Source organism: Streptomyces sp. NPDC029151 (genome assembly GCF_055564315.1).
The window spans coordinates 57262-114932 of sequence record NZ_JBVHWQ010000016.1 but is presented as its reverse complement, the minus strand read 5'-3'; the positions used below and the strand labels follow the sequence as shown (position 1 = coordinate 114932).

Sequence of the window (57671 nt, the reverse complement as noted above, 5' to 3'; positions counted from 1 at the left end):
GTGCCCGGGGCGAGTTCCCGCATCGGCGTCCAGGGCCCGGCGCGGCCCGCCGGGTCCCGGAGCACCACGTTCGCCGCGACGGCGTCGTGGCCTTCCCGGAACACGGTGGCCGACACCTCGAAGGACTCCCCGGTCACGGCCTTGGCGGGCCGGCGGCCGTGCTGGACGACGGGGCGCACGTCCAGCACGGGGATGCGGCCGAGAGTGGTGGCCGCGCCGGGGCGTGTCGCGTCGGAGGGCGTCACGTCGGGGGGCGTCACCGCGGTCCTCCCCGTCGTCGTGGTCGCCGGCGGTGTGGTCTTCTTCTTCCCTGCTGCCTTGGTCCTGTTGCTTGTCGGGGGTGCTGACGATGGGTGCTTGGCGGGCATGACCGCTCCTGTCCGCTTCAACGTGGGTGTGGGCGGATGGATATGGGGAGGTGGGTCCTGCGGTGGTGCTGTGGTGCATGGGTGGGGCTGGTACCGGAGGAGCCTTCCCACCCGGTTCGGGTGGGCAATCCGGCACTTTGTTAACTACTCACGCGTATGTCTACGCACAAGACCGGTCTCTCCCCTCCGGGTGCCCCACGACCGCTTCTTGACGCCCCGACACCCCGGCCGGTACGTCCCCACCGACCGCGCGGTAACCACTACCGTCGAAGACGACGACGAGACGTACGACGCCGTACGTCTCCCCCCGTAACGCGTCCCGAGGTGGAATGTGAAGGCGATCCGTCGGTTCACCGTCCGTCCCGTTCTCCCCGACCCCCTCCGGCCGCTGAGCGACCTGGCGCGCAACCTGCGCTGGTCCTGGCATGCGGAAACGCGCGACCTCTTCCGGTCCGTCGACCCCGAGGTCTGGGCCTCGGCCGGCGGCGACCCCGTACGGCTGCTGGGCAGTGTGCGGCCGGACCGGCTGGCCGAACTGGCCGCGGACCGGCGGTTCCTGCGCCGCCTCACCGCCGCCGCCGACGACCTGGACGACTATCTGACCGGCGACCGCTGGTACCAGACCCAGTCGGACGGCCTGCCCGCCGCCGTCGCCTACTTCTCCCCGGAGTTCGGCATCACGGCCGCGCTCCCGCAGTACTCCGGCGGCCTGGGCATCCTCGCCGGCGACCACCTGAAGGCGGCCAGCGACCTCGGCGTACCCCTGATCGGCGTCGGGCTCCTCTACCGGCACGGGTACTTCCGGCAGACCCTTTCCCGGGACGGCTGGCAGCAGGAGCACTACCCGGTGCTCGACCCGCACGAACTGCCGCTCACCCAGCTGAAGGAGGCCGACGGCACCCCGGCACAGGTCTCCCTCGCCCTGCCCGGCGGCACGGCGCTGCGCGCCCGGATCTGGCTGGCGCAGGTGGGCAGGGTGCCCCTGCTGCTCCTGGACTCGGACGTGGAGGAGAACGACTTCGGCGAACGCGGGGTGACCGACCGGCTCTACGGCGGCGGCAGCGAGCACCGGCTGCTCCAGGAGATGCTGCTCGGCATAGGAGGTGTCCGGGCGGTACGGACGTACTGCCGCCTCACCGGCCACCCGCGGCCGGAGGTGTTCCACACCAACGAGGGCCACGCCGGCTTCCTGGGCCTGGAACGCATCGCCGAACTCTGCGCGGCGGGGCTCGACTTCGACTCCTCCCTGGAGGCGGTGCGCGGCGGCACGGTGTTCACCACCCACACCCCCGTCCCGGCCGGCATCGACCGCTTCGACCGGGAGCTGGTCGGCCGGCACTTCGGCCCGGACGCCGAACTCCCCGGCATCGACGTGCAGCGGATCCTGGCGCTGGGCAGGGAGACGTACCCCGGCGGCGAGCCCAACCTGTTCAACATGGCAGTGATGGGTCTCCGCCTCGCCCAGCGCGCGAACGGCGTCTCGCTCCTGCACGGCCAGGTCAGCCGGGAGATGTTCGCGGGCCTGTGGCCGGGATTCGACCCCGAGGAGGTGCCGATCACCTCCGTGACCAACGGGGTGCACGCCCCGACCTGGGTGGCCCCGGAGGTCCTGCGCCTCGGTGCCCGCCGGCTCGGCACCGAACGGGCCGAGGACGCGCTGACCGTCGGCGGCTCCGAGCGCTGGGACTCGGTCGCGGAGATCGACGACCAGGAGCTCTGGGAACTGCGCCGCACCCTGCGCGAACAGCTGGTGCAGGAGGTGAGGGAGCGGCTGCGCGCCTCCTGGCGCCAACGCGGCGCGGGGGACGCCGAACTGGGCTGGATCGACGGAGTCCTGGACCCGGACGTCCTGACGATCGGCTTCGCGCGCAGGGTCCCCTCCTACAAACGCCTCACCCTGATGCTCCGGGACCGGGACCGCCTGACGGACCTGCTCCTGCACCCGGACCACCCGATCCAGATCGTGGTGGCGGGCAAGGCGCACCCCGCGGACGACGGGGGCAAGCGCCTGGTCCAGGAACTGGTCCGCTTCGCCGACGACCCCCGGGTCCGCCACCGCGTCGTCTTCCTCCCCGACTACGGCATGGCGATGGCGCAGAAGCTCTACCCCGGCTGCGACGTCTGGCTGAACAACCCCCTCCGCCCCCTGGAGGCCTGCGGCACGTCGGGCATGAAGGCGGCCCTGAACGGCTGCCTGAACCTCTCCGTCCTGGACGGGTGGTGGGACGAGTGGTTCCAGCCGGACTTCGGCTGGGCCATCCCCACGGCGGACGGGCCGTGCACCGACCCGGACCGCCGCGACGACATCGAGGCGGCGGCGCTCTACGACCTCCTGGAGCAGCGGGTGGCGCCCCGCTTCTACGAACGCGGCCGGGCCGGCCTGCCGGACCGCTGGATCGCGATGGTCCGCCAGACGCTGTCCCTGCTGGGTCCGAAGGTCCTGGCCGGCCGCATGGTCCGCGAGTACGTCGACCGCCTCTACGCCCCCGCCGCCGAGGCCCACCGCGCCCTGACCCCGGACACCGCCCGGGACCTGGCCGAGTGGAAGACCCGGGTGCGGTCGGCCTGGTCGGGAGTGAGCGTGGACCACGTGGAGACGACGGAGACCACGGCGACGGCGGAACTGGGCACGACGGTGGGGCTCCGGGTGCGCGTCGACCTGGGCGACCTGACCCCGGACGACGTGGAGGTGCAGGCGGTGTCGGGCCGGGTGGACGCGGAGGACCGCATCACGGACGCGACGGCGGTCCCCCTGAAGCCGACGGGCGCCCCCGACCTGGAGGGCCGCCTGGTCTACGAGGGCCCGCTCTCCCTGGACCGCACCGGCCCGTACGGCTACACGGTCCGCATCCTGCCCGCACACCGCCTGCTGGCGTCCGGCGCGGAGCTGGGACTGGTGGCGGTGCCTTCGGAGGAGGTGGTGGAGGGGGCGGGAGTGTTGATGCGGTGAGCGGCTGACGAGCGGCGGATCCGGGCCGGCAGGGCCCCGCACGTCCCGGGCCGGGGTGAGGCGGGGCGTTCCGGACGGCCCGGATCCGCGGTGGCACCGGACCCCGCACCGCCGGTGCCCCGCCGGCCGCTATCGCGCGTCGAACGGGTCCCTTCCGTGCCTTGCACCGGCTGTCCGGGAACATGGCGATCTCCGTGTCCCAGTCGGCGGTCAGCCGGTGGATGTACTCCGTCGCGACGCGTTCCGCCTGCTCCGGTGTCAGCGGCGGCGTCACGCCTCCGGCGCCTCCGCGCACAGCCTCCTCAGCACCGTCCCGCACCTGCGCGCGTACGCGTGCTGCAGCCCCCGCGTGGCCGGGCCTCCCGCCCGGGCGTACCACTTGGCGCCCCTGCTGAACGCCGCCACCGTCAGCCAGACGGTGCCGTCGCCGGTGCGGTCGACCACGAAGGCCTCCTCGCCGCATTCCGGGTGGCCTTGGAGGGTGCCGTAGGCCCAGCCGGCGCGGCGGGGTTCTTCGGTGGTCCAGATGACGCGGCAGGGGGCCTTGACGAGGCCGGCCAGGGTGACGGTGACGTCGACGCCGGGGGCCGCGCGGTCGGCGGTGGCGTCGATGCCCACCCCCAGTTCGCGGTGCATCTGCCAGGTCATGACGGCCTCGGCCGCGCGCTGGAAGACCGGCCGGCCCTCGCCGAGGCGGGTGCGGACGAGCAGGGGGTGGAAGCCGGGCGGGCAGTACGACAGGTCGTCGCGGGTCGCGCCTACCGGCTCGTACGTGAAGGGGGCCGAGGACATGGGTCACAAGGGTAGGGCGGCACCCGGGGGAGTCCTTCCCCGGGTGCCGCCCTCGACGAGCCGGTGACGCTAGGCGACGTTGACCGCCGACCAGGCGGCCGCGACGGCCTTGTACTCGGTGCTGGTGGAGCCGTACAGGGCGGACGCCGCGTTCAGGGTCGCCGTGCGGGCGGCCTTGTAGTTGGTCGTCGAGGTCATGTACGTGGTCAGCGCCTTGTACCAGATCTGCAGCGCCTTGGCGCGGCCGATGCCGGTGACCGTGGAGCCGTTGTACGTGGGCGAGTTGTACGTCACGCCGTTGATCGTCTTCGAACCGCTGCCCTCCGAGAGGAGGTAGAAGAAGTGGTTCGCGACGCCGGACGAGTAGTGGACGTCCTTGGTGCCGACGGAGGAGGACCAGTAGTCCGCCGAGCCGCCGTCCTTGCTGGGCTTGTCCATGTAGCGCAGCGGGGTGCCGTCGCCGTTGATGTCGATCTTCTCGCCGATGAGGTAGTCACCGGGGTCGGACGCGTTGTTCGCGAAGAACTCCACGCCGGTGCCGAAGATGTCGCTGGTGGCCTCGTTCAGGCCGCCGGACTCACCCGAGTAGTTGAGGCCCGCGGTGTTCGAGGTGACGCCGTGGCTCATCTCGTGGCCGGCGACGTCCAGCGAGGTCAGCGGGTCGGCGTTGCCGGAGCCGTCGCCGTAGGTCATGCAGAAGCAGCTGTCGTCCCAGAACGCGTTCACGTAGGCGTTGCCGTAGTGGACGCGGGAGTAGGCGCCGACACCGTTGTTCTTGATGCCGCTGCGGCCGAACGTGCTCTTGTAGAAGTCCCAGGTCTCCGCCGCGCCGTAGGCGGCGTCCGCGGCCGCCGTCTGGTCGGAGGAGGAGGTGGAGGCGGTGCCGGTGCCGAAGACGTTGGTGGAGCTGGCCACCAGGGTGCCGGTGCCGGACGTCTTGCGGGCCAGGTTGTACGTCTTGTGGTTGCCCCGCGCGGTGTCCGTGAGCTGGTAGGTCGAGCCCGACTGCACGGAGTTGAGGGTGACCGTGCCGGAGTACAGCGTCTTGCCGGTCGCGTTCTCGATGCCCTGGTACTCGTAGAGCTTCTTGCCGGTGGCCGCGTCGGTGATGACGTGCAGCTGGTTCGGGGTGCCGTCGTCCTGGAGGCCGCCGACGACGGTCTCGTAGGCGAGGACGGGCTTGCCGGAGCCGGCCCAGATGACCTTGCGGGCGCCGTCCGCGGCGGTCTTGGCGGAGCCCAGCGTCTTGGCGGCGGACACCGCCTGCTTCTCGGCCTTGGCGGCGGTGATCTGCGGCTTGAGCGAGGAGACTCTGATGGCCGACTTGGCGGCCTTGGTGACGCCCTGCGTCTTGCCGGACTTGGCGGTGTGGACGATCAGGTCGCCGCCGAGCACCGGCAGGCCGGCGTAGGTGCGCTCGTAGCGGGTGTGCAGGGTGCCGTCGGTGTCCTTGACGACGTCCTTGACGACGAGCTTCTCCTTGGCGCCGAGGCCTATCGCGTGCGCGGTGCCGGCCGCGTCGGCCTGGGCGTGCTGGAGCAGTGTGGTGCGGGCGGCCGCGGACAGCTGGGTCGGGGCCGCTGCGAGAGCCTTGGCCGTCGGCTGGGCGGAGGCGCTGGTGGTCACACCGGTGGCGAGCAGGGCTCCGGCCGCGACGGCGGTGGCGATGGCCAGAGTCGTGCGGTGACGACGCGCGTAGAGGGGGCTCACAGAAGCTCCTTCGGGTGGGGAGTCCGGTCAGCGTGGGGTTACTGGCCGGCTGTGTGGGGTGGTGAGGTTCTGCGGCGGGTGGAGAGAGAGTGACATCAGCGCCGCGTACATGTCAGGACCCTGAAGTGATGTTGGCTGAAAGTCGATGAATGGGTGAACGTTTCAGCGAGATGAACGGACGCCGCCCGAGGGTGCTCGACCCTCGGACAGCGCCGTGATTCCGGGCCCGTGGCTTGCGGTTTACGGGAAGGTCAGCTTCCAGCCGTTGATCGTTCCGGTGTCGTAGGTGGCTTGATCCTGCACCCGCAGTTTCCACGTGCCGTTGGCCGGTTCGGCCGAGGCGTTGACCGTGTAGGTCTCGTTCACGTCGTCCGCCGAGTCCGAGGAGCTGAAGTTCTTCAGCCGGTAGGCGGTGCCCGACGGGCCGACGAGGTCGATCACCAGGTCACCCCGCCAGGTGTGGGTGATGTCGACGCTCACCTGGAGGTTGCCCGGCGCGTTCCCGGTGCGGCCGGAGACGGTGATGTCGGAGGTGACGGCGGGCCCGTTGTCCGGCACCGCCACCGGCGTGGTGCTCTCGTAGGACGTACCGCCGCCGCCCCCGCCGCCGGAGCGCGAGCCGACCCCGACGCCGGCCCAGGCGTCCTGCACCGACTTGTACTCGGCGCTGGAGGTGCCGTACAGCTCGCCGGCCGCGGCCAGGGTGCCGGTGCGGGCGCCCGCGTAGTTGGTGGTGGACGTCCACTTGGTGGTCAGCGCCCGGTACCAGATCTGCAGCGCCTTGTCCCGGCCGATGCCGGTGACCGGAAGTCCGTCCGCCGTCGGCGAGTTGTAGCTGACGCCGTTGACGACCTTGGCGCCGCTGCCCTCGCTCAGCAGGTAGAAGAAGTGGTTCGCCGGGCCGGACGAGTAGTGCACGTCCACGCCGCCGATGCCGGAGTACCAGTTGTCCTTGGACGCGCCGTCCTTGCTGGGCTTGTCCATGTAACGCAGCGGGGTGCCGTTGCCGTTGATGTCGATCTTCTCGCCGACCAGGTAGTCGCCGGGGTCCTTGGCGTTGTTGGCGTAGAACTCCACGCCGGCGGCCATGATGTCGCTGGTGGCCTCGTTCAGGCCGCCGGACTCACCCGAGTAGTTGAGGTTCGCGGTGGACGAGGTGACGCCGTGGCTCATCTCGTGGCCGGCGACGTCGATCGAGGTGAGCGGCTTGGTGTTGCCGGAGCCGTCGCCGTAGGTCATGCAGAAGCAGCCGTCGTCCCAGAACGCGTTCACGTACGCGTTGCCGTAGTGCACGCGGGAGTAGGCGCCGACGCCGTTGTTCTTGATGCCGCTGCGGCCGAAGACGGACTTGTAGAAGTCCCAGGTGAGCGCGGCGCCGTAGTGGGCGTCGGCGCCCGCGGTCGCCGCGTTCGAGGTGGTCCCGTTGCCCCAGGTGTCGCTGGTCTGCGAGAACAGGGTGCCGGTGCCGGAGGTGCCCCTGTTGAGGTTGTACGTCTTGTGGCCGCCGCGCGCCCCGTCGGTGAGCGTGTAGTTCGAGCCCGACTGGGTCGTGGTCAGTGTGACCTGCCCGCTGTACTGGGTGTTGCCTATGCCGTTCTTGACGCCCTGGTACTCGTAGAGCTTCTTGCCGGTGGCCGCGTCGGTGACGACGTGCAGCTGGTTCGGGGTGCCGTCGTCCTGGAGCCCGCCGACCACCGTCTCGTACGCCAGCACGGGCTTGCCGGTGGCCGCCCAGATCACCTTGCGGACGCTGTCCGCGGCCGGCCGGGTCGCGCCGAGGGCCTTCGCCCGCTGCACGGCCTGTTTCCCGGCGGCGGCCTTCGACACCGACGGGGTGAGCCCGGCGACCTTGAGCGTGGCGTTCGTGGCCCGGACGACCTCCATCGTCTTGCCCGACCTCGCCGTGGTCACGACCAGGTCGCCGCCGAGCACGGGCAGGCCCGCGTACGTCCGCTCGTACCGGGTGTGCAGGGTGCCGTCGCCGTCCTTGACGACGTCCTTGACGACGAGCTTCTCCTTCGCTCCGAGGCCGATCCCCCGGGCCGCGGCGGCCTTGCCGGCGTCGGCGTCGCGGATCAGCTCGGCGCGCTGCGAGGGGGTGAGCCGGACCGCGGCGTGGGCCGGATCGGCCTTGCCGGGCCGCGGCTGCGCCGGTGCGGCGCCGGCCGTGCCGGACTGGACGGCGACGGCGATCAGGGCGGCGACACCGGTGAGGGCGACGGCGGCGGTGCGGCGGTGCGGGGTGTGGGAGGTGCGTCCGCGAGAGAGGTGGGTTCTCAACACTGACTCCTTCTGCGTGACCGCGGGTCGCGCGGCCAGGGGAGACCGGACGGTGAGTTGGGACGTCCGGGCAGAACAGGGCGTTACGCCAAAGCCACGTGCGGGTGCGGAGCCGGCTCGCAGAGACGCGCAGTAACTGTGGGGTTGCTGTGAGTCGGCCAGGGAAGAGTGGCAGGAGATCTCGCCCTCTGTCAGGACCGCGTCACAAAGTTGGCCAGAAATGGTCCGTTGACCGGATGTTCATGTTCGGTATGCGGACTCTTCGCGGGAGCGCGGCGAGGTCGGACGGGGGTGCCCCGCGTCCTGGGTGGTTTCAAGCCATGGACATGACCAGATCTGTATGTGAAGATCCTTTGGATTTTGCCAAGTACATGTAAAGCAAGGATCTCGTACATGAGAAGACGCCACAGACCCGGGGGCAGCCGCTTCCTGGTCTACGCCGCGTACGCCATGGCCGGCGTCGTGACGGCCGGTCTCGCCCTGCCCGCCCACCGGGACGCCGTCGAGGCCGTCACCCCGGTGGCGACCGCGGCGGCCGCGTCCGACGACGGCGACGCGGCGACGGGCGAAGCCCGCAGGCGTGCCGCCGCGACGGGGGAACGCGTCGAGGTCACGGACCTGCGCACCGAGAGCTCCACGACCTACGTCAACCCCGACGGGTCCGTGACCGTGGAGGCGGCCACCGGACCGGTCCGCGTGAAGGACGACGACGGCGCCTGGCACGACCTGGACACCACCCTCGTCCGCCGCGACGGCGGCATCGCACCCCGGCGGGCCGCGGCCGACATCCGCATCTCCGACGGCGGCGAGGGCCCCCTCGCCGAGGTCGACGAGGGGGACAAGACCCTCGGCATCAGCTGGGACGGCCCCCTTCCCGAGCCCGAGATCAAGGGCAACACCGCCGTCTACAGCGAGGTCAGGCCGGGCGAGGACCTCGTGGTCACCGCGCTGCCGGAGGGCTTCTCGCACCAACTCGTGCTGAAGGAGCGCCCCAAGGACGACGTGGAGCTGCGGATCCCCGTGGCCGCCGAGGGCCTCAGGCTCCGCGAGACCGCCGACGAGCGGCTGCTGTGGGAGAGCGACAGCGGCCGGAAGGTCGCCACCGCCCCCGTCCCCGTCATGTGGGGAGCCGGACAGGGGCAGACCTCCGGCGAACCGGCGAAGGTCACCGACGTGGACGTCTCCGTCGAGGGCGGCACCGACGGCCAGACCCTGGTGCTCAAGCCGGACGCGTCGTTCCTCGCCGACCCCGCCGTCAGGTACCCGGTCACCGTGGACCCGACCAACACCCTGCTCGGCCCGCTCACGGACACCTGGATCCAGGACGACGACTATCCGACGTCCCAGCGCGGTTCGACCGAGCTGAAGGCGGGCACGTACAACGGGACCCAACGAGCCCGCTCCTACCTCAAGTTCGACACCGCCCGCTTCCTCGGCAAGCACATCGTCGACGCCGACCTGCGCCTGTACTCGCACTGGTCGTCCTCCTGCTCGACGAACAACTCCGGCATCCAGGTCCGGCGCGTCACCGGCGACTGGGACCCCTCCGCCATCACCTGGGGCAGCCAGCCGGGCACGACCACCGCCTCCGCCCCCGTCTCGACGGCGGCGAAGGGCTACAGCTCCGCCTGCCCCGCCGGACAGGTGTCGTGGGACATCGACGGCATCGCCCAGGCGTGGGCCGACGGCCAGCCCAACTACGGCGTGCGCCTCGCCGCCGTGGACGAGACCGACCCCCTCACCTGGCGCCGCTACCGCTCCGCGAACTACGTCGACGGATCGCACGACGCGGCCACCGAGCCGTCGCTGATCGTCACCTACAACTCCGCCCCCGCCGTCCCGGCCTCCCTCGACGTCAGCCCGCTCAAGACGGGCACCACCCTGACCACCGCCGGGTCCCTGACACCCACCCTCCAGGCCAAGGTGGGCGACGCCGACGCCGACTCCGGCCTGGTGACGGAGTTCCAGGTCCAGCCGGACCCCGCCTTCGCCGACACCACGTACACCTGGACGGGCAAGACCGCCCAGTTCGCGCCCGGCACCGTCGCCACCACGCAGATCCCCACCGCGTCGGCCCTTCCCGACGGCAGCCACCTGCGGATGCGCGCCCGCACCGGTGACGGGATCGACACCTCGGCCTGGTCGGACTGGAAGACCTTCCGCGTCGACGCCACCGCCGTGCAGCCCGCCGACCTGCCCACCCAGCTCCAGGCCGGCGCGACGGACACCGCCTCGCCGCTCGTCACGGGCGTCGTCACCTCGCCGGGCGGCGGCATGGTCGAGGCACAGTTCCGCCTCGGCAACGCCACCGGTACCCAGACCCTGGGCACCCAGCTCGTCGCCGACGGGGAGCGGGCCGGCTTCCAGATCCCGGCCGACCGGCTCACCTCCGGCGGACCGTTCGACTGGTCGATGCGGGCCTGCTACGCGGGCAAGTGCTCCGCGTGGACCGAGCGGACCCCGATCGCCGCCGGGACCGGCGCGGAACCCGACCGGGCGACCGCCACCTCCTCGGTGGACCTGCCGCTCACCAAGGCCACCGTCTGCACCGACTCCGACACCTGCGTCGGGGAGACCGGCACCGCCCTGAAGGCCGGCAGCGTCTCGGGCAGGAACTGGCGCACCTACCTCAAGGCCGACGTGTCGAGGATCCCCGCCGGCGCCCGCGTGACCAAGGCCCAGCTCACCCTCCAGTCGGCCGCGACGACACCCGACCTGGACGTGCACGCCCTCAACGCGGCCTGGCCCACCACCGGCACCGGCAGCCAGCTGGACGCCGTCACGGCCCCGGAGGCCAACCTGACGGCCGGTGCGCCCTGGACCATCGACGTCACCGGTCTGGTCACGGGCTGGACCGACGGAGCGAACGCCAACAACGGCCTGGTCCTGCGCCGGGCCGAGGACGCCCCCGGCACGGCGGGCATCACCTTCACCTCGGTCACCCTCACGGCCGAGTACGAGGCGGCCACCCCGCCCTCCCCGCCCGTGGCGGTCCGCGCCACGGCCGCGGACCGGGGCGCCCTGGTCACCTGGGGGGCCAGTGAGGACAGCGGCTACAACGACACCGTCCTCACCTACGAGGTGACCGCCCTCGACTCCTTTGGCGCCGAGGTCGCCCGGCACACCACCCACGGCACCGACTCCGTGTTCACCGGCCTCACCAACGGTGCCTCCTACACCTTCCGGGTCAGCGCCTCCAGCGCCTACGGCACGAGCGACGCCGTCACCGGCGCCGCCGTCGAGCCGGTCGGCGCCCCGCTCGACGGCGCCGCCTACACGCAGGCGGTCCGCGAGTACCTGGAGTCCGCCGCCTCCCTGACGACCGGAGCGAAGAGCAGCGCCGCGGCGGCCGTCGACGGACGTCCGCACGCCGGCATGTACACCTCGCTGCTCAAGGCGGAGGAGTCCTGGCTGATCGACAGCCGCGACTCCCTGAAGGCGAACGGGCTGACGTACACGTCGATCACCACCGACCTCTCCGACGCGCTGCTGCTGCCCTCCGCCGACGGGACGGTGACCGTCCGCACCACGGTCGGCCAGCAGAAGACCCTGGCCGACGCGCCCTCCGACCCGGAGACCACCGAGGCGACGGTCCGCTACACGTTCTCCGGCGGGGACAACCCGGTCCTGCGCGGCAGCACCAACGCCGAGCAGTACGAACAGCAACTGGCCAAGGACGACCGCGCCCTGGGGGCCGTCACCTACGGGACCGTGGAGAACGACAGCGGCGGCACGCAGGCCACCCGGACGGCCACCGCCGCCCCGAGCGCGTACGCGTCCTACGCGTCGCAGATCACGCCGTACGCCACCATCAACGCCAGCGGCACGGCGAAGTGGGCGAGGGACCACTGGAACGACCGGGCCCAGTACAGCCAGGACTGCACCAACTTCGCCTCCAAGGCCCTGTACTACGGCGGCGGCATGCGCATGAAGGGAGTGAACAAGGACAAGAAGAGCGCGGACAACTGGTGGCGGGTCGGGCACCTGGCCCCGCACGGCGTGTACTACTACACGAACTCCTACACCTGGACGGTCGCCGACAAGATGCACACCTTCCTGCTGCGCCACAGCGACGGCGCGATCAACACCGAGACCAAGCAGAGCTACGCCAGGGTCGGTGACATCGTGCTGTTCAACTGGGGTGGCAAGGGCGGCTGGGACCACGCGGGCGTCATCACGAAGATGTCGGGCGGCAAGGCGTACGTCAGCGCGCACAACAACAACCGCCTGAACCAGCGCCTCGACGTCTACATCAACAGCCAGCGCGGCACCTGGGCCGACATCTTCCACGTCGTTCCGGGGTGGTACTGATGGCCGCCCCGGCCGGGAAGCGCCTCGTGGCGGTCGCCGTGACGCTGGCCGTCGCCCTGGCGGCGGCCGTCGGCGCCTGGTGGCTCCTGCGCGACCCCGCCCCCTACGCCCTGCGGAAGACGCCGGCGGTGCACGTCACCGTCCACGCCGTGACGTCGGAGTACCCGGAGGCGGGGGAGCTGGCCGGTGACGTCGATCCGCTCCTGAAGGTGTACGTCCAGCGCCTGGCGGCCGGGGACGCCACCGACCTGGCCCGCCTCGGCGCCCCCTGGTACACCGGCCGGGAACGGGCCGCACGGCAGCTGATCAGCCGGTACGGCGCTCAGGCCGGCGAACCGGTCGACGCGCTGGTGCGGGACCCCGTGGTGCCGTACCTGGCCGCCGTCGAACTGCGTTTCGGCGACGGCCGGCGACAGGAGGTGCGGCTCACCCGCGACGACGACGTGTGGTGGCTGCAACTGGGGGACGGCGACCCGGTCGCTCCCTAGGCGCTCCGTATCCCTGCGGCCGGCCGCCGGCTCTCCCGCCGGCGGCCGGCCGTCGTGGTTCCCGGCCGCCGGCCGGGTCCGGTACCGGGCGGTCCGTCGTGCCCCCCGGGACCCGGGGCGACTCCTCGCCCCCCGCCGGCGCGGCCCGGCCCGGCAGCGCGACCCCCGGGCGCACCGCCTCCCCCACGACCACCCCGGCCGTGCGGAAGCCCGCGTCCGTCCGGACCCGGGTCGTCACCGGGTGCCGCAGGATGTGGCCAGGCGTTCAGCGCGCCCGGCACGGACACCGGCCCGGGCCACCCGGCGCGTACGCCCGGCCGTCCCGGCAGCAGTCCCTCGCCCACCCCCCCCGCGCCATCGGGTACGGCGGTGCGGGAACCGGGCCCGTCCGCGCGGGCGTCCGGCCAAAACTCGGTGGGCGTTGTCAGTGGCGGTCCGTACGCTCGCGAGTGATGCCCACGACACCTGCAACCACCGACCGTTCCGCCGTGCGCACCCTGCTCCGGCTGTGGCCGTACGTCCGCCCGGTGCGCGCGCGGCTGTTCACCGCCGCCCTCGTCGCGGTCGTCGCCTCCTGCACCGGACTGGTGATCCCGCTGGTCCTGAAGTGGATGGTCGACGGCCCCGTGGCCGACCGCGACCCGGCGGGCGTGTGGCTCGGCGCGCTGTGCCTGCTGCTGCTCGGCGTCGCCGAGGCGGTCCTGTTCGGCATACGGCGCTGGCTGGTGGCCCGGCCGCTGTCGCACGTCGAGGCGGAGATGCGGGCGGACCTGTACCGGCGGCTGCAACGGCTGCCGGTCGCCTTCCACGACCGCTGGGCGTCGGGCCAGCTGCTCTCCCGGGGCACGACCGACCTGATGCTGCTGCGCATGTTCCTCGCCTTCCCCCTGACGTTCCTGCTCGTCAACGCGGTCACCATCCTCGTCGGCGTGGTCGTCATGCTGCTCCAGGACTGGAGGCTCGGACTGGTCATCCTGGGGCCCGCGGTCCCCGTGATGTGGACCTGCGTGGTCTTCGAGCGGCGGTACGCGCAGGTGGCGCGGCGCGCCCAGGACCAGGTCGGCGACCTGACCACGCTGGTCGAGGAGAGCGTGCTCGGCATCCGCGTCATCAAGGGCTTCGGCCGCCACCGCAGCCAGGCCCGCGCGTTCCGTGAGCTGTCCGGCCGGCTGCGGGGCACCGAACTGCGCAAGGCGCGGCTGCTGGCCACCATCTGGGGGGTCATCGTCACCCTCCCGGAGGTGGCTATCGGCGCGGCGCTGGTGCTGGGCGCGGTGCGGGTGGCCGACGGGGAGCTGTCCGCGGGCACCCTGGTCGCCTTCCTGAGCACGGCCCTCGCCCTGCGCTGGCCCGTCGACTCCATCGGGTTCCTGCTGGCGATGAGCCAGGAGGCGGCGACCGCGACCGAGCGGTACTTCGAGGTGATGGACGAGGCGCCGGAGGACCGGGGAGGAGGCCGGGACGCCCGGCCGCGCGCGCGGGACGCCGGCGACGCCGGGACGCGTGCGCGGGAGTCCCGGGGCCTGCGCTTCGAGAGCGTCTCCTTCCGCTACCCCGACGCGCCCCCGGACTCCCCGCCCCTGCTCACCCACGTCGACCTGCACATCCGCCCCGGCGAGTCCATGGCCCTCGTCGGCGCCACCGGCAGCGGGAAGACGACGCTCACCGCGCTCGTGCCACGACTGCACGAGGTCACCTCCGGCCGGATCACCCTGGACGGCGTCGACATCACGGCCATGTCCAGGGAGGAGCTGCGCGCCAAGGTCGCCGTGGCCTTCGAGGAGCCCACCCTCTTCTCCGCGAGCGTCGGCGAGAACGTGCTCATGGGCGCCCCCGACGGAGCCGGGAAGCCGGAGCTGGACCGGGCCCTCGCCATCGCGCAGGCCGACTTCGCGCACGCGCTCCCGCAGGGCACCGACACCCGTGTGGGCGAACAGGGCCTCAGCCTCTCCGGCGGCCAGCGCCAGCGGCTCGCACTGGCCCGCGCGGTGGTCGGCAGACCGCGGTTCCTGGTGCTGGACGACCCGCTGTCCGCCCTGGACGTGCACACGGAGGCCGCCGTGGAGGCCGCCCTGCGCCGGGTCCTCGCCGACACCACCGCGCTGATCGTGGCCCACCGCCCCTCCACCGTGCTGCTCGCCGACCGGGTCGCCCTGCTCTCCGGCGGCCGCATCGCCGCCGTCGGCACCCACCAGGAACTGCTGCGCCACAACGCCGAGTACGCCCACCTGATGTCCGGGGAACAGGAGGACACCCGTTGACCAGCACGACCTCCACCCCCGCCGTCGCCGACGACGAACCGGCCCGCCCGGACGGCGACGGCGAGTCGGGCGACCACGTCGACCGGGACCTGCTGCCCAGCCCGCCCGGCGCCACGGCCGCCCTGCTGCGCTCCCTCCTCGCGCCCATGAAGGCACGGGTCGCGCTGACCACGCTCCTGCTGCTGCTCCAGCAGGCGGCGGTGCAGGCGGGCCCGCTGCTGGTGGCGTACGCCCTCGACAGCGCCGTACCGGCGTTCCGGGACGACCGGAACGGCCCGCTGTGCGCGGTGGCCGCCGGCTATCTGCTGTGCGCGCTCGCCTCCGGCGCGCTGCAGTTCGCGTTCATCGAGACCTCCGCACGGGTCAGCCAGGACGTGCTGCTGGACCTCCGGGGGCGGATCTTCCGGCACGCGCAGGCGCTGAGCATCGACTTCCACGAGCGGTACACCTCCGGCCGGCTGATCTCCCGCTCCACCACGGACGTGGAGTCGCTGCGCGAGCTCCTCGACGAGGGGCTCCAGGAGCTGGTGACCGTCATCCTGTCCTTCGTCTACATCTCGGCGCTGCTGCTCTGGCTCGACCTCGGCCTCGGCGCGGTCGCGGTGGCCTCCTTCCTGCCGCTGTACCTGCTGGTCCGGCTCTACCGGCGGCGCGCGGGGCGGGTGTACCGGCTGCGGTCCACGGCGATCGCGGCGGTGATCGTGAAGTTCGTGGAGACGATGAACGGCATCCGGCCGGTGCGCGCCTTCCGCCGGGAGGCCGTCAACGACGCCGAGTTCGCGGTGCTGAACGCGCGGCACGAGCGCGTGAACGGGGACGCGCTGCTGGAGATGGCCCGCTACGTGGTCGGCTCCCGGCTGGTGGCCAACACGGCGGTCGCGGCGATCGTGCTCTGGGGCGCCCACCGGGTGGCGTCCGGTTCCCTGGAACTGGGCGTGCTGGCGGCATCGGTGCTGTACCTGCGCCGGCTGTACGACCCGATCGACCGGCTCGGCATGTTCCTGAACTCCTACCAGTCGGCCGCCGCCTCCCTGGAGAAGATCGCCGGCCTGCTGGCCCGGACACCGTCCGTTCCGGAACCGTCCCACCCCCGCGAACTCCCGCCCCGCAAGGGCGGCATCCCGGGTCGCGAGGTGGTCTTCGACGGGGTCCGCTTCGCCTACCGCACCGGAGGCGAGGTGCTGCCCCGCTTCGACCTGACCCTGCCGGCCGGGCAGACGGTCGCCGTCGTCGGCTCCACCGGCGCCGGCAAGTCGACCCTGGCCAAGCTGCTGGCCCGCTTCTACGACCCCTCGGCCGGGCGGGTGCTGCTGGACGGCGTGGACCTGCGCGAACTGCCGGTCCTCGAACTGCGGCGCGGAGTGGTCATGGTGACGCAGGAGGCGTTCCTGTTCTCCGGCACGGTCGCCGACAACATCGCGATCGGCCGGCCCGACGCCACCCGCGAGGAGATCGAGCGGGCCGCGAAGGCGATCGGCGCCCACGAGTTCATCAGCGCGCTGCCCGACGGCTACGACACCGACGTCCGCAAACGCGGCGGCCGCATCTCCGCCGGGCAGCGCCAACTGGTCGCCTTCGCCCGGGCGCTGCTCGCCGACCCGGCGGTGCTGATCCTGGACGAGGCGACCAGCTCGCTGGACGTCCCGGGGGAGCGGGCGGTGCAGCGGGCCATGGCGACGGTGCTGCGGGGCCGCACCGCCGTGGTCATCGCCCACCGGCTGTCCACCGTGGAGATCGCGGACCGGGTCCTGGTCATGGAACACGGCCGCATCGTCGAGGACGGCCCCCCGGCCGACCTGATCAAGAGCACGGGCCGCTTCGCGGACCTCCACCGGGCGTGGCGGGACAGCCTGGCGTAAGCCGGGAAATTTCCGCGGCGCAAGGTACCGACGGCATCGAAACCGGTCGCTTCAATTTGTAAGGCGCCATTCGGGAAACATCGGACAGTGCCGTCCGGGCGCGGGGTAACGAAAGATGGAAATCCCTCTTGCGGGGCCGTGATCTTGAAGTTACATTCGTTCGCGCGCTGGACGGTTGGGGAGTCGAGCGAAGGCCGTGAAGCAACGCACGTTCCACGGAGCACCTTTTACTCGAAGAGGAGACATCCATGAACCTCAACGCCGAGACCGCCAACGACTTCGACGTCGACGCCCTTCTCGCCCTCACCGAGGTCGACGAGGCCCTCTCTGTCGAGGCCGTCGTTCCGAACCGTGTCAACAGCAAGTACGCCCTTCTTCAGGAGTCCGCCAACAGCTGACCGGCCACGAGCTGATCAGCGTGGCTCGCTGAAGCGCGATCCGTCCGCGCCCTGATGGCCGTACTCGGCTCCCTGTCCAGCAACGGAACCCCACGAGAACTCTTATGCGGAAACCCCGAATACTTCTCGTCAACCCGCCCATCTGGAACGTCTACGCGCCGCACCTCGCGGTTCCCCTGCTGGCTGCGGTGATGCGTCGGCACGGATGGCAGGTGTCGTCCCTCGATCTGAGCATCGAGCAGACGGACTGGCTGCTCTCCCGTGAGGGGCTGACGGCCCTGCTGCCGAAGGCCGAACGGCGGCTGGTCGGGATGTCCGCCGCAGAACGGTACGCCCATGAGGAGACCCTCGCCGTATTCGGCGACAGCATCGAACGTATCGACCACGCCCGCACGGCACTGAAATCTCGGTCCATTCTGAGGGATCCGGTCGCCTTCACCGATGCCGCGACGGTCGTGCGCAATGGGCTCGCCTGTGTTTCCGCTTCCTTTCCGGGATTGAATTTCGACTTGCGGGGGAACTTCTCGTGCTTCTCCCACCGACGCTCCGATTCCGTACTGGAAGCGGCCGTTTCGCCGGACCGCAATGTGTACGGCTGGGCACTCGAGCACCGGCCCATCGCTGAGCTGGCGGATTCCGACCTTGCCGTCGTCGGCATTTCGGTGTCCGCCGACACCCAGCTCATCGCGGCCCTCACCGTGGCCCGGCACGTCAAGCGTGCCCGTCCGGATGTCCATGTGGTGATGGGTGGCAACCTGACCACACGCATGGTGAGCCGCTGGCAGGAAGAACACCCGTTCTTCCAGTACGTGGACTCCTTCGTGTCCTATGAGGGGGAAGACGCGCTGCCCGCCCTCTGCGACCGGATCAGCGGGGCCGACGACCGCCCTGTTCCGGGACTGCTGGAACGCGACGGCCGGGGCGGGCTGCTGCGCACGCCGGCCGCCATGGTCGACGTCTCCGACCTGCCGACGCCGGACTTCGACGGCCTGCCGCTCGACCGCTACTTCGCCCCCGGTCCCGTCCTCCCTCTCCAGGCCTCGCGCAGCTGCGCATGGGACTGCGCCTTCTGCTCCATCCCGTTCGCCAGCAACAAGTTCCGCATCCGGCGCCCGGACCAGGTCGTGCACGACATGGCCACCCTGGCTACCCGGCACGGCACCGACACCTTCATGTTCGTGGACGAGATCATGACGCTCACCTCGCTGCGCGGGGTGTCGCGAGAGCTGGTCGAAGGCGGCCACGAGCTGTTCTGGTACGGGGAGACCCGGTTCAGCAAGGGACTCGACGACGAACTGGCGGCCACGCTGCGGCGCTCGGGATGCCGACGCCTCGATCTCGGCCTGGAGTCCTACAACCAGCGCGTGCTGGATCTGATGCGCAAGGGCACCAAGGTGGCCGACATCGAGCCTTCCCTCGACGCCCTGCTGGGGAACAAGGTGCCGGTCCACCTGTTCTGCATGACCGGCTTCCCCGGAGAGACGGAGGAAGAGGCGGTGCGGACCCAGGAGTTCGCCGCAGAGGCGCTGCGCCGCTCCGTGGAGGAGTACGACGTCCCGTACTCCACGGCCGCCAACGGACCCTTCATCCTGGACGTGCTCTCCCCCGTGGGGGAACGCCCCGACCTGTTCGGCGTCGAGCTGATTCCCCCCGCGGAGGGGGAGGACCTGGCCTTTGACCTCGACTACACGGTCACCGACGGCCTCACCCAGGAGGACGCGGTGCGGCTCACCTCCGGTGGCTCGGGAAGCCCCGCGGGTGCCGCGTTCCACCGGGGCACCTGGATCGGGGACGCCGAGGAGTGGTCGTTCCTGTGGGCGATGGCCGAGGCGGAACTGCCGGCCCGGAAGCTGGCCGCGCCATCCGCTCCCCGCCCGGAGCTGCGCCCCGAAACGCGCGTTCGGCTCGCGGACGAGGTGCGTGTCCGGGTGTCGGCCACCGAGCGCGGGATCCTGCTGCACGTGCCGTCGGGCGACGCCCTGCTGACCGTGCCCCGGGAGTGGGACCGACTGCTCGACGGACCGCCGCAGACCGTGGCCGGCCTGCTGGAGAACGTCCCGTCGGCCAGAGCCACGGCGGCCACGCTGGTCCGGCTCGCGGCCCATCGGGCGTTGACCGTCGAGGCGGCCGGCACCCGCGAGGGGAGTGCGTCGCTGTGGTACGCGGCCCAGCCGCACGAGGTGCTGGACAGCCGGTCCGATGGAAGCTGCCTGCTGGCCTCTCCGGAGACCGACAAGCGGGTCAGAGTGTCCGCCGCCGGCCGACTCGTCTGGCTGCTCACGGCCGACGGCGCGACCGCGGCCGAACTGTCGGCCCGGACCCGGTTGCCTGAGGAGCGGCTGATGCCGCTGCTGGACGAACTGGCCGGGCACGGGGTCGTCGCCGCGGCCTTCCTCCACCCGCAGCTGCTCGCTACGGCTGTGCCGGCGGGGGCCGCTCAACGCTCCGGATGACGACCGGCCGGCGTCACCGCAAACCGACCAACGCCGCATGCCGCGGCCCGAATGCAGGAGTCTCAGTCGTGTCCCACCCCCTCCCCGTGGCAGGGTCCGAAACGGACCGCTTCTGGAAGGAGTTCGCCTCCCGCCATTGGGAGCAGGCGCCGCTCTCCCTGCCATCCTCGCCCGTCCAGCTGGGTATAGGAGACGAGGAGGTGCTGCGGGCACTGGTCCTGGCGGCCGACCCGGAGAACCGGCCCGAGGGGTCCGGGCTCCCGAAGGTCGTGGTGACGGTGGACGGCCGGACCCAGCCGATCGACACGCGGGTCTTCCTCCCGCTGCCCGAGGACCGCTCGCTGGACGACTACCTGGCTCGCGTGGACCGGTACATGCGTGACCACGAGTGGAGTGTGGCCGTCTCCGGCCTGCACGCGGTCTCGGCGCCGCTGTGGGACCGGGCCAAGCGGATGTCCGACGACGTCTTCCGCCACACCGGGACGCGGGTCGCCGGCCGGGTGGACATCGACACCTTCATCGGCCGGTACACCTCGACCAACGTTGGCGTGCACGTCGACCACGCGGGAAATTTCGGTTTCACTCTGCGTGGCCGCAAGACCCTTCTCACCTGGGCGCCGAAGCACGCGGAGCAGGTTCCCCAGCACACCGCCGACTACGCATCGGCCCGCGAACTGGCCGACGTCCTGGTCGGCGAGCCCGGAGCGCTGACGTACTTCCCCTCCAGGCAGCTGCACGTCGGCGAGTCCCCCGACGCGGTCGCGGTGAACGTCAACATCGCCTTCTTCACCAGGAGTGATCCGACCGCCGTCGTCCTGGAAGCCGTCGGCGGCCTGCTGGGCCGAGCGCGCACAGCGGGCGAGCCCGGTGCCGACGCACACGTCCCGGACGGCATCCCGGCCCCGACCGCCGCGACCCTCGACGCACTGGCCGGTCTGTCGCGTGGTGAGATCGAGGACGCCGTCTGGGAACACGGCATGCGTGCGCTGACCTCGGGCGGTCTGGGTGTGGGCCGCCCGTCCGAGTCTCCCGTGCCGGTGCCGCGCGACGCCCGTGTCCGGCTCGGCGACGACGTCGTGCTGCGCCAGCGGCCGCTCGCCGACGGGCGCCGCGCCGTCGCCGTGCAGGGGCACACGGTGAAGGTCGCCGACCATCCGCGGCTCGAAACCGCCCTCACCGCGCTGGCCTCGGGGGAGACACTCGATCTCGGACAGTGGGAACGGGAGACGGACAGCGCCGCCGTACCCCTTCTGCACGCCGTCCTCCTCAGGTTGTCGGCCTGGCGGGCGACCCTGGTCGAGGGTGCCGAGTCCGGTACCGCGCGTACCGTCGAGCCGGTCCTGTGATGTCGGTGCCACGGAGCAAGGGACCAGCTCTGCTGGCCGTCGTCGCCTTGCTGATCAGCACAGTCGGTGACGAGGTGGCCCTGGTGGCGCTCGCCCTGCGCGGTGCCGACCGTACCGGGCTCACCTCGGTGGTGTCGGCCCAGATGCTCGCCGGTCTGGTGCCCGGGATCGCCCTGGGCGGGCCGATCGGGCGGATCGTCGACCGGTTCCGGCTCGACGTCGTCCTGGGCGTGACGCTGGCACTGGAGTGCCTCATCGCGACGGCCGCCGCCGGCTTCGCGAACGGACCGGTGCTCCTCATCGCCACCATGCTGTTCCTCGGGGCCCTGGGCGCCGTCGCCCAGACGTGCGTGATGGCTCTCGTCCCACGGCTGTTCCCCGCTTCCGAGGCGCAGTTGCGGATCAACGGTGTCATGGAGTCGACCAGGAACGCGGGTTACATCGTCGGCCCGCTGCTGGTGGGTCTGCTCACCGCGCACGGTGGCACCGGACTGGCACTGGCGGTCGACGCCGGTACCTTCGCCTTCGCCCTGCTGGCGGTGCCGGTGATCACCCACTGGCTGTCCGCCATGCCCGCGCCGCCCTCGCCGGCGGCCGACACCCCCTCTCCGCCCGCCGAAGCGGCCAAGGGCGGTCTGCGGGCCGGTCTGTCCCTGCTCTGGGCGGGAGCCCAGCGGCGGACCGCACTCGCCACCATCGTCGTCACCGTGGCCTCGACCTCCGTCGTCAACGTCCTGATGCCGTTCTTCGCTCATGAGATTCCGGGCGGGACCGCTTCCTACGGCATCGTGCTGGCCACCTGGAGCGTGGGCCTGGTCGTAGGACCGTTCGTGCTGCGCGGCAGGCTCGGCAGCCTGCCCACCGCCGTCGTCGCGGTCGGCGCCGCCGCGGTCATCGGGCTCAGCTATCTGGTGACCGCCGCATATCTCGTCCTCCCCGTGATGCTGGCGGCCTCGCTCTGCGGCGGCATGGCCAACGCGGTGCAGAACGTGGCGCTGCGGACCCATGTCATGGCCGACTGCCCGCAGGAGGTGCGCGGCCGCGTCGGTGCCGCCTACGGCGCGACGCTGCAGAGCGCGGTGGCCGTGGGCTTCTCTCTGGCCGGGCTCGCCCCTGCCGACGGGGCCCGCTGGGGCATCCTCGCCGGAGGTGCCGTCGCCTTCGTCGTGGGCTCGGCCGGCTGGCTCCGGACACGGGCGCTGGCCGCCCCGGCCCCGGCTGACGCCCGCGTGTCCGTCCCTCCTCGACAGGCTTCGGAGGCAGAAGCGTCGTGACCCGCCAGCGGATCCTCCTCGATCCCGTCCTGCCCCGGTTCTGCGCCCAGACCGGGGCCTCCCTGCCGCTCGCCTGGGAGCTGGCCTGGTCGCGGCAGGACCGGGCCCAGGGCACCGTGCTCAGCCTGACGCCACCGCCCGCTCCCCGGGAGACCGACCGCCTCGTCTGGCCGCGCCGGCTGCCCCCCGGCACGGGGCTGCGCCTGCCCAGGAACGTGCGGACCGAGGAGACGCCCGTGCCCTTCGTGCGCGACGGCGGCCCCGTGACCGCACTCTTCGGCCCGGACCTCCCCGCGTTCGCGGAGGTGCCCCGGCCGGTGGGGGAACTCCTGGTGCGGGGCGCGTCCGTGACCGCGGTGCGCGACCGGTGGGTGACGTCCGAGGAGGCGGTGGACCACCTCCTGGTGGACCACTTCCTGGTGGGACTGCTGCGACTGGGGCTGCTGCACGCCGATCCCTCCCCCGTAGCCGTACGGCCGGGACCGGGCGGCCGGCTTCTGGTCCAGGAGGCCTGGACGGAGGCTGTGGAACGGGACCAGGGGGTCTACTTCCTCGCCAGTGTCCCCACCGGCAACTTCCTCAAGGTGGGCGCGGCCGCGCTCCGGCTGTGGCAGTGCGCCGGACACGGGGACGGGATCCCCGCCGGCTCACTGCCCGCGCCACTGACCGACGCGGCGGACCGGATGCTGTCCGCCGGCCTGCTCCGGGCCGTCGCTCCCGAGTGACGACAGACGGGAGCAGGCCGAAGAGAGGATGACCCATGACTGACCCGACGTCCGAAGCGCTGACCGGTCTGACTCGTCCGGGAATGGGAACGGAGAACGCCGGTCCCGCCTTGCGGGCACTGACCAGGATGGTGCGTCCGCGCACGGTGGTCGAGGTGGGTGCCGGCTCATCGACACTGCACCTTCTCCTCGGACTGCGCGACGCACGCGCCGAGGCGGCTCAGGACCGGCGCATCATCGACGGCGAGACCGTGGCGCACGAACGGGCCTCGGTCCTGCACCCCCGTTCCGCCGTCGCGGACTACACGCCGAAGCTGCTCGTCGTCGACGACATCTCCGTGCCGGGCACCTCCGCGGACCGGGTGCGGGAGGCGGCCCGGGATCTCGGCCTCGACGACATGCTGACCTTCATCGAGCGCGACTTCTTCGCACTGACGGACGAGGAACTCGACGGCTGGGGCCCGCTGGATCTGGTCTGGCTCGACGCCGGCACACAAGGCGACGACGCGGCGTTCCTCACCTCCCTCTGGCCCCGTGTGGCCCCCGGCGGCACGGTCGTCCTGCACGAGCCGTACCTGGCCACCACCGTCGAGACGTCCGACCAGCGGGGGGACACCCGGGTGGCGGCCCGGATCGTGCCGACACCGCTGCTGCAGGAGCTTCGCCGCCAGGCTGCCGCACCGGACAGCGGGATGGACGTCCTCGCCCTCAACGAGCCGCACAAGCACCGCCAGACGGGCCTGTTGTTGCTGCGCAAGCACGGGGCCTGGGAGCGTGACAGGGGCGCGTCGTTCGCCGAGGAGCTGAAGGCGCTGGGCGAGACGGGCTCCACCGAGCCACCTCGACTGGGCGGCCCGCCGTACACCCGGCCGAGGAGCGGCGGGGAAGACCGTGCGGACCGCGTCCTCGCCGCGTTGGCCGACGCGACCCGCCGCTCGGTCTACAGCGCCGTGGTCCTGCGCGCTGACACCGCCCAGGGCGTCGGCGAGCGCCTGGGCATGTCCTCCGAGCGCATCGCGAAAGCGCTCGTTGCCCTTGAGAGGGCCGGACTCGTCACGCACACGGAAAGCGGCTGGGCGCCGGCCGACGACGTCTGGCGGGAGGCGTCACCCCGCCGTGCGAAGCCGCCGGCGCCGACGACGATCCCCGCCAAACGCGGCAAGCGGAGGGTGTTCCTGGAGAACGTGGTGCAGCTCTTCGAACCCCGCCGGCGCTACCCGGAGGTCGCGGTCAACAACCTGTTGCGCGAGGTCCACCCGGATGTGGCCGCGCTACGGCGTTACCTGGTGGAAGAGCAACTGCTCGCCCGCGCCGACGGGCAGTACTGGCGTCCGTGGCACCCGGCCCCGCCCCGGCAGGCGGGATCACGGCACCCCCAGCTCGAACAGCGCATACCCCGCGTACGAGCCGGAGGCCAGGGCCGCGATGGTCAGCAGGGTGTACTGGACGGGCAGGCTCAGGCGGCGCATGGCGACCGCGAGGGGGAGGAACAGGGGGAAACAGGGGAGCAGGTAGCGGGAGATGTTGGCGACGATCTGCTGGCTGCCGAGGACCAGGGCCAGGGTGAGGACGGTGTAGAGGACCAGTACCGCCGGCGGGCGCAGCCGTAGCAGCAGGGGGAGCAGGGCGCAGGCGAGCAGGATGACGCCGACCGAGATGACGTCCGCGAAGGGGTACGCGAAGAGGTAGTCGAACTTGCCCACGGGGACGGAGGTCAGTACGTCCCAGGTCTGCTTGCCGTAGTCGAACCGGTGCGCCCAGGCGCCCGACTGGAGCTTGAAGTAGCCGCCGAGGTCGCCCATCTCGTTGCCGACCCAGAGCAGGTAGCCGAGCAGCCCCAGCGGGGCCAGGGCCATGGCGAGCAGCGGGCGCAGCGCGCCGTCCTCGCGGCGGCGCAGGGAGAGCAGCGCGGCCACGCCGAGCGCGGCGATCAGCGCGGCGGCCGTGGGCCGGTTGAGGCCGGCCGCGAAGGTGAGCACCCCGGCGGTGAGCCAGCGGCGGGTGAGGATGGCGTGGCAGGCCCAGGCGGCCAGGGCCACGTAGAGGGAGTCGGAGTAGACCGCCCACTCCACGCCGGAGCCCGGCCACACCGCCCAGAGCCCGGCCGCCGCGAGCCCGGCCCGCCGGCCGCCGAAGCGCTCGGCGACGGCGTAGACGCCGAGGGCGGCGGCGAAGGAGGCGAGGATCGAGACCAGCAGCCCGGCGCCGTAGGAGCCGAGGCCGGTGACCGTGGAGGTCAGCCGGATCAGGGCCGGGTACAGCGGGAAGAACGCCGCCGAGTTGCCCTCCAGCGTGATCAGGCCGGTGGCGCCCGGGACGGGGACGAGTTTCGGGTCGTACCCGTGCACCGCGATCTGCTGGTACCACCAGCCGTCCCAGGTGGCCAGCACGTCCCAGGCGTGCGCTCCGCCGCCGAACCGGGGGTGCTTGGCGCGGTAGTCCCCGGCGGAGGACAGCAGGTACAGGAAGGAGCAGAAACCGGCCAGCTTCAGCGTGCCGAACATGGCGAGCACGGGCCCGTGCCGGCGGGCGGCGGCCCGCAGCCGGGAGCCGGACGCGGAGCCGGGGGCGGCGGGGCGTATGTGGGGCAGGGTCGCGGTCACCGGACCACCGGCCGCGGCCGGCGGCGCGCCAGGGTGCGCCGCATCCGGGCGATCCCGCGCAGGTCCGCGAGCGCGGTGGCGAGGATGTCGACGCTGCTGTCCGGGTCGTCGACCCAGTCCACCGGCACCTCGTGGATCCTCAGGCCCGCCCGCTCGGCGAGCACCAGCAGTTCGGTGTCGAAGAACCACTCCCCGTCCCGCACCAGCGGCAGCAGCCGCTCGGCGGTCTCCCGCCGGACCGCCTTGAAACCGCACTGGGCGTCGGAGAACCCGACGGCGAGCGTGCACCGCAGCAGCACGTTGTAGCAGCGGGATATGACCTCGCGCTTGGTCCCGCGCACCACCCGCGCGCCGGGCGCCAGCCGGGTGCCGATGGCCAGGTCGGAGTGGCCCGAGATCAGCGGGGCGACCAGCGGCAGCAGCGCGGCCAGCCCGGTGGACAGGTCCACGTCGAGGTAGGCCAGCACGGGCGCCCGGGACCCGGACCAGGCGGCCCTCAGGGCCCGGCCGCGGCCCTTCTGGGGCAGCCGCAGCGAGGTCACCTCCGGGAGTTCGGCAGCCAGCCGGGCGGCGATGGCCGGGGTGCGGTCGGTGCTCGCGTTGTCGGCGATCGTGATGCGGAACGGGTAGGGGAAGGTGTCCCGCAGGTGCGTGTGCAGCCGCCGGACGTTGGGCTCCAGGTCCTTCTCCTCGTTGAACACCGGCACGGCCACGTCCAGGACGGGCTCCCCGTCCGCGGCCGCGGACGCCCGCAGCGGGGTGCGCCGGGGCGCCGGGGCCGTGGCCGGGGCCTGGGGCCGGCCCGGCCTGCTCGATCGGCTCGGTCGGATGTATGTCACGTGGTTCCCCGTGTGGTCTTGTGTGTCGGGCGTGCCGAGGCAGGCGCGGGCGGGAGGGACGGAGCCGGCTAGCCGCTCGCGCTCACCGCGGACGAGGGTTCGTCCGACGGTTCGGCGGGCGCGCTCACCGAGGCAGTGGCCGGCGGTGTGGTGCTGTCGTGGCGGGCGGTGGCGGTGGCCGGTGGCGGCGCGTGGGTGGCGGTGGCCGGAGCGCGGGTGGTCGCGGGCGGCTCGGGGGTGACCGAGGCCCCGTCGGGTGGCGCGGTGGCCGTCCGTGTCGAGGAGGTCGAGGAGGTCGAGTAGGTCGAGGACGGCGAGGACGGCGGCGCGCTCGGCGACAGGGTCGGCGACTCGGTCGGCGGACTGCTCGGCGTCGGTGCCGGGCTGACCATGGGCCGTGGCGCGCTGGGGCGGTCGACGGTGTGGCCGTGCGGCCACAGGAACAGGCCGAGGCCGAGCCCGGCCACCGCCAGCACGGAGCCGGCCGTCCGGCGCGCGGTGCGCACCCGGCGCCGGGCCCGCACCCCCGCGCGCAGCGCCTCCCGGTGCCGGGCCTCGAAGGGCGCCGGCTGCCGGTCCTGCTGCAGGAGCTGCGTCAGCTGCCGCTCGAAGTGATCCATGACTCCTCCCTCACCCCACCGGCTCGATGACGTCGGCCAGGAGCCGGCGCAGCCGGGCCACCCCGCGCGCGGCATGGGACCGGGCCGTGCCCACCGGGCAGCCCAGGGTCTCCGCGACCTGCCGGTCGGGCAGGTCCTGGTAGTAGCGCAGGACCACGGCGGCCCGCTGCTGCGGTGTCAGCTGGGCGAGCGCCGCCTCCAGCCGGGACCGCTCGGCCACGGTCGCCGACATGTCGCCGGCCGCGGCCACCTCCGGCAGCTGCTCCACGGGTCGCTCGCCCCACCAGCGCCGCCGGGCCGAACGCGCCGCGGCCCGCGCCAGCACCTTGCGCACGTAGGCCTCCGGCGCCTCGTCGGCGACCTTCGGCCAGACGAACCACAGTTTGACCAAGGACTCCTGCAACAGGTCCTCGGCGCGGTGCCGGTCCCCTCCGGTGAGCAGACGGGCGAGATGGAACAACACCGACCAGCGGGCCGCCACGAACGCGTCGTACTCACCGGCCCTGGTCTGCTCCATTCCCACGGTCCCCGTTCTCGCCGGCTGTCTACACCAGGAGAAAGGCCTTTGACCCCCGTCGGCGCTGCACTCGGCGGGCGTGATCCGCGTCACGCACGGGTGTCACCCGGACTCACGCCACCCGCAGCAGCAGCACCGTCCGCGCCGGAACCGTGATCTCCACCCCCGCCGGGTGCACCGTACCCGGCGGTTCGTCCTGTTCCTCCGACGAGGTGTCCACGACCACCTCGTACCGCCCCGCCCAGGGCGGCCCGGGCAGCACGAAGCCGGTCGGCCCGTCGCCCGCGTGCAGCACCGCGAGGAAGCTGTCGTCCACCACCGGCGCGCCCCGCTCGTCGCGGCCGGGGATGTCCCGCCCGGACAGGTACATGCCGAGCGTGGCGGCGGGCGCGTACCAGTCCGCCTCGGTCATCTCCGCACCCCGCGCGGTGAACCAGGCCAGGTCCCGCAGCCCGTCCGCGGTCTGCGCGCGGCCGGAGAAGAAGGCCCGCCGGCGCAGCACCGGATGCCGGTGGCGCAGCGCGATCAGACGCGAGGTCAGCTCGCACAGCGCCCGCCAGCCGGGCTCCTCCAGCAGCGACCAGTCCAGCCAGCCGATCTCGTTGTCCTGGCAGTAGGCGTTGTTGTTGCCGCGCTGGGTGCGGCCCAGTTCGTCGCCCGCGACCAGCATGGGCACACCGGTGGACAGCAGCAGGGTGGTCAGCAGGTTCCGCAGCTGCCGGCGGCGCAGGGCCCGTACGTCCTCGTCGTCGGTCTCGCCCTCGGCGCCGCAGTTCCAGGAGCGGTTGTCGTCGGTGCCGTCCCGGTTGTTCTCGCCGTTGGCCTCGTTGTGCTTGGTCTGGTACGACACCAGGTCGCGCAGGGTGAAGCCGTCGTGCGCGGTGACGAAGTTGACGGAGGCGTACGGGCGCCGGCCGCCCCAGGCGTACAGGTCGCTGGAGCCGGACAGGCGGTAGCCCATCTCCCGCACGTCGGGCAGGGCGTGCCGCCAGAAGTCCCGCACCGTGTTGCGGTAGCGGTCGTTCCACTCGGTCCACAGCGGCGGGAAGGCACCCACCTGGTAGCCGCCGGAGCCGATGTCCCACGGCTCGGCGATCAGCTTCACCCGGCGCAGCACCGGGTCCTGGGCGATGACGGCCAGGAACGGGGAGAGCATGTCGACGTCGTGCATCGAGCGGGCCAGCGCCGCCGCGAGGTCGAAGCGGAAGCCGTCCACGCCCATCTCGGTCACCCAGTAGCGCAGCGAGTCGGTGATCAGGCGCAGCACCTGGGGCTGGACGACGTGCAGGGTGTTGCCGCAGCCGGTGTAGTCGGCGTACCGGCGGGCGTCGCCCTGGAGCCGGTAGTAGCCGCGGTTGTCGATGCCCTTCAGGGACAGCGTCGGCCCCAGCTCGCCCGCCTCCGCGGTGTGGTTGTAGACCACGTCGAGGATCACCTCGATGCCGGCCGCGTGCAGCGCGCGCACCATCCGCTTGAACTCGCCGACCTGCCCCCCGGTCGTACCGGAGGCCGCGTAGGCCGCGTGCGGGGCGAAGTAGCCGATGGAGTTGTAGCCCCAGTAGTTGCGCAGGCCCCGGCGCAGGAGGTGGTCCTCGTGCGCGAACTGGTGGACGGGCAGCAGTTCGACGGCCGTGACGCCCAGTCTCACCAAGTGCTCGATCGCGGCCGGGTGCGCGAGCCCCGCGTAGGTGCCGCGCAGCTCCTCGGGTATGTCCGGGTGCAGCCGGGTGAAGCCGCGCACGTGCAGTTCGTAGATGACCGAGTCCGCCCAGGGAGTCTTGGGCCGGCGGTCGTCCGACCAGTCGTCGTCGTCGTGGACGACGACGCCCTTCGGGACGTACGGCGCCGAGTCCCGCTCGTCGCGCACGGTGTCGGCGACCGACTGGTCCGGCCAGTCCCTCACGTGCCCGTACACCTCCGGCGGAAGCCGGAACTCCCCGTCCACCGCGCGCGCGTACGGGTCGAGCAGCAGCTTCGCCGGGTTCCAGCGGGCGCCGGTCCACGGGTCCCAGCGGCCGTCCACCCGGTAGCCGTACCGCTGCCCGGGCATCACGCCCGGCACGAAGCCGTGCCAGATCTCGTGCGTCAGTTCGGTCAGCGGGATCCGCGTCTCCCGGCCGTGCTCGTCGTAGAGGCACACCCGGACCGCCTCCGCACCGGCCGCCCACAGCGCGAAGTTGGTGCCCGCGACCCCGTCCGGGCCGACCCGGAACCGGGCCCCCAGCGGGGTCGGCGTGCCCGGCCACACGGCCGGGACGGGGGGAACGGCCCGCCGGGCGCCCCTCGCCGCCGCCGGTTGCCCGCTCCCGGCGGCCGGCTCCCCGGCCGGCGCCCGCTGCTCGGCTGCGCTCGTCACTGTCGGCCCCTCTTCTCAGTGGCGCGCCAGCGGTCGGCCCCACCGGGAAGCCGGGAGCGCACCCGCGCGGCGCCCCGGCCGCCGGTACGGCTGCGCCCCGACGGCTCGTGTCGGACCGGGCGAGCCTCCCACTGGCTCAGGCTCGCCCGGCCTGTCGTCCTTCCCTCTGTTCTGCCCACCGCGTGGCTCGCACTCACGTTTCCCCGGAGCGGGCGCCGTCGTTGAGTCTCGCGTGAGGCACGCAACTGGACGCGCACGGCGCGCGGGGGCCGCGCTGGCCGCCGTACTGACATGGGCGGGGCTGCTCGCGGGCTGCTCCGCGGACGGCCCGGGCCCGCTGGGCATGGGCGGGACACTGGGCGAGCCGCCGCCCCCCGAGGACGTCATCCGGGTGACCCCCGACGACGGCAGCAAGGCCGTACGCCCCGGCGACCGGCTGCTGGTCCGGGTGCCCGGCGGACGGCTGGAGAAGGTCACCGTGGTGAAGTCGCAGGACGCCCAGGACTCCCCGGTCCCCGGGCGGATCGGCGAGGACGGGCTGACCTGGCGGCCGGACGAGGACCGGCTGGCGCTGGCCGCGAAGTACACCGTCGACGTGGTCGCGCTGGACTCCCACGGCCGCCGCTCGGCCCGGCACACCACCTTCACCACCTACGTCCCCGACCAGCGGTTCATCGCCTACGTCAGCCCGGAGAACCGGGCCACCGTCGGCACCGGCATGATCGTCTCGCTCTCCTTCAGCCAGGAGATCACCGACCGCGCCGCCGTGGAACGCGCCGTCCGCGTCAGCGCCCGGCCCCCGGTCGAGATCCGGCCGCACTGGTTCGGCAAGGGGCGCCTGGACTTCCGCCCCGAGCGCTACTGGAAGCCCGGCACCGAGGTCACCGTCGACCTGGGCCTGCGGGACGTCGAGGGCTCCCGCGGTGTCTACGGCCTGCAGGACAAGACGTTCTCCTTCACCGTCGGCCGCAGCCAGGTCTCCCTGGTCGACGCGGCCGAGCACACCATGGAGGTGCGGCGCGACGGGCAGCTCCTGGCCACCGTCCCCGTCACCGCGGGCGCGCCCAAGCACCCGACGTACAACGGGAAGATGGTGGTGATGGACATGCTGGAGGTCACCCGCATGAACAGCCAGACGGTCGGCCTCGGCGCCGAGTACGACATCCCCGACGTGCCGCACGCCATGAAGCTCACCGACTCCGGGACCTTCCTGCACGGCAACTACTGGGCCCCGGACGCCCCCGGACAGGTCAACATCAGCCACGGCTGCGTGGGTCTGAGGGACGTCAAGGGCGGCGGCTCGGACACCCCGGCCGGCTGGTTCTTCGACCGCAGCCTCGTCGGGGACGTCGTCGAGGTGGTGAACAGCAAGGACAAGACGGTCGCCCCGGACAACGGCCTCGGGGGGTGGAACATGGGCTGGAAGGAGTGGAAAGCGGGCAGCGCGGTGAAGTAACCAGGTGAGGGATGGGGGGCGGAGCGCGGGTGCCGGGCGGAAGTTGCGACGGAACGGTGACCTATGCCTGACACCTCGCTCGAAATCCGGCAGTTAATATGCGCGCACCGAAGTGGTGGGGAGCGGGCCTGAGCAGGGCCCGGCGAGGGGAGAACAACTTGAACATGCGGCCTGTGGCGGGGGCGTCGGCTCGGGGGCGGCGAGGCCGTAGGGGACTGGCGGTCATAGCCGGCGCCCTGGTGCTGACGCTCACCGCGTGCGGCGGAGGGGACGACTCGGGGTCCGGTTCCGGGGACGGCAAGGGCAAGGGCGGCGGCCGGAAGGACGGGCAGTCCTCGGCCGCCGTCAGCATCGCGCCCAGGTCCGGGGCGACCGGTGTCGACACCAGCGGCGCGCTCAAGGTCAGCGTGGCCCGGGGCAGGCTGACCGAGGTCACCGTCAAGGACGCCAAGGGCACGAAGGTCGACGGCGCCCTCACCGGCGGCGGCTCCTCCTGGACGCCGTCGACCCATCTGGCCGCGGCCACCAAGTACACGGTGCACGCGGTCGCCAAGGACTCCGAGGGCCGCGAGGCCGCCGAGGACGCCAGCTTCACCACGCTCACGCCGAAGAACACCTTCGTCGGCTACTTCACGCCCGAGGACGGCTCCACCGTCGGCGTCGGGATGCCGTTCTCCATACGCTTCACCCGCGGCATCACCAGCCCGGAGGCGGTCGAGAAGGCCGTCCGCATCAGGACCGAGCCGGCCGTCGACGTCGAGGGCCACTGGTTCGGCAACGACCGCCTGGACTTCCGCCCCGAGAAGTACTGGAAGGCCGGCACCAAGGTCACCGTCGACCTCGACCTGGACGGCGTCGAGGGCCGCGACGGCGTCTACGGCAAGCAGCGCAAGACCGTGAAGTTCACCATCGGCCGCAACCAGGTCTCCGTCGTGGACGCCAAGAAGCACACGATGAAGGTCACCCAGGACGGCAAGGTCGTCAAGACCCTCCCGGTCACCACCGGCAAGCCCGGCTACGAGACCTGGAACGGCCAGATGGTCATGAGCGAGAAGCTCGCCGTCACCCGGATGAACGGCGAGACCGTCGGCTACGGCGGCGAGTACGACATCAAGGACGTCCCGCACGCCATCCGCCTCACCACCTCCGGCACCTTTGTCCACGGCAACTACTGGGGCGGCGGCGCCTTCGGCAACTACAACGCCAGCCACGGCTGCGTCGGCCTGCGCGACGTGCGCGGCGGCTACGACGGCTCCGTCCCGGCCGCCTGGTTCTTCAACCACTCGATGGTCGGTGACGTGGTGGTCGTCAAGAACTCCCACGACGCCACGGTGGCCCCGGACAACGGCCTCAACGGCTGGAACATGTCGTGGGCGGCCTGGAAGAAGTGAGCCCCGTCCGACGTACGGGCCCGGTGCTGTGACCTACGGCACCGGGCCCCGTGCCGTTAGTCCCCGTTAACCTGCCTCCATGACCGTCACTCTCGAAGTCGCCGAAGGCGTCGGCACCCTGCGGCTGGACCGGCCGCCGATGAACGCGCTGGACATCGCCACCCAGGACCGGCTGAAAGAGCTGGCCGCGGAGGCCACGGACCGCGACGACGTACGCGCCGTGGTGATCTACGGCGGTGAGCGGGTGTTCGCGGCGGGCGCGGACATCAAGGAGATGCAGAACATGGACCACGCCGCGATGGTCCGCCGCTCCCGCGCCCTGCAGGACTCCTTCACCGCCGTGGCCCGCATCCCCAAGCCCGTCGTGGCCGCCATCACCGGCTACGCGCTCGGCGGCGGCTGCGAGCTGGCCCTGTGCGCCGACTACCGCATCGCCGCCGACAACGCCAAGCTCGGCCAGCCCGAGATCCTGCTCGGCCTGATCCCGGGTGCCGGCGGCACCCAGCGGCTGCCCCGGCTGATCGGCCCCTCCAAGGCCAAGGACCTCATCTTCACGGGCCGTCAGGTCAAGGCCGACGAGGCCCTCGCCATCGGCCTGGTGGACCGGGTCGTGCCGGCCGCCGAGGTGTACGAGCAGGCGCACGCCTGGGCCGCGAGGCTCGCCCAGGGCCCGGCGATCGCGCTGCGCGCGGCGAAGGAGTCCGTCGACACCGGTCTGGAGGCCGACATCGACACCGGGCTCGCCGTCGAACGGAACTGGTTCGCGGGCCTGTTCGCCACCGAGGACCGCGAGCGGGGCATGCGCAGCTTCGTGGAGGAGGGGCCGGGCAAGGCCAAGTTCGTCTAGGGCTGCCTGGCTGAAAGCCTCGCCGAACTCCGGTGCGGTGCCTTGCAGTTGACGCGTCGTCTCATTCGGGTCCCTCGATGGAGCGGTTTATGGGAGCCTTAAGGCAACCTTAAGCCTGCTGTGTCGAGGGAGTCCGTCGATTGCCGGAGAGTGAGCCGTCGCCGCAGGTCAGCAGGGTCGCACCGGACATCGACATGTCTGCGGCATATGCCGACGGGCAGGTGCGGAAGGGGGGCGTGCGGGGGGCGTATTCCTCCGGAACGGCCCCCAAGGCCGCTCCGGACGGCCATCATGGGGGCATGGCGGGGCTGGAGGGCATCGAACAGCCGCGGGGACACAGCCGTGCAGCCGCGGCGCGCTGGTCGCCCGCGGTCGAGGACGAACAGGCGCTCGAAGCGCTCGAACTGTTCGGCAACCCGACGGAGGCGGAGGTGCCGCTGCCGTCCCGCCCCGAGTCCGCCGCCACCGCCCGCCGGCTCGCCCAGGTCGTCGTCCTGCGTACCTGGCGGCTCACCCCCAAGCTGGCCGAGGACGCCGTCTTACTGGTCTCCGAACTCGTCGGCAACGCCGTGCGGCACACCGGCGCCCGCGTCTTCGGCCTCCGGATGCGCCGGCGCCCCGGCTGGATCCGGGTCGAGGTCCGCGACCCCTCGCGCGGGCTGCCCTGTCTGATGCCGGTCCAGGAACTCGACGTCAGCGGACGCGGACTCTTCCTGGTGGACAAGCTCTCCGACCGCTGGGGCGCCGACCTGCTGCCGCGGGGCAAGACGACGTGGTTCGAGATGAGGGTCGCGGACCGCTAGCCGCGCCCGGGGTGCTCCCGCACGACCCGACGCCCTGGCATACCGGGCTAATCTCCGCTTTTCTCGCCACATCACCCTTAAATGGTGCGTGTGACCTCCACCCACCGCCGTGAAGTGCTGCGCGCCGGCGCCGGGATCGTGGCCGGCGGTGCCCTCGCCACCGGGTGCGGCACCGGCCGGGCCGCCGCTCCGCCCGCCCCGGCCTCCGCCTCCCGCCCGCCCTCGCCCTCCGCGTCCCCGCCGGCGGCCCCCGCCCCCCGGGCCTACCCCGGCCACCCCGCCCAGATCACCCACGGCCCCCGCACCCGCCCCCAGGTGGCCCTCACCTTCCACGGCCAGGGCGACCCCGCCGTCGCCCGCACGCTGCTCACGACGGCCGAGCGGTACGGCGCCCGGCTCACCGTGCTCGCCATCGGCAGCTGGCTGGACGAGCACCCGGACCTCGCCCGCCGCATCCTCGACGGCGGCCACGACCTCGGCAACCACACCCAGCGGCACATCGGCGTCAACTCCCTGCCCGAGGCGGAGGCCCGCCGGGAGATCACCGACTGCGCCGAACGGCTGAAGCGGCTCACCGGCTCCATCGGCACCTGGTTCCGGCCCTCCCGCGCCCCGTCCGCCTCCCCGCTCGTCGCCCGGCTGGCCCGCGCCGCCGGCTACCCGCACGTGCTGTCGTACGACGTCGACTCCCTCGACTACACCCGCCCCGGCGCCGCCGCCGTCACCCGGGAGGTCCTCGCCGGCGTGCGCGACGGATCGGTGGTGAGCCTGCACTTCGGCTACCCGGACACCGTCGCCGCCCTCCCCGACGTCCTGACCGAACTCGGCCGCCGCGGACTGCGCGCGGTCACCACCACGGAGCTGCTGAGCTGATGCGAACCACGAAAGCCGCCCGCCTGCTGGCCGCCGCTGCCGCCGTCACCGCCCTGACCCTGCTCTCCGCGTGCGGCGGTGGCAGCGGGGGCCACGAGAGCGAGGCCCTCGGCAGCAAGGCGCCGGTCCGGCCGCAGGTGAAGAAGCCGCAGGTGAACGTGTTGCCCGGAATGCCACCGGTCGAGGACCCGAAGGACCTGTACGCCGCCGACCGGCCGAACCGGCTCTCGCCCGTGGTCCGGGACTTCCCCACCCGGGTGTACGTCCCCAACACCAACTCCGACACCGTCACCGTCATCGACCCCGCGACCTACCGGGTCGTCGAGACCATCAAGGTCGGCCGCCAGCCGCAGCACGTCGTGCCGTCCTGGGACCTGAAGACCCTCTGGGTCAACAACGACCTCGGCAACAGCCTCACCCCGATCGACCCGCGGACCGGCAGGGCCGGCGCACCGGTCGAGGTGCACGACCCGTACAACCTGTACTTCACACCCGACGGCAGGTACGCCGTCGTCATGGCCTCCATGGACCGCCAGCTGGTCTTCCGGGACGCGCACACCATGAAGGTCGTCAAGGCGGTCCCGGTCAGCTGCTACGGCGTCAACCACGCCGACTTCTCCGTCGACGGCCGCTACTTCATCGTCTCCTGCGAGTTCAGCGGCGAGATCCTCAAGGTCGACACGGCCGGGATGAAGGTCGTCGCCCAGGAGAAGCTGCCGCTGCGCGGCGCGATGCCGCAGGACGTCAAGATCTCCCCGGACGGCAAGCTCTTCTACATCGCCGACATGATGGCCCACGGCGTGTGGATCCTGGACGGCGACCGGTTCACCCGGCCCCGGTTCCTGGCCACCGGGAAGGGCGCCCACGGCCTCTACGTCAGCCGCGACTCCCGCGAGATGTACATCTCCAACCGCGGCGAGGGCACCATCTCGGTCTTCGACTTCACGCAGAACCGGCTCACCAGGAAGTGGCACCTGCCCGGCGGCGGCAGCCCCGACATGGGCGGTGTCTCCGCCGACGGCAGGATCCTGTGGCTGTCCGGCCGCTACAACTCCGAGGTGTACGCCATCGACACCCGCACCGGCGCCCAGCTGGCCCGCATCAAGGTCGGCAGCGGCCCGCACGGGCTCGCCGTCTACCCCCAGCCCGGCCGCTACTCACTGGGGCACACCGGCATCTTCCGCTGAAGCAGCAGCTCCGCCCCCACCGGACGGTACCCGGCCCCCTGGAACGCCCGCAGGCTGCGGGCGTTCCCCGGGGAGACCTGCGCCCACAGCGGCTCGGCGGCGAGGTGCCGGGCCGCGGTCACCAGCAGCCGTCCGAGCCCCGGCGCGCAGCGCTCGTCCACCTCGACCGACACCTCCAGCCGCCCGGCGACCCCGCGTCCCATGACCAGCACCCCGCCGTCCGCCTCCCAGACCCGCACGTCGTCGCGCCGGCACCGGGCGTAGCGCGCCCTGGGATGCCGGGCGTCGCGCAGCTCCGTCAGCGCGAGCGGCGGACCGCCCGGCAGCGGGGCGCCCACCAGGACCGCGTCGATGGTGTCGGCCCGGCGGCCGGTCCGCTCCATGAGGGCCGTCAGGAACCACGGGTTCATCGTGGCCGCCAGCGGATCGCAGTCCAGGCCGGCCAGGGTCGCGCGGATCCACGCCGGGTCCTCGTCGGTGAAGATCACGGTGTGCGCGGTGAACGACATCACCCCGGCGTCCCGCGGCGAGGGCTGCGGCAGGACCGTCGTAGCGCCGTCCGGCGGCGGGAAGACCCCGGCCGCCGCCGCGTCGAGAACGTCCCGCAAGCTCTCCAAGGCCCACTCCTTGAGTCTCCACCCACTGGAAGGCCCAGACTCGCAGACATGATCGACGACGGCACCGGACTTCTCACCATCGGCGAGCTGGCCCGCGCCACCGGACTGACCGTGCGCACCATCCGCTACTGGTCCGACGAGGGCGTGCTCGTCCCCGTGACCCGGTCGGCCGGCGGCTACCGGCTCTACGACGCCGGGTGCGTCGCCCGCCTGGAGCTGATCCACACCCTGCGCGAGCTGGGCCTCGGCCTTCAGGACGTGCGCGGGGTGCTGGCGGGGGAGCGGACCGTGGCGCAGGTCGCGGCCACCCACGTGGCCGCCCTGGACGCGCAGATCCGGTCGCTCAGGGTGACCCGTGCGGTGCTGTCGACCGTGGCGCGACGCGGTTCGTCCGCAGAGGAGATGACGCTCGTGAACAAGCTGGCGCGGCTGTCCGCCGCCGAACGGCAGCGGATCATGGAGGAGTTCGTGGCCGAGACGCTGCACGGACTGGACACCGTGGACCCCGACGTCCGGGAGCGGATCCGGCGCACCGCCGTCCACCTGGCGGAGGACCCCGCGCCGGAGGAGGTCGACGCCTGGGTGGAGCTGGCCGAGATGCTCCAGGACCCGGGGTTCCGGGCGCAGATGCGCCGGGCCGTCGAGTTCAACGCGGCCGACCGGCGGCCCGGTGAGCCGCGCGGGCGGTCCCTGTGGTTCGCCAAGCGGCTCGTGGAACTGGTGGCACCCGCCCGCGAGCGCGGCATCGGCCCCACGGGCCCCGGAGCGGAGGAGGTGCTGCACGAGCTCTTCGGGGACGCCGACCGCGCCGAGGCGCTGGAGCGCATGACGGCCGGCTTCGACGAGCGCGTGGCCCGCTACCGGGAACTGCTCGCCGTGGTCAACCGGCAGCCCGCTCCACCGCACGCCGAGGACTTCGCCTGGGTGGTCGCCGCACTCCGTGCTCACGCGGGCCGTTAATCTGACCAGCGTCAGTACGCCAGCACGGCATGAGAAACACGAACAAAAGGGGCGGATCGGTGGCGGACATCGAGGAAGCACGCAAGCAGTTCCAGCGGATCGACGCGGACGGTGACGGATTCATCACCGCAGCGGAGTTCAAGTCCGCCCTGGCGCAGCAAGGTGACTGGAACGTCACCGAGACGGTCGCGGAGGCCATCATCAAGTCCCGTGACCTCAACGGCGACAAGGTGCTGTCGTTCGACGAGTTCTGGGCCTACCTGAACAAGTGACCCGATGACGAAGGGGGTGCCCGCGCCGAACGGCCCGGGCACCCCCTTCGTCGCGCCGTCACCGCACGCGGCCCGCGCCCTTCCGCGCGGCGGCACGGAGTGCCCGGTGCCCGCCTCGCCCGTCCGGGGGTGCGGCGGAATAGTCCCGGCCGCGGAGGGGTTGTCGCGGGGGACAGAAGCATGCACACGCATGGATTACCCGGAAGGTCAGCCATGAAGATCGGCATCATCGGCGCGGGGAACATCGGCGGCAACCTGACCCGGCGGCTCACCGCCCTCGGCCACGACGTCTCCGTCGCCAACTCCCGCGGCCCCGAGACGCTCCGCGAACTGGCCGAGGAGACCGGCGCCACCGCGGTCCCGGCCGAGGAGGCGGCAGAGGGCGCCGAGGTCGTGATCGTCACCGTCCCCCTGAAGGCCGTCCCCGACCTCCCCTCCGGTCTGCTGGACGGCGCGGCCGAGGGGGTCGCGGTGATCGACACGGGCAACTACTACCCGCAGCGCGACGGCCGCATCGCCGCCATCGAGGACGAGGGCCTCACCGAGAGCCGCTGGACCGAGCAGCACCTTGGTCACCCCGTGATCAAGGCCTTCAACGGCACCTACGCCCAGGACATCCTGGACCGCCCCCGCCCCGCCGGCGACCCCGACCGCATGGCCCTCCCCGTCGCCGGCGACGACGAGACCGCCAAGCGCACGGTCCGCGCCCTGATCGACGAACTGGGCTTTGACACGGTCGACGCCGGCACCCTCGCCGACTCCTGGCGCCAGCAGCCCGGCACCCCGGTCTACGGCCTGCGCGCCGGCACGTCCGCCGTGGAGAAGGCCCTGGCGGAAGCCACCCCGGAACGGCCCGCGGACTTCCGGGCCTGAACCACGCCCGCCCTCCGGGCCCGGTGGTCCCGCCCGGGCCCTACGGCGTGGCCCAGTCGCGCAGGTCGTCCTCCTCGGCGAAGTGCGCCACGTCCTTGTCGTGGGGATCGCTGGTGTACTGGTGGAACCGCCACTTCGCCTGGATGCGCGGCTTGCCGGCGCTGACGTAGTCGGCGATCCACAGGCCGTCCCCGGCGTAGGAGGTGGTGTCGACGTTCAGCCAGAAGTGGCGGTTGCAGTAGAGCACGACCCGGTTGTGCGGTCGCAACTCCTTGAGTCTGCGGATGAAGCGGTCCTTCTCCGCGTTGCTCGCGTGGGTGCCCTCGCCGGTGGTTTCCCAGTCGACGGCGAGGAGGTCGCCGCGGCGGTCGGGGGCGTGGTCGAGGAAGTGCTCGGCCTGGGCGGTGAGGTTGCCGGGCCACAGGAAGTGGTAGAAGCCGACGACCAGGCCCGCGTCGCGGGCGCGCTTGGTCTGCGCCGCGAGTTTCGGGTTGACGTACGAACGGCCCTCCGTCGCCTTGACGAAGACGAAGGAGAGGCCGCCCGTCCCGTAGGAGGAGGACTGGAAGGCGCTCACGTCGATGCCATGCAGCATGTGAAGGTTGTCCCCCGTGAGCGCCCGTCCGGAACCTCAGCTCCGGGTGGTCACCGAACTCAGCACCGACGCCGGCTTCGCCGACCAGTCCGAGGTGATCAGGCTCGCGTGGTCCCTGGCCAACAGGGCCAGGCGCGCGGCGACTTCGGCGTCCGTCGGATTGGTGGAGGAGATCGCCGGGGACACGTTGTGGGCGTCCGTGGCGATCAGGATGTAGTGGTTCCGGGAGTAGAACGAGGTGTCGTAGCCGTTGTTCACGTAACTGGCCGCGTCACCGTCGAAGAACACGAACCAGGGGCGGATCGAGGCGTCGTAGCGGCTCGTGCGCGGGTCGCCGTTCTCGGCGCCGAGCACGGCCGGGAAGGCCTGGGCCGAGGAGATGCGGCCGGCCGCGTACAGATCGCGCAGATGGTCGCCGTACTCCTCGTCCGTCCAGTAGCTGTCGAACGGGTTGGACTGCTCCACCGTGCCCGGGATCAGGTCGAAGAGGAACTTGCCCCGGAGGGAGTCACGGTCGGGCCACGCGTCGGCCTTCGCCGCCGCGTCCAGCGTGCTGTACGTCCCGCCGAGCAGGTCGGCCGGCTTGTAGACGCTGCCGCCCAGCTTCTGGGCGACCAGGGTGTCGAACTCGTCCGGTCCGAGGCCGCCCTTGTCGTTGAAGCCGACCTTCATCTCGACCTTGACGAGGATCGGCGGGTGGTCGGGGTGGAGCTGGTTCCACGCGGCCATGTTGTCCAGGCAGCTGCCGAGGTCCTGGTTGCGGCTCTTGCCGTACAGCTCGCCCGGGGTCTTCGCCGCCTCGCAGTTGTTGTCGTTGCCCAGCGGGTTGCTGTGGCTGACCCGCCACCGGTGGCTGATGCTGTCGACGTAGACGTCCAGCTCCAGCAGTGAGGCACCGGAGTCCAAGGCCTGGGCGAAGTACGGGTACTTGGTCTTCTCGTACGCGTTGTGCGTCCCGATGGCCGTCGTCCCGGAGAACTTCGGCGACGCCGCGTGGGCGTTGCCCGGTGCCACCGCCAGCAGAGCGGCGGCGCCCGCGAGCGCCGCCAGCCGTCTCAATCCACGCATGCGCCAACTTCCCTCGGTAGGAGCACAATTGGCGGCAGCGTACGGGTGTGTGGTTATCGCACGGTAGCCCCATGGGGAACATCCGCCGGGAGGGCGGGGCGAGGCTCCCGATCCGGACGGTCTGGTGATTCGAGGCTTGACGAGCGCTTGGCATGCGCATGCTCAACAGGGGTGAAGCGGCGCGGCCCACCCAGGCCCGGCGCCCACCTCCCGTTTCCTCCACCCCACAAGGAGACATGGTGTCACGACTACGAAGACTCCCCCTGGCGACGCTGGCGCTGGTCACGGCCGCCGCAGGCCTCGCGGCGCTCCCCGCGAGCGCCGAAGCGGCCTCCCCGCACCCCCGTACGGCGGCTGCCCCGGCCGCGGCCGCGCCCGACATCGACGTCACCAGGGTCCAGGCGCACCTCACCGAGCTCAATGCCATAGCGAGCCGCAACGGCGGCAACCGCAGATCGACCGGCCAGGGCTACCGCGACTCCGTCGCGTACGTGAAGGGCAAGCTCCAGGCGGCCGGTTACACCGTCACCGAGCAGGCCTGCACCTCCGGCTGCTCCAGCGGCGCCGGGCCCAACCTGATCGCCGAGTGGCCCTACGGCGACGCCTCGAAGGTGTACATGTTCGGCTCCCACCTGGACAGCGTCTCCGCCGGACCCGGCATCAACGACAACGGCTCCGGCAGCGCCACCCTCCTGGAGGTGGCGCTGAAGCTCGCCGAGACCCGCCCCTCGATGGCGGCCCGGGTCCGCTTCGGCTGGTGGACCGACGAGGAGGCCGGCCTCAACGGCTCGGACTTCTACGTCCGCTCCCTCACCTCCGCCCAGCGCTCGGCGATCAAGGCGTACTACAACTTCGACATGGTCGCCTCGCCCAACGGCGGTTACTTCATCAACCACCTCACCTCCGCCGCCGCCGCGCCGATGAAGGCGTACTGGGACTCGCTGAACCTCCAGCCCGAGGAGAACACCGAGGGCGCGGGCCGCTCCGACGACTACTCGTTCGAGAACTACTCCATCCCGACCTCCGGCTACGCCATGGGCGCGAGCGCCCGCAAGACCTCGGCACAGGCGGCCAAGTGGGGCGGCACGGCGGGCGCCGCCTACGACGGCTGCTACCACTCCTCCTGCGACACCACCGCCAACATCAACGCCACCGGCCTGAACCGCAGCGCCGACGGCGTCGCCTACACGCTGTGGAAGCAGGCGGTCTCCGACACCACCCCGGCGAACGACTTCTCGCTCTCGGCGAGCCCCGCCACGGGCAGCACCGACCCGGGCACCTCGCTGACCACCACGGTCTCCACGGCCACCACCAGCGGCTCGGCGCAGACGGTGACCCTGTCCGCCTCGGGTGCCCCCTCGGGCGTCACGGTCGCCTTCAGCCCGGCCTCGGTGACCTCGGGGGCCTCCTCCACGGCGACGGTCTCCGTCGGCTCCTCCGTGCCGCCCGGCACGTACAACCTCACGATCACCGGCACCGGTACCACCACGCACACCACGCCGTACACCCTGACCGTCAAGGGCCCGGGCGGCTGCACCGCGGCGCAGGTGATCTCCAACGGCGGCTTCGAGAACGGCACGGCGCCGTGGACCGGTGACACCGGCGCGATCGGCGCGTTCAGCGGCCAGTCCGCGCACTCCGGCACCCGGTACGCGTGGCTGGCGGGCTACGGCCACGCGGCCACCGACACCGTCAACCAGACGGTGACCGTCCCGTCCGGCTGCACGAAGGCCACCCTGAGGTACTGGCTGCACATCGACACCGACGAGTCCGGCGCGACGGTGTACGACACCTTCCAGGTCAAGGTCGACGGAACCGTGAAGCAGACGTACTCCAACGTCGACGCGGCCACGGGTTACACCGAACGCACCCTCGACCTCGGCCAGTACCTGGGCCGGCAGATCACGCTGAGCTTCACCGCCACCGAGGACTCCGGACTCCAGACGAGCTTCGTCGTCGACGACGCCACGCTGACGACCGGCTGACCCGCCCACGAGACGGCGCGGGGGAGGCGGATCCCCGGATCCGCCTCCCCCGTGAGGACTTCGCCGTGCGCCGGCCCGGCCGGGCTAGCACTCGATGATGTTCACCGCGAGCCCGCCCCGCGCCGTCTCCTTGTACTTCACGCTCATGTCCGCGCCGGTGTCCTTCATCGTCTTGATGACCTTGTCCAGGGACACCTTGTGCGAGCCGTCGCCGCGCATCGCCATCTTCGCGGCGGTGACCGCCTTCACCGCGGCCATGCCGTTGCGCTCGATGCACGGGATCTGGACCAGGCCGCCGACCGGGTCGCAGGTCAGGCCGAGGTTGTGCTCCATGCCGATCTCGGCCGCGTTCTCCACCTGCTCGGGGGAGCCGCCGAGCACCTCGGCGAGCGCGCCCGCCGCCATGGAGCAGGCCGAGCCGACCTCGCCCTGGCAGCCGACCTCGGCGCCGGAGATGGACGCGTTCTCCTTGAAGAGCATGCCGATCGCGCCCGCGGCCAGCAGGAAGCGGACCACACCCTCCTCGTCGGCGCCCGGCACGAAGTTGATGTAGTAGTGCAGGACCGCCGGGATGATGCCGGCCGCGCCGTTGGTGGGCGCCGTCACCACCCGGCCGCCGGCCGCGTTCTCCTCGTTCACGGCCATCGCGTAGAGCGTGATCCACTCCATGGCGTGCGCCAGCGGCTCGCCCTCGGCGCGCAGCTGGCGGGCCGAGACGGCCGCGCGGCGGCGGACCTTCAGACCGCCGGGCAGGATGCCCTCACGGGACATGCCCCGCTGCACGCACTCGCGCATCACCCGCCAGATCTCCAGCAGGCCCGCGCGGATCTCCTCCTCGGAGCGCCAGGCCCGCTCGTTCTCCAGCATCAGCGAGGAGATCGACAGGCCCGTCTCCTTCGTCAGGCGCAGCAGCTCATCACCCGTGCGGAACGGGTACTTCAGGACCGTGTCGTCCAGCTTGATCCGGTCCGCGCCCACCGCGTCCTCGTCGACGACGAAGCCGCCGCCGACCGAGTAGTACGTCTTGGAGAGCAGCTCGGCGCCGTCGGCGTCGTACGCCCACAGCGTCATGCCGTTGGCGTGGTACGGCAGGGCCTTGCGGCGGTGCAGCACCAGATCCCGGTCGAAGTCGAAGGCGATCTCGTGCTCGCCCAGGAGCCTGATCCTGCCGTCGGTCCTGATCGCCTCCACCCGCGCGTCCGCCGTCTCCACGTCCACCGTGCGCGGCGAGTCGCCGGCCAGGCCGAGCAGGACGGCCTTCGGGGTCCCGTGACCGTGTCCGGTCGCGCCCAGGGAGCCGTACAGCTCCGTGCGGACGGAGGCGGCCTTCTCCAGAAGGCCCTCGTTGCGCAGGCGGCGGGCGAACATCCGCGCCGCCCGCATCGGGCCGACCGTGTGGGAGCTGGACGGGCCGATGCCGATCGAGAACAGGTCGAAGACCGAGATGGCCACGGTCACTCCTCAAGACAACAGGGGGGTGGCGGGGCACCCTCGTACGGGTGCCCCACCGGGGGATTACTTGTTCAGACCCGGGTACAGCGGGTGCTTGTCGGCGAGCGCCTTCACGCGCGCCTTGAGGGCCTCGGCGTCGGCCGCCCCGAAGGGGGACGGCGCCTTCAGCGCCTCCGCGATCACGTCCGCGACCTCGGCGAAGTCCTCGGCCGTGAAGCCGCGGGTCGCCAGGGCCGGCGTACCGATGCGCAGACCCGAGGTGACCATCGGCGGCCGCGGGTCGTTCGGGACGGCGTTGCGGTTGACCGTGATGCCGACCTCGTGGAGACGGTCCTCGGCCTGCTGCCCGTCCAGCTCCGACGCACGCAGGTCCACCAGGATCAGGTGCACGTCGGTGCCGCCGGACAGCACGTTCACGCCGGCCTCGCGCGCGTCCGCAGCCGTCAGCCGCTCGGCGAGGATGCGCGCACCCTCCACCGTACGACGCTGGCGCTCCTTGAAGTCCTCCGAGGCGGCGACCTTGAAGGAGACCGCCTTGGCCGCGATCACGTGCTCCAGGGGACCGCCCTGGAAGCCCGGGAAGACGGAGGAGTTCAGCTTCTTCGCGAAGTCCTTCTTCGCGAGGATGATGCCGCCGCGCGGGCCGCCCAGCGTCTTGTGGGTGGTCGAGGTGACGACGTCCGCGTACTCCACCGGGTTCGCGTGCAGACCGGCCGCGACCAGGCCCGCGAAGTGCGCCATGTCGACCCACAGGTACGCGCCGGCCTCGTCGGCGATCCGGCGGAACTCGGCGAAGTCCAGCTCCCGCGGGTACGCCGACCAGCCCGCGATGATCACCTTCGGGCGGTGCTCCTTGGCGAGCCTCTCGACCTCGGCCATGTCGACCAGCCCGGTCTCGGCGTCCACGTGGTAGGCGACCACGTCGAACTGCTTGCCGGAGAAGTTCAGCCGCATCCCGTGGGTCAGGTGGCCGCCGTGCGCCAGGTCCAGGCCGAGGATCGTGTCCCCGGGCTGGGCCAGCGCGAACAGGGCCGCCTGGTTCGCGGAGGCACCGGAGTGGGGCTGCACGTTGGCGTACTCGGCGCCGAACAGCTCCTTGACCCGGTCGATGGCGATCTGCTCGGCGACGTCGACATGCTCGCAGCCGCCGTAGTAACGGCGGCCCGGGTAGCCCTCGGCGTACTTGTTGGTGAGGACCGAGCCCTGCGCCTCCATCACCGCGAGCGGCGCGAAGTTCTCGGAGGCGATCATCTCCAGGGTCGACTGCTGACGGTTCAGCTCGGCGTCGACCGCGGCGGCGATCTCCGGGTCCAGCTCGTGCAGGGGCGTGTTCAGAACAGTCATACGGCTACGACTCCTCAGCCGGCGGAAAAGGCGGTGTACTCGTCGGCGGAGAGCAGATCGCCCGGCTCCTCCGCGACGCGTACCTTGAACAGCCAGCCGCCCTCGAAGGGAGCGGAGTTCACCAGCGACGGGTCGCCGACGACGTCCTCGTTGACCTCGGTGACCTCACCGGTGACCGGCGAGTACAGGTCGGACACCGACTTCGTCGACTCCAGCTCGCCGCAGGTCTCGCCCGCGGACACCGTGGAGCCGACGTCGGGGAGCTGGACGAAGACGACGTCACCGAGCGCGTTGGCCGCGTGCTCCGTGATGCCGACCGTCGCGACGCCGTCCTCGGCGGCCGACAGCCACTCGTGCTCCTTGCTGTAGCGCAGCTGCTGGGGGTTGCTCATGGCCTGAATTCTCCTGTACACGCGGGAGTGCTGATGACGGGGGGACTGCGGAAACCGCTGGTGAGCGGCCGAATGTGCGCAGGGTCACGTGCCGGCCACGGGGCGGGGGCCCCGGAGACGGCCGACCGCGCCCAGTCTTTACTTCTGGCGCTTGTAGAACGGCAGCGCCACGACCTGGTACGCCTCGTGGGTGCCCCGGATGTCCACGCCGACGCCCTCGGTGCCCGGAGCGGCGTGCGCCGCGTCGACGTAGGCCATGGCGATCGGCTTGCCCAGGGTGGGGGAGGGGGCGCCGGAGGTGACCTCGCCGATCACCTCGCCCCCGGCGACGACGGCGTACCCGGCGCGCGGCACCCGGCGGCCCTCGGCGACCAGGCCGACGAGCACCCGCGGCGGGTTCTCCTCGGCCCGGGCGGCGGCCCCCGTGAGCGCCTCGCGGCCCACGAAGTCGCCTTCCTTCTCGAACTTGACCACCCGGCCGAGCCCGGCGTCGAAGGGGGTCAGCTCACGGGTCAGCTCGTGGCCGTACAGCGGCATGCCCGCCTCCAGGCGCAGCGTGTCCCGGCAGGACAGCCCGCACGGCACCAGACCGACGCCCTCGCCGGCCTTGGTCAGCGCCTGCCACAGCTCGACGGCGTGCTCCGGCTTCACGAACAGCTCGAAGCCGTCCTCGCCGGTGTAGCCGGTGCGGGCGATCAGCGCCGGGACGCCGGCGACCGTGCCGGGCAGACCGGCGTAGTACTTCAGACCGTCCAGGTCGGCGTCGGTGAGCGACGCCAGGATCCCGGGCGACTGGGGGCCCTGCACGGCGATCAGCGCGTACGCGTCCCGGTCGTCGCGGACCTCGGCGTCGAAGCCGTCGGCGCGCTCGGTGAGCGCGTCCAGCACGACCTGGGCGTTGGAGGCGTTGGCGACGACCATGTACTCGGTCTCGGCCAGCCGGTAGACGATCAGGTCGTCCAGGATGCCGCCGTCGGCCTGGCAGATCATGGTGTAGCGGGCGCGGCCCACGCCGACGGAGGCGATGTTGCCGACCAGGGCGAAGTTCAGGAGCGCGGCGGCCTCGGCGCCGGTGACGGTGATCTCGCCCATGTGGGAGAGGTCGAAGAGACCGGCCTTCGTGCGCACGGCGAGGTGCTCGTCGCGCTCGGAGCCGTAGCGCAGGGGCATGTCCCAGCCGGCGAAGTCGGTCATCGTCGCACCGAGCGAACGATGCACGGCATCGAGCGCGGTGTGACGGAGTTCAGAACTGCTCATCGGACGGTCGTCTCCCAAGGCAGGCGGACAGGCGAGGAACGTTCCTCCCCATCTGTCATCGGAACCTGAGAGGTTCGCCTCGACCGCCACGGGGACGGTCACGGCTTGCACCTTGGGTGGAGCCACTGTCTGCAGCGGCCCGCTTTTCAGATGTGCCTCGCCCGCGCGGTAACGGGGCCTGAGAGATTCAAGGGAGGGACTTGCTCCTTCGGCGCCCCGGCACCAGTGCTGCCAGGGACTCTCCCGCGCGGATTCAAGCGGCCGGTATGCAGTTGGCGGGCACATCATTGCACGCCACACCCCGCCCAGCCAGAGCACGCTCCTTGTGACCGACCTGTGGCCGTACGCACACGAACCGCCGACCGTTGCGCATTACCTTCTCTTTACGTACAACGGGCATGGGACCGACCGAGCCCCAGGGGAGGACGATCACGGTGAACAGGACCTCGGCCTACGCCACCGACGCCGGCTTCACGGTGCCGAAGCAGCCCCCCGCCCTGTCCCGCGAGCGCGGCACGGACCGCCCCGCACCGGTCGTGCGCGACCTGCGCGACCGCGCCGGCCGCAGCCCGCACGCCCTGCTCTTCGGCCCCCGCGACCTGGTGGTCGTCACCGGACTGCCCGGCAGCGGCAAGTCCACCCTGATGCACCGCGCGGTCAGCGGCCGGCGCGTCGACTCCCAGGACGCCCGCGACCGCTGGCAGGCCCGCGTCCCCGGCTTCCTCCCCTACGCCCTGTACCGCCCCCTGGTCCGCCTCGCGCACTACGCCGGACTGCGCCGCGCCCTGCGCACCGGCGAGGGAGTCGTCGTGCACGACTGCGGCACCCAGCCCTGGGTGCGCGCCTGGCTGGCCCGCGAGGCCCGCCGCCGGGGCGCCGCCCTGCACCTGCTCGTCCTCGACGTCAGTCCCGAGACGGCCCGGGAGGGCCAGCGCGAGCGCGGCCGGGGCGTGTCCCGCTACGCCTTCCGCCGCCACCGCCGTAGCACCGCCCGCCTGTTGCGCGCGGTGGAGCGGGGCGAGCTGCCCGCCGGCTGCGGCGCGGCTGTGCTGCTGGACCGGGACGCGGCGGACGTCCTCGGCCGGGTCGGCTTCACCCGGTGACGGGCGCCGGCCCCACCCGGTGGCGGGCGCCGGCCGCGAGGGGCGAGGGCGCCGGCCCCGGGCCGCGGCGGATGCCGATCCCTTACGGCGGCGGGTGCCGGCCCCACCCGGTGGCGGGCGCCGGCCGCGAGGGGCGAGGGCGCCGGCCCCGGGCCGCGGCGGGTGCCGATTCCTTACGGCGGCGGGTGCCGGCCTCACGCGGTGAGGCACTGTCACCGCCACCCGCTAGCCTTTTCGCGCACAGCAGTGATCCCCAGCAGGCGGTAGGCAGATGGACTTCCCGGCGGACCTTCCCGCGGACTTCCCGGCACAGGCGCACCCCCACCCGCACGGCGGGTGGCCCGGCAACGAGCTGGAGGAGGTGCTCTCGGCCTCCCTCGGCGTGCCCTCGGCGGCCGGCCGGATCGTCGAGGTCCTCGGCCGCAGCTTCCTGTGGATACCGCTGCCGAACGGCGGGGGCCCGCACAGCGGCCCGCTGGACCTGCCCACGACGGACATCGAGGGCCAGACCTACGTCCCGGTGTTCAGCTCCGAGGAGCAGCTGCGCCAGGTGGCCGGTGCCCACATGTCGTACACCGTCGCACCCGCCCTGGAGTTCGCCCGCGGCCTGCCCCCGCAGGCGGGCATCGTGGTCAACCCGGGCGGTGTGGTCGGCGTCCCGCTGCCGCCCGAGGCCGTGGCCGAGCTGTGCCGGGCCGGCCGCACCCCGCTCGACGGCCCCAACACCGGCGGCCGGGTCCGCCTCTTCGAGCCCGACTGGCAGGACGACCCGGTCGACTTCCTCTCCGCCGCCTCCGCCGAGTTCGCCGAGGCCGGCGTGATCCTCACCGCCCGCCGCTGCCTGGCCGCCGTCGAGACGGCCGACCCGGTGATGTTCGTCGGCGTGGAACTCTCCCAGTGGGAGGGCGACCTCCGTACCCGCCCCCTGGAGGCCCTCGGCCGGGCGCTGGGCAGGGTGCCGGTCCGGTGGCCGGTCAGCCTGGTCCTGATGGACGTGACGGACGACCCGGTGGCCACCTGGCTGAAGACCAACGTCCGCCCCTTCTACGAGTACGGCCACTGAAGACGCCCCGGAGGGCCGCGGGGCCGCGTCCGACGGGGGGCTCCGTCACGGGCCGCGAGCCCCCCGCGCACCCGCACCCGCGCACGAACACAAGGCCCCGAGCTGCAGGGCGCATAAGCTGTCTCCGAACGCAGGGGCACTGGAACAGAGAAGGGCACGACAGGTGAGCGCGAGCCACAGCGGAAGCGTCGAGCACACGCTGCGCCAGGTCACGCCCGGACGCTACGACGCCTACGAGGCCCTGCTCCGCGCCCTCGCCACCCCCTCCTCCGGCCAGATCTGGATGCTCCTGTGGCACGGCCAGGCCGGCGCCCCGGACGCCCAGTACGGGGACATGGAGGTGGACGGCTGCCACTACGCCCCCTGCGTCACCTCCGCCCAGGAGCTGTCGGCCAGCGGCTGGAACCGCTCGTACGAAGTGGTCGACGGCCTCGACGTGGCGCGCACCCTCTACCCCGACCACTACGGACTCTGGCTCAACCCGCACGCCCCGGGCGGCGGCGTCGGCATCCCCTGGCTGGACCTGCGCCGCATCGCCACCGGCCTGGACCGCCAGCCCGCGGGGCCCCTGCGGCTGTCCGAGCCCGGCATCGAGATCCCCCAGTTCTACGCCCTGCTCGCGCAGAACGCGCACCGGACCCCCGCGCTGCGCTCGCTGCGCCGTGCCTGGGTGCAGCCGGCGCTCGGGGCGCCGTACCTCGCCATCGGCCTGGACGTCTACGACACCTCGCCCGCCGCGGTCGACTCGGTGCGCGCGATGATGCAGCAGTCCATCGGGGCGGTCCCGGAGGGGCTGCCGGTGTCGACGGTGGCCATGACCGACGACCACGACCCGGTGGTGATGTGGATGCGGGCCAGCGCGCGCCCCTTCTACGACCGCGAGGCCCACGTCCCCGCGCCCCCGCCGCAGCCCCCGCTCCACGCCCCGGTACCGCCGCAGACCCCGGCCGCCGGGTACGGCTACCCACCGGTGCACGGCGGCTACTGACACCGGGGCGGTGTGACACGTGTGTCGACCCCCGGCGCAGAATTTACGCGCCGGACACATTTCTGCGCGCGTAGACTCCGCCGGATCGTCCCGAACCGCGCAGATTCGCCGTTCTGCCCCAACTGGCCCGCGTCCGGTGGCCGTTACCCACTGATCGGATAACGGAATCCCCTGGACTGCATCACGGTTGCGCATACTTTCGCCGTCAGCTCTGGCGGGTGATCGCGACGACGCTGAAGACTCCCGACTCAGACGTGAGGTCGAGACCTCATGCTCGATGGCAAGTCGACAAAGCCGCAATCCGCGGCAGGCGCAGGCCGGTCACCACCGGCGAGAGGGGTCGCTCACCGTGACCGCACCGATCGAGACCACCGGAGCGGCAGCCGAGGCACAGCCGGAGGCTGTGCTGGAGGGTGCCGGAAAGGGGCAGATCGAGGGTCGTTCCCTGGGCCAGATCGCCTGGACCCGGTTCAAGAAGGACAAGGTGGCCGTCGCGGGCGGCGTCATCGTGATCCTGCTGATCCTCCTCGCCATCCTCTCGCGGCCCATCCAGTCCCTGCTCGGGCTCGACCCCAACGCCTTCAACCAGGACCTGATCGACCCCAACACCTCCCTGCCCAAGGGGAGTCTGGGCGGCATGAGCGCGGACCACCCGCTCGGCGTGGACCCGAAGTTCGGCCGGGACATCGCCACCCGCGTCCTGGAGGGCTCCTGGGTGTCGCTGGTGGTCGCCTTCGGCGCCACCATCCTGTCCAACGTGATCGGTGCCGTCATGGGCGTCATCGCGGGCTACTACGGCGGGCGGGTCGACTCGATCATCAGCCGGCTGATGGACACCTTCCTCGCCTTCCCCCTCCTGCTGTTCGCCATCTCCATCTCCGCCACGCTGCAGGGCGGCGCGTTCGGCCTGAACGGACTGCCGCTCCACCTGAGCGTGCTGATCTTCGTCATCGGTTTCTTCAACTGGCCCTATCTGGGGCGGATCGTGCGCGGCCAGACCCTCGCCCTGCGCGAGCGCGAGTTCGTCGACGCCTCCCGGGGCATGGGCGCCAAGGCTCCGTACATCCTGTTCAGGGAGCTGATGCCCAACCTGGTCGGCCCGATCATCGTCTACTCGACGCTGCTCATCCCGACCAACATCCTCTTCGAGGCGTCCCTGAGCTTCCTCGGCGTCGGCATCCAGCCCCCGCAGGCGTCCTGGGGCGGCATGCTCCGCGAGGCGGTCAACTTCTACAAGGTCGACCCCCAGTTCATGATCGTCCCCGGACTCGCCATCTTCGTGACCGTGCTGGCGTTCAACCTGCTCGGTGACGGTCTCCGCGATGCTCTCGACCCGCGCAGTCGCTGACGCCTGCCACAGAGAGCCCGAAAAGTTTCCAACAATGGAGGGGAAAGCGCCCATCATGCGAAGGTCAGCGCTGGCCGCGATCGCGGCCATCGGCTCCGCCAGCCTGCTCGTTGCAGGTTGCAGCAAGGCCGATGACAACAAGAACGAGAACGGCACCAAGCCGGCCGGGGCCAACGCCGCGACCAAGGGCGTCGTCAACGCGTCCGACAAGAAGGGCGGCACTCTCACCTACGAGATGTCGGACGTCCCGGACTCGTTCGACCCGGGCAACACGTACTACGCGTACATGTACAACCTGAGCCGTCTGTGGGCCCGCCCGCTGATGACCTTCAAGCCGGGCGCCGGCGAGGAGGGCAACACCCTCGTCCCGGACCTCGCGGCGAGCAAGGGCGTGTCGAGCGACGGCGGCAAGACCTGGACGTACAAGCTGCGTTCGGGCCTGAAGTACGAGGACGGCACGCCGATCACCTCGAAGGACGTCAAGTACGCCGTCGAGCGCTCGAACTTCGCGCGTGACGTGCTCTCCCTCGGCCCGAACTACTTCCAGCAGTTCCTGGCCGGCGGCGACAAGTACAAGGGCCCGTACAAGGACAAGAGCGACAAGGGCCTGTCCTCCATCGAGACGCCGGACGACACCACGGTCGTCTTCCACCTGAAGCAGGCCTTCCAGGAGTTCGACTACCTGGTCGCGGCCCCGCAGACGGCGCCGGTGCCCAAGGCGAAGGACAAGGGCGTCGACTACGTCAAGAGCATCGTCTCCTCGGGCTCGTACAAGTTCCAGAGCTACGAGGACGGCAAGCAGGCCGTCCTGGTGCGCAACGAGAACTGGGACGCGAAGACCGACCCGCTGCGCAAGCAGCTGCCGGACAAGATCGTCGTCAAGCTGAAGGTCAACCCGGAGACGATCGACCAGGACGTCCTCGCCGGCAAGGCGATCGACCTGGCCGGTACCGGTGTCCAGGCCTCGACCCAGGCCGACGTCATCACCGACCCGGACAAGAAGGCCGGCACCGACAACACCTTCGGTGGCCGTCTCGTCTACATGGCGATCAACACCAAGGTCGCGCCGTTCGACAAGCTGGAGTGCCGCAAGGCCGTCCAGTACGCCATCGACAAGGTCTCGGTGCAGACCGCCGAGGGCGGCCCGATCCGCGGTGACATCGCCTCCACGGTCCTCCCGCCGGACATCCCGGGCTACGCCAAGTCCGACGTCTACGCCACCAAGGACAGCAAGGGTGACGTCGCCAAGGCCAAGGACCAGCTGAAGGCCTGCGGCAAGTCGTCCATCTCCACCAACATCTCGGCCCGTTCGGACCGTCCGCAGGAGGTCGACGCCGCCACGGCGATCATCAACTCGCTGAAGAAGGTCGGCATCAACGCCAGCCTGAAGCAGTACCCGTCCGGCAAGTACTTCACCGACTACGCCGGTGTGCCGAAGTTCACCGAGAAGCAGAACCTCGGTCTGATCATGATGCAGTGGGGCGCCGACTGGCCCTCGGGCTACGGCTTCCTGCAGCAGATCCTGAACGGCAAGGCGATCAGCCAGTCCGGCAACACCAACCTGGCGCAGTACGACAGCAAGGACGTCAACGCTCTGCTGTCCAAGGCGATCGGCACTCAGGACACCACCGAGCGCAACAGCCTCTACACGCAGATCGACAAGAAGACCATGGACGACGCCGTCCTCGTCCCGCTGACCTACTTCAAGGTCCTGCTCGCCCGCCCGCAGAACTACACCAACCTGGTTTCCACGGCGGCCTTCAGCGGTCAGTACGACTACCTCAACATCGGCGTCGCGTCGAAGTAGCAGCCCCGGAAGGCAGGTGAAGGCATTGGTGCCCGCGGGCCTCGCGGCCCGCGGGCACCAGCGCCGATCCCCGTGATCTCGTACATCCTCCGCCGGACGTTCGCGGCAGTGATCCTGCTGCTGGTCGTCTCCGCGGTCACCTTTGCCATCTTCTTCCTGCTGCCGCGGCTCGCCGGCCAGACAGCGGATCAGCTGGCGCAGCAGTACATCGGCAAGAGCCCGTCGCAGGCGGACATCGCCGCGGTCAAGCGCAACCTCGGTCTGGACCAGCCCGTCTACGTCCAGTACTGGCACTTCATCAAGGGGATCGTGGCCGGCGCCGACTACAGCATCGGCCCCACCACGGTGCACTGCGACGCACCCTGCTTCGGCTACTCCTTCAAGAACCACCAGGCGGTGTGGCCGGAACTCACCTCCCGCATCCCGATCACGCTCTCGCTCGCCGTGGGCGCCGCGGTGCTGTGGCTGCTCTCGGGTGTGGTGGCCGGTGTCATCTCCGCGCTGAAGCCGCGGTCGGTCTACGACCGGGCCTTCATGGGCGTCGCGCTCGCCGGCGTCTCGCTGCCCATGTTCTTCACGGGGAACCTGGCGCTCCTGCTCTTCACCGAACAGCTGCCGATCTTCGGCCGCGACTACGTCCCGTTCACCGAGAACCCTTCCCAGTGGGCCAACACCCTCTTCCCGGCCTGGTGTTCTCTCGCCCTGCTGTACTCCGCCATCTACGCGCGACTGACCCGCTCGGGCATGCTGGAGACGATGAACGAGGACTTCATCCGCACGGCCCGCGCCAAGGGCCTGCGCGAGCGCAACGTCGTGGTCCGCCATGGCCTGCGCGCGGCCCTCACGCCGATCATCACCGTGTTCGGCATGGACCTCGGTCTGCTGCTCGGCGGCGCCGTGATCACCGAGTACGTGTTCTCGTTGCCGGGCATCGGCCAGTACGCGGTGCAGGGCATCACCGACAACGACCTGCCCAAGATCCTCGGCGTGACCCTGCTCGCCGCCTTCTTCGTCGTGATCGCAAATCTTGTGGTGGACGTGCTCTACGCCGCCGCCGACCCGCGGGTGAGGCTCTCGTGACCGAACTCTCCAAGACCGGCGCGGCCGTGGGCGAGCCCACGCCCGCCAAGGCACCCGAGGCCTTCCTGGAGGTCCGTGACCTCAAGGTGCACTTCCCGACCGACGACGGCATCGTCAAGTCCGTCGACGGGCTCAGCTTCTCGCTGGAGAAGGGCAGTACCCTCGCCATCGTCGGCGAGTCCGGCTCCGGCAAGTCGGTCACCTCGCAGGCCATCATGGGCCTGCACCGGCTCGGCACGCGCGGCAAGAACGTGCGGATGTCCGGCGAGATCTGGCTGGACGGCAAGGAACTGGTCTCCGCCGCTCCGGACGAGGTGCGCAAGCTCCGCGGCCGCGAGATGGCGATGATCTTCCAGGACCCGCTGTCCGCGATGCACCCCTACTACAAGGTCGGCGACCAGATCGTCGAGGCCTACCGGGTGCACCACAAGGTCAGCAAGAAGGTCGCCCGCGCGCGGGCCATCGAGATGCTCGACCGCGTCGGCATCCCCGAGCCGGCCAAGCGCGTCGACGGCTACCCGCACGAGTTCTCCGGCGGTATGCGCCAGCGCGCCATGATCGCCATGGCCCTGGTGAACAACCCCGAGTTGCTCATCGCGGACGAGCCGACCACCGCCCTCGACGTGACCGTCCAGGCGCAGATCCTCGACCTGATCCGGGACCTGCAGAAGGAGTTCGGCTCCGCGGTCATCATGATCACGCACGACCTCGGTGTGGTCGCCGAGATCGCCGACGACGTCCTCGTGATGTACGGCGGCCGGTGCGTGGAGCGCGGTCCGGCCGACGAGGTCTTCGAGAAGCCGCAGCACCCCTACACCTGGGGCCTGCTCGGCTCGATGCCCCGCATCGACCGCGAGACCTCCGAGCGGCTCATCCCGGTCAAGGGCTCGCCGCCGAGCCTCATCAACGTCCCCTCGGGCTGCGCCTTCCACCCGCGCTGCCCGTACGCGGACATCCCCAAGGGGAACGTCACCCGCACGGTGCGTCCCGAGCTGGAGCTGGTGAGCACCGGGCACTGGTCCGCCTGCCACCTCTCGGCCGAGGACCGCCAGCGGATCTGGACCGAAGAGATTGCGCCCAAGCTGTGAGTGAGACCAAGAAGACGGACGAGGCCGCGATCCCTCAGCAGGCGTCGGCCTCCGAGGGCTCGGCGGACCGCGAGGTGCTCCTCAAGGTCGAGGGCCTGACCAAGCACTTCCCGATCAAGAAGGGCATCCTGCAGCGGCAGGTCGGCGCCGTGAAGGCCGTCGACGGCATCGACTTCGAGGTGCGCAAGGGCGAGACCCTGGGCGTGGTCGGCGAGTCGGGCTGCGGCAAGTCGACCATGGGCCGGGTCATCACCCGGCTCCAGGACCCGACCGGCGGGAAGATCACCTTCGAGGGCCAGGACATCACGCGGCTCAAGACCGGGCAGATGCGCCCGCTGCGCCGCGACATCCAGATGATCTTCCAGGACCCGTACGGCTCCCTGAACCCCCGGCACACCATCGGCTCGATCGTCTCGGCGCCCTTCCGGCTCCAGGGCGTCGAGCCGGAGGGCGGGGTGAAGAAGGAGGTCCAGCGGCTGCTGTCGCTGGTCGGCCTCAGCCCCGAGCACTACAACCGCTACCCGCACGAGTTCTCCGGCGGCCAGCGTCAGCGCATCGGCATCGCCCGTGCGCTCGCCCTGAAGCCGAAGCTGGTCGTGGCGGACGAGCCGGTCTCCGCGCTGGACGTGTCGATCCAGGCCCAGGTCGTGAACCTCATGGACGACCTCCAGGAGGAGCTGGGCCTGACCTACGTGATCATCGCCCACGACCTCTCGGTGGTCCGGCACGTCTCGGACCGGATCGCGGTGATGTACCTCGGCAAGATTGTGGAGCTGGCCGACCGCACCGCGCTGTACGAGTCGCCGATGCACCCGTACACCAAGGCGCTGATGTCGGCGGTGCCGGTGCCGGACCCGAAGCGCCGGGGCCAGAAGAGCGAGCGCATCCTGCTCCGCGGCGACGTTCCCTCGCCGATCGCCCCGCCCTCCGGCTGCCGTTTCCACACACGGTGCTGGAAGGCGACGGAGATCTGCCGGACGACCGAACCCCAGCTGGTCGAGCTGCGGCCGGGCCAGCGGGTCGCCTGTCACCACCCCGAGAACTTCGCCGACCAGGCCCCGCAGGACACGGTCCTGCTGACGGCGGCGAAGGAGGCCTCGGAGCTGGTCCCGGACTCGGTGACCTCCGGCGGTTCGACGGAGAAGGAGCCGGCGGCGAAGGAGCCGGCGGAGAAGCAGTCGGTGGCGAAGGAGCCGGTGGCGAAGGAGGCTTCCGAGCCGGCGGAGGCGGTTGCGGCCGCCGAGGCGGCGGAAGCCGCTGCCGAGTCACGGGAGGCCGTCGCCGAGGCCGAAGAGGCTGCCGGGACAGCCGAGGTCGAAGAGGCCCCCGAGACCGCCGGTCCCGCCGAGGCCCCCGAGACCGAAGCGGTGACCGCGGAGACCTCGGAGACCTCGGAGACCGACGAGTCCGCCGAAAGGCCCTCCGCGACCGCCGACGCTCCGGCAGCCGCCGAAGGTGCGGACACGACCGAGGTCGTCGAGGCGGTCGAGACGTCCGGCACGAAGACCGGCCCGGGCGCGAAGACCACGAACGAGGCCGGCAGCGAGGAGCCGACCGACAAGTAGCACGGGACGTGGCCCATGACGTCGCACATGACGACTGGGCAAAGTCATGTACATGCCTGAACGGGAGAGTGCAGAGTCGTCCGTGTCCGACCACTGATCGGCACGCT

43 protein-coding genes, 2 pseudogenes and 2 riboswitches (1 of these 47 running past the window's edge) are annotated in these 57671 nt (G+C 71.6%); of the genes and pseudogenes, 29 read left to right on the top strand and 16 right to left on the bottom strand.

Annotation, left to right across the window (positions count from 1 at the left end):
- A protein-coding gene (locus ACZ4VF_RS36510; RefSeq protein ID WP_467931443.1) for an alpha-1,4-glucan--maltose-1-phosphate maltosyltransferase crosses the window boundary here: on the bottom strand, positions 1–368 show its 5' end (the start). Its footprint begins 1771 nt before the window's first position; the window shows 368 of its 2139 coding nt (coding positions 1–368); it begins with the start codon at positions 366–368; its stop codon lies beyond the left edge, outside the window.
- Between the two features lie 331 nt (positions 369–699).
- Between ACZ4VF_RS36510 and ACZ4VF_RS36505 the strand changes: the two genes are divergently transcribed.
- The gene (locus ACZ4VF_RS36505; protein ID WP_467931442.1) at positions 700–3318 is read left to right on the top strand and encodes a glycosyltransferase family 1 protein; all 2619 of its coding nucleotides are present in this window, start codon (positions 700–702) and stop codon (positions 3316–3318) included.
- A 270-nt stretch (positions 3319–3588) separates the two neighbouring features.
- Here the strand turns inward: ACZ4VF_RS36505 and ACZ4VF_RS36500 are convergent, their stop codons facing one another.
- From ACZ4VF_RS36500 to ACZ4VF_RS36490, 3 genes are all read right to left on the bottom strand, one after another.
- On the bottom strand, positions 3589–4110 hold the full coding sequence (locus tag ACZ4VF_RS36500; RefSeq protein WP_467931440.1) for a DUF1990 domain-containing protein: 522 nt from the start codon (positions 4108–4110) through the stop codon (positions 3589–3591).
- A 69-nt stretch (positions 4111–4179) separates the two neighbouring features.
- Complete coding sequence (locus tag ACZ4VF_RS36495) at positions 4180–5820, bottom strand: M4 family metallopeptidase (protein WP_467931439.1); 1641 nt, start codon at positions 5818–5820, stop codon at positions 4180–4182.
- Between the two features lie 240 nt (positions 5821–6060).
- The gene (locus tag ACZ4VF_RS36490; RefSeq protein ID WP_467931437.1) at positions 6061–8100 is read right to left on the bottom strand and encodes a M4 family metallopeptidase; all 2040 of its coding nucleotides are present in this window, start codon (positions 8098–8100) and stop codon (positions 6061–6063) included.
- Between the two features lie 393 nt (positions 8101–8493).
- Between ACZ4VF_RS36490 and ACZ4VF_RS36485 the strand changes: the two genes are divergently transcribed.
- From ACZ4VF_RS36485 to ACZ4VF_RS36440, 10 genes and pseudogenes are all read left to right on the top strand, one after another.
- A complete protein-coding gene (locus ACZ4VF_RS36485; RefSeq protein WP_467931436.1) occupies positions 8494–12411 on the top strand; it encodes a DNRLRE domain-containing protein in 3918 nt (1305 codons plus the stop codon).
- Positions 12411–12899 carry a hypothetical protein gene (locus ACZ4VF_RS36480; RefSeq protein WP_467931434.1) on the top strand — a complete coding sequence of 163 codons (489 nt, stop codon included), beginning with the start codon at positions 12411–12413 and terminating at the stop codon, positions 12897–12899. The genes ACZ4VF_RS36485 and ACZ4VF_RS36480 overlap by 1 nt, the downstream gene beginning before the upstream one ends.
- Positions 12900–13351: 452 nt before the next feature.
- Complete coding sequence (locus tag ACZ4VF_RS36475; RefSeq protein WP_467931433.1) at positions 13352–15160, top strand: ABC transporter ATP-binding protein; 1809 nt, start codon at positions 13352–13354, stop codon at positions 15158–15160.
- Complete coding sequence (locus ACZ4VF_RS36470) at positions 15157–17019, top strand: ABC transporter ATP-binding protein (protein ID WP_467931432.1); 1863 nt, start codon at positions 15157–15159, stop codon at positions 17017–17019. The genes ACZ4VF_RS36475 and ACZ4VF_RS36470 overlap by 4 nt, the downstream gene beginning before the upstream one ends.
- A gap of 248 nt (positions 17020–17267) precedes the next feature.
- Positions 17268–17417 carry a hypothetical protein gene (locus ACZ4VF_RS36465; protein WP_467931431.1) on the top strand — a complete coding sequence of 50 codons (150 nt, stop codon included), beginning with the start codon at positions 17268–17270 and terminating at the stop codon, positions 17415–17417.
- A gap of 104 nt (positions 17418–17521) precedes the next feature.
- Positions 17522–19870, top strand: a complete 2349-nt coding sequence (locus ACZ4VF_RS36460; protein ID WP_467931429.1) for a B12-binding domain-containing radical SAM protein — start codon at positions 17522–17524, stop codon at positions 19868–19870.
- An 86-nt stretch (positions 19871–19956) separates the two neighbouring features.
- On the top strand, positions 19957–21216 hold the full coding sequence (locus ACZ4VF_RS36455) for a hypothetical protein (RefSeq protein WP_467931428.1): 1260 nt from the start codon (positions 19957–19959) through the stop codon (positions 21214–21216).
- Positions 21217–21221: 5 nt separating this feature from the next.
- Positions 21222–22490 (top strand): MFS transporter, encoded by a 1269-nt coding sequence (locus tag ACZ4VF_RS36450; protein ID WP_467931427.1) that lies wholly within the window; start codon positions 21222–21224, stop codon positions 22488–22490.
- Positions 22487–23215, top strand: a complete 729-nt coding sequence (locus ACZ4VF_RS36445; protein ID WP_467931425.1) for a hypothetical protein — start codon at positions 22487–22489, stop codon at positions 23213–23215. Before ACZ4VF_RS36450 ends, ACZ4VF_RS36445 begins: the two co-directional genes overlap by 4 nt.
- Positions 23216–23250: 35 nt before the next feature.
- Positions 23251–24534: pseudogene (locus ACZ4VF_RS36440) on the top strand (DUF2087 domain-containing protein); the annotation flags it as partial.
- 45 nt (positions 24535–24579) lie between these two features.
- On the opposite strand, the gene ACZ4VF_RS36435 reads toward ACZ4VF_RS36440, so the two are convergent.
- The 5 genes and pseudogenes from ACZ4VF_RS36435 to glgX all read right to left on the bottom strand — a co-directional run bounded on the left by ACZ4VF_RS36435 (position 24580) and on the right by glgX (position 30150).
- Positions 24580–25818: a hypothetical protein gene (locus ACZ4VF_RS36435; RefSeq protein ID WP_467931423.1), complete on the bottom strand. Its 1239-nt coding sequence runs from the start codon at positions 25816–25818 to the stop codon at positions 24580–24582.
- A 23-nt stretch (positions 25819–25841) separates the two neighbouring features.
- Positions 25842–26573 (bottom strand): annotated as a pseudogene (locus ACZ4VF_RS36430) (dolichyl-phosphate beta-glucosyltransferase); the annotation flags it as partial.
- Positions 26574–26725: 152 nt separating this feature from the next.
- Complete coding sequence (locus ACZ4VF_RS36425; RefSeq protein ID WP_467931421.1) at positions 26726–27277, bottom strand: hypothetical protein; 552 nt, start codon at positions 27275–27277, stop codon at positions 26726–26728.
- 10 nt (positions 27278–27287) lie between these two features.
- On the bottom strand, positions 27288–27794 hold the full coding sequence (locus ACZ4VF_RS36420; protein ID WP_189306018.1) for a SigE family RNA polymerase sigma factor: 507 nt from the start codon (positions 27792–27794) through the stop codon (positions 27288–27290).
- A gap of 112 nt (positions 27795–27906) precedes the next feature.
- Positions 27907–30150: a glycogen debranching protein GlgX gene (gene glgX, locus ACZ4VF_RS36415; RefSeq protein ID WP_467931420.1), complete on the bottom strand. Its 2244-nt coding sequence runs from the start codon at positions 30148–30150 to the stop codon at positions 27907–27909.
- 232 nt (positions 30151–30382) lie between these two features.
- Here glgX and ACZ4VF_RS36410 point away from each other — a divergent pair, with 232 nt between their 5' ends.
- The 6 genes from ACZ4VF_RS36410 to ACZ4VF_RS36385 all read left to right on the top strand — a co-directional run bounded on the left by ACZ4VF_RS36410 (position 30383) and on the right by ACZ4VF_RS36385 (position 36707).
- Positions 30383–31606, top strand: coding sequence for a L,D-transpeptidase (locus ACZ4VF_RS36410; RefSeq protein ID WP_467931419.1), 1224 nt, complete (start codon positions 30383–30385; stop codon positions 31604–31606).
- 164 nt (positions 31607–31770) lie between these two features.
- A complete protein-coding gene (locus tag ACZ4VF_RS36405; RefSeq protein ID WP_467931447.1) occupies positions 31771–32997 on the top strand; it encodes a L,D-transpeptidase in 1227 nt (408 codons plus the stop codon).
- Between the two features lie 79 nt (positions 32998–33076).
- A complete protein-coding gene (locus ACZ4VF_RS36400; protein ID WP_467931417.1) occupies positions 33077–33844 on the top strand; it encodes an enoyl-CoA hydratase/isomerase family protein in 768 nt (255 codons plus the stop codon).
- A gap of 194 nt (positions 33845–34038) precedes the next feature.
- Entirely contained in the window at positions 34039–34647 is a 609-nt protein-coding gene (locus ACZ4VF_RS36395; protein WP_467931416.1) for an ATP-binding protein, read from the top strand.
- An 81-nt stretch (positions 34648–34728) separates the two neighbouring features.
- A complete protein-coding gene (locus tag ACZ4VF_RS36390; RefSeq protein WP_467931414.1) occupies positions 34729–35520 on the top strand; it encodes a polysaccharide deacetylase family protein in 792 nt (263 codons plus the stop codon).
- The gene (locus tag ACZ4VF_RS36385) at positions 35520–36707 is read left to right on the top strand and encodes a YVTN family beta-propeller repeat protein (RefSeq protein ID WP_467931413.1); all 1188 of its coding nucleotides are present in this window, start codon (positions 35520–35522) and stop codon (positions 36705–36707) included. The genes ACZ4VF_RS36390 and ACZ4VF_RS36385 overlap by 1 nt, the downstream gene beginning before the upstream one ends.
- Here ACZ4VF_RS36385 and ACZ4VF_RS36380 read toward each other — a convergent pair.
- A complete protein-coding gene (locus tag ACZ4VF_RS36380; protein WP_467931412.1) occupies positions 36674–37324 on the bottom strand; it encodes a GNAT family N-acetyltransferase in 651 nt (216 codons plus the stop codon). The two genes, ACZ4VF_RS36385 and ACZ4VF_RS36380, sit on opposite strands and share 34 nt — an antisense overlap.
- A gap of 48 nt (positions 37325–37372) precedes the next feature.
- Between ACZ4VF_RS36380 and ACZ4VF_RS36375 the strand changes: the two genes are divergently transcribed.
- The 3 genes from ACZ4VF_RS36375 to ACZ4VF_RS36365 all read left to right on the top strand — a co-directional run bounded on the left by ACZ4VF_RS36375 (position 37373) and on the right by ACZ4VF_RS36365 (position 39429).
- Positions 37373–38284, top strand: a complete 912-nt coding sequence (locus ACZ4VF_RS36375) for a MerR family transcriptional regulator (RefSeq protein ID WP_467931411.1) — start codon at positions 37373–37375, stop codon at positions 38282–38284.
- Between the two features lie 59 nt (positions 38285–38343).
- Complete coding sequence (locus ACZ4VF_RS36370; protein WP_190046301.1) at positions 38344–38556, top strand: EF-hand domain-containing protein; 213 nt, start codon at positions 38344–38346, stop codon at positions 38554–38556.
- Between the two features lie 213 nt (positions 38557–38769).
- Positions 38770–39429 carry an NADPH-dependent F420 reductase gene (locus tag ACZ4VF_RS36365; RefSeq protein ID WP_467931409.1) on the top strand — a complete coding sequence of 220 codons (660 nt, stop codon included), beginning with the start codon at positions 38770–38772 and terminating at the stop codon, positions 39427–39429.
- Between the two features lie 40 nt (positions 39430–39469).
- Here the strand turns inward: ACZ4VF_RS36365 and ACZ4VF_RS36360 are convergent, their stop codons facing one another.
- Together ACZ4VF_RS36360 and ACZ4VF_RS36355 are read right to left on the bottom strand one after the other, a co-directional pair.
- Positions 39470–40024 carry a glycoside hydrolase family 25 protein gene (locus tag ACZ4VF_RS36360; protein WP_467931408.1) on the bottom strand — a complete coding sequence of 185 codons (555 nt, stop codon included), beginning with the start codon at positions 40022–40024 and terminating at the stop codon, positions 39470–39472.
- A 36-nt stretch (positions 40025–40060) separates the two neighbouring features.
- The gene (locus ACZ4VF_RS36355; protein WP_467931407.1) at positions 40061–41092 is read right to left on the bottom strand and encodes a phosphatidylinositol-specific phospholipase C domain-containing protein; all 1032 of its coding nucleotides are present in this window, start codon (positions 41090–41092) and stop codon (positions 40061–40063) included.
- A gap of 236 nt (positions 41093–41328) precedes the next feature.
- On the opposite strand from ACZ4VF_RS36355, the gene ACZ4VF_RS36350 reads away from it, so the two are divergent.
- Positions 41329–43077 (top strand): M28 family metallopeptidase, encoded by a 1749-nt coding sequence (locus tag ACZ4VF_RS36350; RefSeq protein ID WP_467931405.1) that lies wholly within the window; start codon positions 41329–41331, stop codon positions 43075–43077.
- A gap of 84 nt (positions 43078–43161) precedes the next feature.
- Here ACZ4VF_RS36350 and ACZ4VF_RS36345 read toward each other — a convergent pair whose 3' ends face one another.
- From ACZ4VF_RS36345 to gcvT, 4 genes are all read right to left on the bottom strand, one after another.
- Positions 43162–44529 carry an L-serine ammonia-lyase gene (locus ACZ4VF_RS36345; RefSeq protein ID WP_467931404.1) on the bottom strand — a complete coding sequence of 456 codons (1368 nt, stop codon included), beginning with the start codon at positions 44527–44529 and terminating at the stop codon, positions 43162–43164.
- A 63-nt stretch (positions 44530–44592) separates the two neighbouring features.
- Positions 44593–45873: a serine hydroxymethyltransferase gene (gene glyA, locus ACZ4VF_RS36340; RefSeq protein ID WP_467931403.1), complete on the bottom strand. Its 1281-nt coding sequence runs from the start codon at positions 45871–45873 to the stop codon at positions 44593–44595.
- A gap of 14 nt (positions 45874–45887) precedes the next feature.
- Positions 45888–46265, bottom strand: coding sequence for a glycine cleavage system protein GcvH (gene gcvH, locus ACZ4VF_RS36335; protein ID WP_467931402.1), 378 nt, complete (start codon positions 46263–46265; stop codon positions 45888–45890).
- A 138-nt stretch (positions 46266–46403) separates the two neighbouring features.
- On the bottom strand, positions 46404–47522 hold the full coding sequence (gene gcvT, locus ACZ4VF_RS36330; RefSeq protein WP_467931400.1) for a glycine cleavage system aminomethyltransferase GcvT: 1119 nt from the start codon (positions 47520–47522) through the stop codon (positions 46404–46406).
- Between the two features lie 42 nt (positions 47523–47564).
- A riboswitch (glycine riboswitch) is annotated at positions 47565–47678 on the bottom strand.
- A riboswitch (glycine riboswitch) is annotated at positions 47679–47778 on the bottom strand. It lies immediately after the preceding riboswitch.
- Between the two features lie 178 nt (positions 47779–47956).
- On the opposite strand from gcvT, the gene ACZ4VF_RS36325 reads away from it, so the two are divergent.
- From ACZ4VF_RS36325 to ACZ4VF_RS36290, 8 genes are all read left to right on the top strand, one after another.
- Positions 47957–48625 carry an AAA family ATPase gene (locus tag ACZ4VF_RS36325; RefSeq protein ID WP_467931399.1) on the top strand — a complete coding sequence of 223 codons (669 nt, stop codon included), beginning with the start codon at positions 47957–47959 and terminating at the stop codon, positions 48623–48625.
- A gap of 271 nt (positions 48626–48896) precedes the next feature.
- On the top strand, positions 48897–49688 hold the full coding sequence (locus tag ACZ4VF_RS36320) for an enhanced serine sensitivity protein SseB (protein WP_467931397.1): 792 nt from the start codon (positions 48897–48899) through the stop codon (positions 49686–49688).
- A gap of 163 nt (positions 49689–49851) precedes the next feature.
- The gene (locus ACZ4VF_RS36315) at positions 49852–50676 is read left to right on the top strand and encodes an enhanced serine sensitivity protein SseB C-terminal domain-containing protein (protein ID WP_467931396.1); all 825 of its coding nucleotides are present in this window, start codon (positions 49852–49854) and stop codon (positions 50674–50676) included.
- Between the two features lie 349 nt (positions 50677–51025).
- Complete coding sequence (locus tag ACZ4VF_RS36310) at positions 51026–52024, top strand: ABC transporter permease (protein WP_467931395.1); 999 nt, start codon at positions 51026–51028, stop codon at positions 52022–52024.
- A gap of 55 nt (positions 52025–52079) precedes the next feature.
- A complete protein-coding gene (locus ACZ4VF_RS36305) occupies positions 52080–53831 on the top strand; it encodes an ABC transporter substrate-binding protein (protein WP_467931393.1) in 1752 nt (583 codons plus the stop codon).
- Between the two features lie 72 nt (positions 53832–53903).
- A complete protein-coding gene (locus tag ACZ4VF_RS36300; RefSeq protein WP_467931392.1) occupies positions 53904–54911 on the top strand; it encodes an ABC transporter permease in 1008 nt (335 codons plus the stop codon).
- Positions 54908–55999, top strand: coding sequence for an ABC transporter ATP-binding protein (locus tag ACZ4VF_RS36295; protein ID WP_467931391.1), 1092 nt, complete (start codon positions 54908–54910; stop codon positions 55997–55999). The genes ACZ4VF_RS36300 and ACZ4VF_RS36295 overlap by 4 nt, the downstream gene beginning before the upstream one ends.
- Positions 55996–57564, top strand: a complete 1569-nt coding sequence (locus ACZ4VF_RS36290) for an ABC transporter ATP-binding protein (RefSeq protein WP_467931389.1) — start codon at positions 55996–55998, stop codon at positions 57562–57564. The genes ACZ4VF_RS36295 and ACZ4VF_RS36290 overlap by 4 nt, the downstream gene beginning before the upstream one ends.
- Positions 57565–57671: the final 107 nt, after the last annotated feature.

What these genes read in the sequence shown, in the direction of transcription:
- ACZ4VF_RS36500 (WP_467931440.1), bottom strand. Translation starts at nt 4,110, where the DNA reads ATGTCCTCGGCCCCCTTCACGTACGAGCCGGTAGGCGCGACCCGCGAC.
- ACZ4VF_RS36395 (WP_467931416.1), top strand. Translation starts at nt 34,039, where the DNA reads ATGTCTGCGGCATATGCCGACGGGCAGGTGCGGAAGGGGGGCGTGCGG.
- ACZ4VF_RS36480 (WP_467931434.1), top strand. Translation starts at nt 12,411, where the DNA reads ATGGCCGCCCCGGCCGGGAAGCGCCTCGTGGCGGTCGCCGTGACGCTG.
- ACZ4VF_RS36420 (WP_189306018.1), bottom strand. Translation starts at nt 27,794, where the DNA reads ATGGAGCAGACCAGGGCCGGTGAGTACGACGCGTTCGTGGCGGCCCGC.
- ACZ4VF_RS36385 (WP_467931413.1), top strand. Translation starts at nt 35,520, where the DNA reads ATGCGAACCACGAAAGCCGCCCGCCTGCTGGCCGCCGCTGCCGCCGTC.
- ACZ4VF_RS36425 (WP_467931421.1), bottom strand. Translation starts at nt 27,277, where the DNA reads ATGGATCACTTCGAGCGGCAGCTGACGCAGCTCCTGCAGCAGGACCGG.
- glyA (WP_467931403.1), bottom strand. Translation starts at nt 45,873, where the DNA reads ATGACTGTTCTGAACACGCCCCTGCACGAGCTGGACCCGGAGATCGCC.
- ACZ4VF_RS36465 (WP_467931431.1), top strand. Translation starts at nt 17,268, where the DNA reads ATGAACCTCAACGCCGAGACCGCCAACGACTTCGACGTCGACGCCCTT.
- gcvT (WP_467931400.1), bottom strand. Translation starts at nt 47,522, where the DNA reads ATGAGCAGTTCTGAACTCCGTCACACCGCGCTCGATGCCGTGCATCGT.
- ACZ4VF_RS36355 (WP_467931407.1), bottom strand. Translation starts at nt 41,092, where the DNA reads ATGCGTGGATTGAGACGGCTGGCGGCGCTCGCGGGCGCCGCCGCTCTG.
- ACZ4VF_RS36390 (WP_467931414.1), top strand. Translation starts at nt 34,729, where the DNA reads ATGGTGCGTGTGACCTCCACCCACCGCCGTGAAGTGCTGCGCGCCGGC.
- ACZ4VF_RS36485 (WP_467931436.1), top strand. Translation starts at nt 8,494, where the DNA reads ATGAGAAGACGCCACAGACCCGGGGGCAGCCGCTTCCTGGTCTACGCC.
- gcvH (WP_467931402.1), bottom strand. Translation starts at nt 46,265, where the DNA reads ATGAGCAACCCCCAGCAGCTGCGCTACAGCAAGGAGCACGAGTGGCTG.
- ACZ4VF_RS36475 (WP_467931433.1), top strand. Translation starts at nt 13,352, where the DNA reads ATGCCCACGACACCTGCAACCACCGACCGTTCCGCCGTGCGCACCCTG.
- ACZ4VF_RS36365 (WP_467931409.1), top strand. Translation starts at nt 38,770, where the DNA reads ATGAAGATCGGCATCATCGGCGCGGGGAACATCGGCGGCAACCTGACC.
- ACZ4VF_RS36360 (WP_467931408.1), bottom strand. Translation starts at nt 40,024, where the DNA reads ATGCTGCATGGCATCGACGTGAGCGCCTTCCAGTCCTCCTCCTACGGG.
- ACZ4VF_RS36350 (WP_467931405.1), top strand. Translation starts at nt 41,329, where the DNA reads ATGGTGTCACGACTACGAAGACTCCCCCTGGCGACGCTGGCGCTGGTC.
- ACZ4VF_RS36400 (WP_467931417.1), top strand. Translation starts at nt 33,077, where the DNA reads ATGACCGTCACTCTCGAAGTCGCCGAAGGCGTCGGCACCCTGCGGCTG.
- ACZ4VF_RS36320 (WP_467931397.1), top strand. Translation starts at nt 48,897, where the DNA reads ATGGACTTCCCGGCGGACCTTCCCGCGGACTTCCCGGCACAGGCGCAC.
- ACZ4VF_RS36405 (WP_467931447.1), top strand. Translation starts at nt 31,771, where the DNA reads ATGCGGCCTGTGGCGGGGGCGTCGGCTCGGGGGCGGCGAGGCCGTAGG.
- ACZ4VF_RS36375 (WP_467931411.1), top strand. Translation starts at nt 37,373, where the DNA reads ATGATCGACGACGGCACCGGACTTCTCACCATCGGCGAGCTGGCCCGC.
- ACZ4VF_RS36305 (WP_467931393.1), top strand. Translation starts at nt 52,080, where the DNA reads ATGCGAAGGTCAGCGCTGGCCGCGATCGCGGCCATCGGCTCCGCCAGC.
- ACZ4VF_RS36460 (WP_467931429.1), top strand. Translation starts at nt 17,522, where the DNA reads ATGCGGAAACCCCGAATACTTCTCGTCAACCCGCCCATCTGGAACGTC.